General features: G+C 70.8%; 58 protein-coding genes (1 of these 58 only partly in view). 25 read left to right on the top strand and 33 right to left on the bottom strand.

Annotated features, from left to right (window positions below; all coding sequences use genetic code 11):
- The 5 genes from AC1DTW_RS14090 to AC1DTW_RS14070 form a co-directional block, all read right to left on the bottom strand.
- Nucleotides 1–531, bottom strand: partial view of a Bug family tripartite tricarboxylate transporter substrate binding protein gene (locus AC1DTW_RS14090; protein ID WP_477981792.1) — the 5' portion only. The gene continues 453 nt to the left of window position 1, outside the view; only the first 531 of its 984 coding nucleotides appear in the window; its start codon is at nt 529–531; its stop codon lies beyond the left edge, outside the window.
- A gap of 70 nt (nt 532–601) precedes the next feature.
- Nucleotides 602–1,453: an ABC transporter permease gene (locus tag AC1DTW_RS14085; RefSeq protein ID WP_477981791.1), complete on the bottom strand. Its 852-nt coding sequence runs from the start codon at nt 1,451–1,453 to the stop codon at nt 602–604.
- 17 nt (nt 1,454–1,470) lie between these two features.
- On the bottom strand, nt 1,471–2,613 hold the full coding sequence (locus tag AC1DTW_RS14080) for a type 1 periplasmic-binding domain-containing protein (protein ID WP_477981790.1): 1,143 nt from the start codon (nt 2,611–2,613) through the stop codon (nt 1,471–1,473).
- Between the two features lie 17 nt (nt 2,614–2,630).
- Nucleotides 2,631–3,602: a PQQ-dependent catabolism-associated beta-propeller protein gene (locus AC1DTW_RS14075; RefSeq protein WP_477981789.1), complete on the bottom strand. Its 972-nt coding sequence runs from the start codon at nt 3,600–3,602 to the stop codon at nt 2,631–2,633.
- Nucleotides 3,603–3,667: 65 nt separating this feature from the next.
- Nucleotides 3,668–4,381 carry an ABC transporter ATP-binding protein gene (locus AC1DTW_RS14070; protein ID WP_477981788.1) on the bottom strand — a complete coding sequence of 238 codons (714 nt, stop codon included), beginning with the start codon at nt 4,379–4,381 and terminating at the stop codon, nt 3,668–3,670.
- 486 nt (nt 4,382–4,867) lie between these two features.
- On the opposite strand from AC1DTW_RS14070, the gene AC1DTW_RS14065 reads away from it, so the two are divergent.
- The 13 genes from AC1DTW_RS14065 to AC1DTW_RS14005 all read left to right on the top strand — a co-directional run bounded on the left by AC1DTW_RS14065 (nt 4,868) and on the right by AC1DTW_RS14005 (nt 16,355).
- Nucleotides 4,868–6,688 carry a methanol/ethanol family PQQ-dependent dehydrogenase gene (locus AC1DTW_RS14065; RefSeq protein ID WP_477981787.1) on the top strand — a complete coding sequence of 607 codons (1,821 nt, stop codon included), beginning with the start codon at nt 4,868–4,870 and terminating at the stop codon, nt 6,686–6,688.
- 119 nt (nt 6,689–6,807) lie between these two features.
- Nucleotides 6,808–7,227 (top strand): c-type cytochrome, encoded by a 420-nt coding sequence (locus tag AC1DTW_RS14060; protein WP_477981786.1) that lies wholly within the window; start codon nt 6,808–6,810, stop codon nt 7,225–7,227.
- Nucleotides 7,224–8,084 (top strand): quinoprotein dehydrogenase-associated putative ABC transporter substrate-binding protein, encoded by an 861-nt coding sequence (locus AC1DTW_RS14055; protein ID WP_477981785.1) that lies wholly within the window; start codon nt 7,224–7,226, stop codon nt 8,082–8,084. The genes AC1DTW_RS14060 and AC1DTW_RS14055 overlap by 4 nt, the downstream gene beginning before the upstream one ends.
- Before the next feature lie 65 nt (nt 8,085–8,149).
- On the top strand, nt 8,150–9,112 hold the full coding sequence (locus AC1DTW_RS14050) for a S1C family serine protease (RefSeq protein ID WP_477981784.1): 963 nt from the start codon (nt 8,150–8,152) through the stop codon (nt 9,110–9,112).
- Nucleotides 9,113–9,134: 22 nt separating this feature from the next.
- Nucleotides 9,135–9,857, top strand: coding sequence for a hypothetical protein (locus AC1DTW_RS14045; protein WP_477981782.1), 723 nt, complete (start codon nt 9,135–9,137; stop codon nt 9,855–9,857).
- An 86-nt stretch (nt 9,858–9,943) separates the two neighbouring features.
- On the top strand, nt 9,944–10,291 hold the full coding sequence (locus tag AC1DTW_RS14040; protein WP_477981902.1) for a hypothetical protein: 348 nt from the start codon (nt 9,944–9,946) through the stop codon (nt 10,289–10,291).
- Between the two features lie 36 nt (nt 10,292–10,327).
- Nucleotides 10,328–11,275 carry a quinoprotein relay system zinc metallohydrolase 2 gene (locus AC1DTW_RS14035; protein ID WP_477981781.1) on the top strand — a complete coding sequence of 316 codons (948 nt, stop codon included), beginning with the start codon at nt 10,328–10,330 and terminating at the stop codon, nt 11,273–11,275.
- A 278-nt stretch (nt 11,276–11,553) separates the two neighbouring features.
- Nucleotides 11,554–12,408, top strand: coding sequence for a quinoprotein dehydrogenase-associated SoxYZ-like carrier (locus tag AC1DTW_RS14030; RefSeq protein ID WP_477981780.1), 855 nt, complete (start codon nt 11,554–11,556; stop codon nt 12,406–12,408).
- A 4-nt stretch (nt 12,409–12,412) separates the two neighbouring features.
- Nucleotides 12,413–13,384, top strand: a complete 972-nt coding sequence (locus AC1DTW_RS14025) for a YVTN family beta-propeller repeat protein (protein WP_477981779.1) — start codon at nt 12,413–12,415, stop codon at nt 13,382–13,384.
- Nucleotides 13,385–13,421: 37 nt separating this feature from the next.
- Nucleotides 13,422–13,967 (top strand): SRPBCC family protein, encoded by a 546-nt coding sequence (locus tag AC1DTW_RS14020; RefSeq protein WP_477981778.1) that lies wholly within the window; start codon nt 13,422–13,424, stop codon nt 13,965–13,967.
- Between the two features lie 11 nt (nt 13,968–13,978).
- Nucleotides 13,979–14,965, top strand: a complete 987-nt coding sequence (locus AC1DTW_RS14015) for an MBL fold metallo-hydrolase (RefSeq protein WP_477981776.1) — start codon at nt 13,979–13,981, stop codon at nt 14,963–14,965.
- Nucleotides 14,962–15,807 carry a quinoprotein dehydrogenase-associated SoxYZ-like carrier gene (locus AC1DTW_RS14010; RefSeq protein WP_477981775.1) on the top strand — a complete coding sequence of 282 codons (846 nt, stop codon included), beginning with the start codon at nt 14,962–14,964 and terminating at the stop codon, nt 15,805–15,807. Before AC1DTW_RS14015 ends, AC1DTW_RS14010 begins: the two co-directional genes overlap by 4 nt.
- Nucleotides 15,808–15,812: 5 nt before the next feature.
- Nucleotides 15,813–16,355 carry a thioredoxin domain-containing protein gene (locus AC1DTW_RS14005; RefSeq protein ID WP_477981774.1) on the top strand — a complete coding sequence of 181 codons (543 nt, stop codon included), beginning with the start codon at nt 15,813–15,815 and terminating at the stop codon, nt 16,353–16,355.
- Between the two features lie 7 nt (nt 16,356–16,362).
- Here AC1DTW_RS14005 and pqqE read toward each other — a convergent pair whose 3' ends face one another.
- The 5 genes from pqqE to pqqA form a co-directional block, all read right to left on the bottom strand.
- On the bottom strand, nt 16,363–17,514 hold the full coding sequence (gene pqqE / locus AC1DTW_RS14000) for a pyrroloquinoline quinone biosynthesis protein PqqE (RefSeq protein WP_477981773.1): 1,152 nt from the start codon (nt 17,512–17,514) through the stop codon (nt 16,363–16,365).
- 5 nt (nt 17,515–17,519) lie between these two features.
- A complete protein-coding gene (gene pqqD / locus AC1DTW_RS13995; RefSeq protein WP_477981772.1) occupies nt 17,520–17,798 on the bottom strand; it encodes a pyrroloquinoline quinone biosynthesis peptide chaperone PqqD in 279 nt (92 codons plus the stop codon).
- Complete coding sequence (pqqC, locus tag AC1DTW_RS13990; protein WP_477981771.1) at nt 17,795–18,550, bottom strand: pyrroloquinoline-quinone synthase PqqC; 756 nt, start codon at nt 18,548–18,550, stop codon at nt 17,795–17,797. The genes pqqD and pqqC overlap by 4 nt, the downstream gene beginning before the upstream one ends.
- A gap of 2 nt (nt 18,551–18,552) precedes the next feature.
- Nucleotides 18,553–19,473, bottom strand: coding sequence for a pyrroloquinoline quinone biosynthesis protein PqqB (gene pqqB, locus AC1DTW_RS13985; protein WP_477981770.1), 921 nt, complete (start codon nt 19,471–19,473; stop codon nt 18,553–18,555).
- 81 nt (nt 19,474–19,554) lie between these two features.
- Nucleotides 19,555–19,629: a pyrroloquinoline quinone precursor peptide PqqA gene (gene pqqA, locus AC1DTW_RS13980; protein ID WP_477981900.1), complete on the bottom strand. Its 75-nt coding sequence runs from the start codon at nt 19,627–19,629 to the stop codon at nt 19,555–19,557.
- A gap of 253 nt (nt 19,630–19,882) precedes the next feature.
- On the opposite strand from pqqA, the gene AC1DTW_RS13975 reads away from it, so the two are divergent.
- The 3 genes from AC1DTW_RS13975 to AC1DTW_RS13965 all read left to right on the top strand — a co-directional run bounded on the left by AC1DTW_RS13975 (nt 19,883) and on the right by AC1DTW_RS13965 (nt 22,688).
- Nucleotides 19,883–21,265, top strand: a complete 1,383-nt coding sequence (locus tag AC1DTW_RS13975; RefSeq protein ID WP_477981769.1) for a HAMP domain-containing protein — start codon at nt 19,883–19,885, stop codon at nt 21,263–21,265.
- Nucleotides 21,262–21,891 carry a response regulator gene (locus AC1DTW_RS13970; RefSeq protein WP_477981768.1) on the top strand — a complete coding sequence of 210 codons (630 nt, stop codon included), beginning with the start codon at nt 21,262–21,264 and terminating at the stop codon, nt 21,889–21,891. Before AC1DTW_RS13975 ends, AC1DTW_RS13970 begins: the two co-directional genes overlap by 4 nt.
- 107 nt (nt 21,892–21,998) lie before the next feature.
- Nucleotides 21,999–22,688 carry a M48 family metalloprotease gene (locus tag AC1DTW_RS13965; protein ID WP_477981767.1) on the top strand — a complete coding sequence of 230 codons (690 nt, stop codon included), beginning with the start codon at nt 21,999–22,001 and terminating at the stop codon, nt 22,686–22,688.
- Here AC1DTW_RS13965 and AC1DTW_RS13960 read toward each other — a convergent pair.
- The 9 genes from AC1DTW_RS13960 to AC1DTW_RS13920 all read right to left on the bottom strand — a co-directional run bounded on the left by AC1DTW_RS13960 (nt 22,637) and on the right by AC1DTW_RS13920 (nt 32,803).
- Entirely contained in the window at nt 22,637–23,761 is a 1,125-nt protein-coding gene (locus AC1DTW_RS13960; RefSeq protein ID WP_477981766.1) for a methyl-accepting chemotaxis protein, read from the bottom strand. The genes AC1DTW_RS13965 and AC1DTW_RS13960 overlap by 52 nt on opposite strands.
- Nucleotides 23,762–23,981: 220 nt before the next feature.
- Complete coding sequence (locus tag AC1DTW_RS13955) at nt 23,982–24,665, bottom strand: HAD family hydrolase (protein ID WP_477981765.1); 684 nt, start codon at nt 24,663–24,665, stop codon at nt 23,982–23,984.
- Nucleotides 24,662–26,512: an aminodeoxychorismate synthase component I gene (pabB, locus tag AC1DTW_RS13950; RefSeq protein WP_477981764.1), complete on the bottom strand. Its 1,851-nt coding sequence runs from the start codon at nt 26,510–26,512 to the stop codon at nt 24,662–24,664. Before pabB ends, AC1DTW_RS13955 begins: the two co-directional genes overlap by 4 nt.
- 71 nt (nt 26,513–26,583) lie before the next feature.
- Nucleotides 26,584–27,117 (bottom strand): formaldehyde-activating enzyme, encoded by a 534-nt coding sequence (gene fae, locus AC1DTW_RS13945; protein WP_477981763.1) that lies wholly within the window; start codon nt 27,115–27,117, stop codon nt 26,584–26,586.
- Nucleotides 27,118–27,172: 55 nt separating this feature from the next.
- Nucleotides 27,173–27,994 carry a formylmethanofuran dehydrogenase subunit C gene (locus AC1DTW_RS13940; RefSeq protein WP_477981762.1) on the bottom strand — a complete coding sequence of 274 codons (822 nt, stop codon included), beginning with the start codon at nt 27,992–27,994 and terminating at the stop codon, nt 27,173–27,175.
- Complete coding sequence (fhcD, locus tag AC1DTW_RS13935; protein WP_477981760.1) at nt 27,991–28,920, bottom strand: formylmethanofuran--tetrahydromethanopterin N-formyltransferase; 930 nt, start codon at nt 28,918–28,920, stop codon at nt 27,991–27,993. The genes AC1DTW_RS13940 and fhcD overlap by 4 nt, the downstream gene beginning before the upstream one ends.
- Complete coding sequence (locus AC1DTW_RS13930) at nt 28,917–30,626, bottom strand: formylmethanofuran dehydrogenase subunit A (protein WP_477981759.1); 1,710 nt, start codon at nt 30,624–30,626, stop codon at nt 28,917–28,919. The genes fhcD and AC1DTW_RS13930 overlap by 4 nt, the downstream gene beginning before the upstream one ends.
- Nucleotides 30,623–31,879: a molybdopterin-binding domain-containing protein gene (locus AC1DTW_RS13925; RefSeq protein WP_477981758.1), complete on the bottom strand. Its 1,257-nt coding sequence runs from the start codon at nt 31,877–31,879 to the stop codon at nt 30,623–30,625. The genes AC1DTW_RS13930 and AC1DTW_RS13925 overlap by 4 nt, the downstream gene beginning before the upstream one ends.
- 216 nt (nt 31,880–32,095) lie before the next feature.
- Nucleotides 32,096–32,803 (bottom strand): HisA/HisF-related TIM barrel protein, encoded by a 708-nt coding sequence (locus AC1DTW_RS13920; RefSeq protein WP_477981757.1) that lies wholly within the window; start codon nt 32,801–32,803, stop codon nt 32,096–32,098.
- 69 nt (nt 32,804–32,872) lie between these two features.
- Here AC1DTW_RS13920 and AC1DTW_RS13915 point away from each other — a divergent pair, with 69 nt between their 5' ends.
- Genes AC1DTW_RS13915 through AC1DTW_RS13905 form a run of 3 tightly spaced genes read left to right on the top strand, consistent with a single transcriptional unit; the run spans nt 32,873 to nt 35,500 of the window.
- Nucleotides 32,873–33,817 carry an ATP-grasp domain-containing protein gene (locus AC1DTW_RS13915; RefSeq protein ID WP_477981755.1) on the top strand — a complete coding sequence of 315 codons (945 nt, stop codon included), beginning with the start codon at nt 32,873–32,875 and terminating at the stop codon, nt 33,815–33,817.
- Nucleotides 33,807–34,901, top strand: coding sequence for a hydantoinase/oxoprolinase family protein (locus AC1DTW_RS13910; protein WP_477981753.1), 1,095 nt, complete (start codon nt 33,807–33,809; stop codon nt 34,899–34,901). The genes AC1DTW_RS13915 and AC1DTW_RS13910 overlap by 11 nt, the downstream gene beginning before the upstream one ends.
- Nucleotides 34,901–35,500, top strand: coding sequence for an amino acid kinase family protein (locus AC1DTW_RS13905; protein ID WP_477981752.1), 600 nt, complete (start codon nt 34,901–34,903; stop codon nt 35,498–35,500). The genes AC1DTW_RS13910 and AC1DTW_RS13905 overlap by 1 nt, the downstream gene beginning before the upstream one ends.
- Before the next feature lie 14 nt (nt 35,501–35,514).
- Here the strand turns inward: AC1DTW_RS13905 and AC1DTW_RS13900 are convergent, their stop codons facing one another.
- The 4 genes from AC1DTW_RS13900 to AC1DTW_RS13885 all read right to left on the bottom strand — a co-directional run bounded on the left by AC1DTW_RS13900 (nt 35,515) and on the right by AC1DTW_RS13885 (nt 40,417).
- Nucleotides 35,515–36,210, bottom strand: coding sequence for a (5-formylfuran-3-yl)methyl phosphate synthase (locus AC1DTW_RS13900; protein ID WP_477981751.1), 696 nt, complete (start codon nt 36,208–36,210; stop codon nt 35,515–35,517).
- A complete protein-coding gene (locus tag AC1DTW_RS13895; protein WP_477981749.1) occupies nt 36,207–36,812 on the bottom strand; it encodes a DUF447 domain-containing protein in 606 nt (201 codons plus the stop codon). The genes AC1DTW_RS13900 and AC1DTW_RS13895 overlap by 4 nt, the downstream gene beginning before the upstream one ends.
- The gene (locus AC1DTW_RS13890) at nt 36,805–38,244 is read right to left on the bottom strand and encodes a DUF6513 domain-containing protein (RefSeq protein ID WP_477981748.1); all 1,440 of its coding nucleotides are present in this window, start codon (nt 38,242–38,244) and stop codon (nt 36,805–36,807) included. The genes AC1DTW_RS13895 and AC1DTW_RS13890 overlap by 8 nt, the downstream gene beginning before the upstream one ends.
- Nucleotides 38,245–38,386: 142 nt before the next feature.
- Entirely contained in the window at nt 38,387–40,417 is a 2,031-nt protein-coding gene (locus AC1DTW_RS13885) for a sigma-54-dependent Fis family transcriptional regulator (RefSeq protein WP_477981747.1), read from the bottom strand.
- Nucleotides 40,418–40,651: 234 nt separating this feature from the next.
- Here AC1DTW_RS13885 and AC1DTW_RS13880 point away from each other — a divergent pair, with 234 nt between their 5' ends.
- The gene (locus tag AC1DTW_RS13880) at nt 40,652–41,110 is read left to right on the top strand and encodes a dihydroneopterin aldolase (RefSeq protein WP_477981746.1); all 459 of its coding nucleotides are present in this window, start codon (nt 40,652–40,654) and stop codon (nt 41,108–41,110) included.
- Between the two features lie 95 nt (nt 41,111–41,205).
- On the opposite strand, the gene fae (AC1DTW_RS13875) is transcribed toward AC1DTW_RS13880, so the two are convergent.
- The 7 genes from fae (AC1DTW_RS13875) to AC1DTW_RS13845 form a co-directional block, all read right to left on the bottom strand.
- Nucleotides 41,206–41,718, bottom strand: a complete 513-nt coding sequence (fae, locus tag AC1DTW_RS13875) for a formaldehyde-activating enzyme (protein ID WP_477981745.1) — start codon at nt 41,716–41,718, stop codon at nt 41,206–41,208.
- Between the two features lie 126 nt (nt 41,719–41,844).
- Entirely contained in the window at nt 41,845–42,762 is a 918-nt protein-coding gene (locus AC1DTW_RS13870) for a triphosphoribosyl-dephospho-CoA synthase (RefSeq protein ID WP_477981744.1), read from the bottom strand.
- Complete coding sequence (locus AC1DTW_RS13865) at nt 42,759–43,700, bottom strand: ATP-grasp domain-containing protein (protein ID WP_477981742.1); 942 nt, start codon at nt 43,698–43,700, stop codon at nt 42,759–42,761. Before AC1DTW_RS13865 ends, AC1DTW_RS13870 begins: the two co-directional genes overlap by 4 nt.
- Nucleotides 43,701–43,712: 12 nt before the next feature.
- Entirely contained in the window at nt 43,713–44,714 is a 1,002-nt protein-coding gene (gene mch, locus AC1DTW_RS13860; RefSeq protein ID WP_477981741.1) for a methenyltetrahydromethanopterin cyclohydrolase, read from the bottom strand.
- Entirely contained in the window at nt 44,711–45,844 is a 1,134-nt protein-coding gene (locus AC1DTW_RS13855) for an ATP-grasp domain-containing protein (protein ID WP_477981740.1), read from the bottom strand. Before AC1DTW_RS13855 ends, mch begins: the two co-directional genes overlap by 4 nt.
- 21 nt (nt 45,845–45,865) lie before the next feature.
- Nucleotides 45,866–46,804, bottom strand: a complete 939-nt coding sequence (locus tag AC1DTW_RS13850; RefSeq protein WP_477981739.1) for an NAD(P)-dependent methylenetetrahydromethanopterin dehydrogenase — start codon at nt 46,802–46,804, stop codon at nt 45,866–45,868.
- A 43-nt stretch (nt 46,805–46,847) separates the two neighbouring features.
- Nucleotides 46,848–47,897 carry a beta-ribofuranosylaminobenzene 5'-phosphate synthase family protein gene (locus tag AC1DTW_RS13845; protein ID WP_477981738.1) on the bottom strand — a complete coding sequence of 350 codons (1,050 nt, stop codon included), beginning with the start codon at nt 47,895–47,897 and terminating at the stop codon, nt 46,848–46,850.
- Nucleotides 47,898–48,149: 252 nt separating this feature from the next.
- Between AC1DTW_RS13845 and AC1DTW_RS13840 the strand changes: the two genes are divergently transcribed.
- On the top strand, nt 48,150–49,523 hold the full coding sequence (locus AC1DTW_RS13840; RefSeq protein ID WP_477981737.1) for a pyridoxal phosphate-dependent decarboxylase family protein: 1,374 nt from the start codon (nt 48,150–48,152) through the stop codon (nt 49,521–49,523).
- A gap of 32 nt (nt 49,524–49,555) precedes the next feature.
- Complete coding sequence (locus AC1DTW_RS13835) at nt 49,556–49,945, top strand: 4a-hydroxytetrahydrobiopterin dehydratase (RefSeq protein WP_477981735.1); 390 nt, start codon at nt 49,556–49,558, stop codon at nt 49,943–49,945.
- A 4-nt stretch (nt 49,946–49,949) separates the two neighbouring features.
- Here the strand turns inward: AC1DTW_RS13835 and AC1DTW_RS13830 are convergent, their stop codons facing one another.
- Entirely contained in the window at nt 49,950–50,507 is a 558-nt protein-coding gene (locus tag AC1DTW_RS13830) for a hypothetical protein (RefSeq protein WP_477981733.1), read from the bottom strand.
- Nucleotides 50,508–50,519: 12 nt separating this feature from the next.
- The gene (locus AC1DTW_RS13825; RefSeq protein WP_477981732.1) at nt 50,520–50,885 is read right to left on the bottom strand and encodes a VOC family protein; all 366 of its coding nucleotides are present in this window, start codon (nt 50,883–50,885) and stop codon (nt 50,520–50,522) included.
- 127 nt (nt 50,886–51,012) lie between these two features.
- On the opposite strand from AC1DTW_RS13825, the gene AC1DTW_RS13820 reads away from it, so the two are divergent.
- The gene (locus tag AC1DTW_RS13820; protein ID WP_477981731.1) at nt 51,013–51,894 is read left to right on the top strand and encodes an alpha/beta hydrolase; all 882 of its coding nucleotides are present in this window, start codon (nt 51,013–51,015) and stop codon (nt 51,892–51,894) included.
- On the opposite strand, the gene AC1DTW_RS13815 is transcribed toward AC1DTW_RS13820, so the two are convergent.
- Nucleotides 51,884–52,084, bottom strand: a complete 201-nt coding sequence (locus AC1DTW_RS13815; protein ID WP_477981730.1) for a hypothetical protein — start codon at nt 52,082–52,084, stop codon at nt 51,884–51,886. The genes AC1DTW_RS13820 and AC1DTW_RS13815 overlap by 11 nt on opposite strands.
- Before the next feature lie 283 nt (nt 52,085–52,367).
- On the opposite strand from AC1DTW_RS13815, the gene AC1DTW_RS13810 reads away from it, so the two are divergent.
- Both AC1DTW_RS13810 and AC1DTW_RS13805 read left to right on the top strand, forming a co-directional pair.
- On the top strand, nt 52,368–52,565 hold the full coding sequence (locus AC1DTW_RS13810) for a hypothetical protein (RefSeq protein ID WP_477981729.1): 198 nt from the start codon (nt 52,368–52,370) through the stop codon (nt 52,563–52,565).
- Nucleotides 52,566–52,620: 55 nt separating this feature from the next.
- Nucleotides 52,621–53,856 carry an MFS transporter gene (locus AC1DTW_RS13805; protein WP_477981728.1) on the top strand — a complete coding sequence of 412 codons (1,236 nt, stop codon included), beginning with the start codon at nt 52,621–52,623 and terminating at the stop codon, nt 53,854–53,856.
- Nucleotides 53,857–53,895: the final 39 nt, after the last annotated feature.

The raw sequence follows: 53,895 nt of genomic DNA, 5'->3' as shown, positions 1-53,895 counted from the left end.
CCCGCGCGCGGTGAACAGGTCTTCGAGCACGACATGCGGCGTGGTGCCGACGCCGTTGGTCGCGATGCTCAGCTCGCCGGGGTGCGCGTGCGCGTACGCGAGCAGGTCGTCGAGGCTGTGGAACGGGCTCGCGGCGGGCACCAGCACGCCGAAGGTCACGCCGGAGACCTGGATGATCGGCGTGACGTCGCGGATCGGATCCCACAGCACCTTCTGCACGAAGGGCGCGCGAAACACCGGCTGCGGCATCTGCGCGATCGTGTAGCCGTCGGGCTCGGCCCGCTGCAGGATCGGCATCGCCAGCGTGCCGCCGGCGCCGGCGCGGTTGTCGGTCACGATGGTCTGGCCAAGCACCTGCGAGGCCAGTTCGGCCAGCACGCGCAGCGAGATGTCGGTCGCGCCGCCGGCCGGCCAGGGTATCCACATCGTGATCGGCCGCGTCGGGTACGGCGTGGCAGCGCCCGCGCGCCCGAAGCCGGTCGCGCCGAGCGCGAGCGTCGCGGCGATCCAGTGGCGGCGCGACAAGTTCATTGGTGCACCCTTCGGCCTTCGGCCGGTCCCGCCGAGCGGGAGCGAGCCGCTTCGGGCGGCCGTGCGCGGCTCATCCGCCACCTCCACCGCGCTTGGTCAACCCGCCGAAGCCGCGCTGCGGGTCGTAGCCCCAGCAGGCCAGCACGAAGAACACGAGCAGGCAGCCGAGCACGATGTACGGCGCGGCGCCGGGGTCCTTGCCGTACAGCGCGAAGCGAACCCACTCGACCGCGTGCGTGAACGGGTTGAAGCGCGCCGCCTGGTAGACCCACTCGGCGCCCGACTCCTGCAGCTTCCACAGCGGGTAGAGCGCGGTCGACAGAAAGTACATCGGGAAGATCACGAAGTTCATCGTGCCGGCGAAGTTCTCGAGTTGCTTGATGTAGACCGACAGCAGCAGCCCGAGTGCCCCGAGCATCAGCGCGCCGGCGACCAGCGCCAGCAGCGCGTGCAGCCCGGCGAGCGAGAACAGCGGCAGCTCGGTGCCGATCAGCATCGCGACGATCACGAACGCGAGCGCCTGCAGCACCGAGAGCAGCGCGGTCGCGCACAGCTTCGAGAACAACAGCCACGGGCGCGGCAGCGGCGCGGTCAGCAGCAGCCGCATCAGCCCCATCTCGCGGTCGTAGACCATCGCCAGCGACGACTGCATGCCGTTGAACAGCAGCACCATGCCGACCAGCCCGGGCACGATGTAGACGTCGTACGGAATGTAGGTGTCGTACGGCTCGACGATCGCGACGCCGAAGACGTTGCGAAAACCCGCCGCGAAGACCGCCAGCCACAACAGCGGCCGCACCAGCGCCGAGACCAGCCGGCCGGTCTGGCGCGAGAACTTGAACAGCTCGCGCAGCACGATGGCCTGCAGCGCCTGCAGCGCATGCGCCAGACCGCGCCGCGTCGCGGGCACTTCGGCTTCCATCAAGGGGTTTTCGGCCTTCACCGTACTGCTTTGCATAATTTCTCCGGGGCGTCGGCGCCGAGCGTGTCGAGCACGTCGGTCGGGTGCAGCAAGCCTTCGATCGGCGCCTGCGCGATCACGCCCTGGCCGTCGGTCAGCAGCAGCGTCTGACGCAGCTGGCCGTCCCAGGGCCGGAAGCTCATGTTGACGCCCTTCGAGCCGTCGACCGAGGTCTTCGCGAGTGCCTGCGCCCATGCGGCGGTCGGGCCCTTCGGTTGGGCGGTCGCGAGCGCGAGCAGCGTCTTGCCGGCCATCCACGCGGCCCAGTCGCGGTCGGTCATCGGCCGCCTCAAAGCCTTGAAGAAGCGGCGCGAGACCTGCGGCGCGCCGTAGCGTTCGAACTGCGCGTGCCAGGCCAGTGCGACGAGGCCGCCGTCGCCGACGACCGGCCGCGGCAGCACCGTGCGGTACGGCAGCGCACGCGCGAACTCGCCGTCGCTGTCGACGACCCAGACCGCGTCGTAGCTGCTGCCGGCGGTCAGCAGCAGCGGGTTCGCGAGATCGCGCTCGCGCGGGTCGGTCGACACCTTGAACGGCTTGGTCGCGACGACCTGCAACCCATAGCGCTTGATCGACGCCTGCGCAGTCGCGGCGCGCTGCGAATCCTCCGGGCTGGCGCCGACGAGCAGCAACAACTTGCTCCATTTGCGCGACACCAGCGTCTGCGCGAGCGCGTCGGCCCGCATGCGCTCGCTCGGCAGCAGGTGGTACAGGCGCGCGCGGCAATCCTGCTGGCGCAGCCGGTCGTCGGAGGCGCCGAGGTTGAGCACCGGCAGCTTCACCGCATCGGCGACCGCGAGCGTCCAGTCGGCCGGCAGGTCGGTCAGGATCAGCGCCGCGCCGGCCTTCTCGGCGGCCTGTGCCGCGGCGCGTGCCGATTCGACCGAGCGCGCCGTGGCCGTGCCGAGCGCGACCCCCGCGCCGGCCGCTTCGAGCTCGAAGCTTCCTTCATCGAGCGCGACCCGCACGCCGTCGACGGCCGGCCCCCCGGCGTGGCCGAGGTAGGCGCGCTCGACGCGCGTGCGCTCCAGGCGCGGGTCGTCTTCGGGGCCGATCAGCGTCGCCTTCAGCGTCGCCGCACCGGCACCGGCGACCGCGCAGAGGAGCGTAGCGAACAGCATCGGTGCGAACGCCGACCTCATTCGACCACCACCACCCCGTACGGCACGCGCCCGACCGGCACGGTCTTGATCGCCCGGGCGCCCGGCACATCGACGACGGTCAGGTCATCGCTCAAGCCGTTGACGACGAACAGCCGCTTCTCGTCCTTGTCGAGCGCGACGTTCCACGCGCGCTTGCCGACCAGCACAAGCGAGCTGACCTTGCGCGCCGCGACATCGACGAAGGCGACATGGTTCGCGCGGCCGAGCGCGACGAACGCGCGCTTGCCGTCGCGCGACATCTGGATGCCCACCGGCGTGATGTCCTGCGCGCGCGCGCCCTTGACCTCGAACTTCAGCGTCGCGAGCACCGCATGGTCGGCGGTCGAGACGATCGTCACGCCCGCATCGAGCTCGCAGGTGACCCACAGCTCCTTGCCGTCGGCGCTGAACGCCATCCGGCGCGGCCGCTTGCCGACCTTGATGTTCTTGACGACCTTGCCGCTCGCGGTGTCGATCACGTGCACGAGGCTGGCGACTTCCGAGGTCACGTACAGCAGCTTGCCGTCGGCGCTGACCTTCACGCCCTCGGGCTCCTGGCCGACCTTGACCTCCTTGAGCTTCTTGCCGGTCGCCGCGTCGATGAAGACGGCCGCGGCGTCGTCTTCGCTGGAGACGTAGATGGTCTTGCCGTCGGGCGAGAGGTCGAAGGCCTCGGGATCCTCGCCGAGCGGGATGCGGCGCAGCGACTTGCCCGTGGCCGGGTCGATCACGTCGGCGACGCCCGAGTCGGAGCACGCGAGCATCAGCTTGCGGTCGGGCGTGAGCTGCAGGTGGCGGCCGCGCTTGCAGGTCGGGATCGTGCCCTTGACCGCGAGCGTGGCGAGGTCGATCAGCGTCAGCGCGTCGTCCTTCTCGCTCGAGACGTACACGGTGCCTTGCGCGCGGGCGCCCGCGGCGAACCCCAGTGCCAGCGCGCAGGCGCAGATCGATGCTCGGGTGAGGCTCAAGGGCTTGTCTCCGGGTTCGCGTTGTCGTTCGCGCTGTGGTTCGTGCCGCGCCTCGTGCCCGGCGCTCACGAGGTTCGTTTGATGAAGCCCGCTTCGAGCGTCGCCTCGCCGAGCGCGCGCGTCACCTCGGCGGGCGTGCCGTCGGCCAGCAGCGCGCCCTTGTGCAGCACCAGCACGCGGTCGGCGCCCTCGGCCTCCTCGACCCAGTGGGTCGCCCACAGCACGCTGACGCCGCGCTCGCGCACGTCGGCATGCAAGGCCTCGAGCAGATCGCGGCGCGACTTCGGGTCCAGGCCCACGGTGGCTTCGTCCATCAGCAGCACCGACGGTTGGTGCAGGCTGGCGCGGACCAGTTCCACCTTGCGGCGGTTCCCGCCGGAAAGCTCGCGCACCTTGCGGTCCAGGTTCGCGTCGAGCCCCAGGCGCGCGCAGCCGGCCTCGATGCGCGCGCGTGCGACGCGGCGCGGCACGCCCTGAAGATCGGCCTGGAACAGCAGGTTGCGGCGCACGCTCAGGTCGAGGTCGAGCGCGATCTGCTGGAACACGACGCCGATGTGGCGCAGCGCGGCCCGCGCCGATCGGCGCAGCGAGTGCCCGGCCACCTCGACCTCGCCGCCGTCGGCCGCGAACAGACCGGTGAGCACCTGAAACAAGGTCGACTTGCCGGCTCCGTTCGGACCCAGCAGGGCGACGAACTCGCCGCGCCCGATGTGCAGCGACAAGGACTTCAATGCGATGGTCTGGCCGTAGCGCTTGGTGAGGTCGGTGGTTCGCAGCATGGGTGCGACGGTACTGCAACTTCTGCGCCCTTGGCGCAAGCGCGGCGCCGACCGTCGGCTCGGCACGTCGGTGGGCGCATCGAACGCGCGGACAGTGGAACACTCTGCGCCAAAACTGGCGACGAACGTTGCGCGCATCGGCTGCCGGCGCGCCGTTCGAACGCGGCGCCGCACGCTGCGCGCGGGACCGACCTCAGGGCTTTCCCGGAGAGACGACGCGCGGGCACGGCCATCGAGGCGTACAGACCCCTCGCTAGCCACCTCGATCCAAACTTCAAGCCGAAAAAATCAGGGTTTCGCCTAGGGTCCGTTGGCCTGCTTCAAGCATTGAGTCAAGGCGCGAAGGTCTCGCGATATCGGGCCGGCAAGACCCCTTCCGAATTGGGCATGGATGTTGCGGTCGGGGCCTTGCGCAAGACTGTTCGCGCGGGGACTCGGTGGCGACCTTCGCAAGATCCTAGACCACCTCACAGCAAGGAGACATCAATGAGAATTTCTCGGCTCTCGAGCGCGAGCCTGGTGCGTCAGTTGGGGCTGGCGTTGCTCGCTCTACCTGCGTTGGCGCACGCCAATGCCGACGTAGAGAAGAACATCGCGAACTCCGGCAACTGGGCGATGCAAGCGGGGGACATGTACAACCACCGCTTCTCTCAACTGAAGCAGATCAACACGAGCAATGTCGGCAAGATGCAGGTCGCGTGGACCTTCTCCACCGGCGTGCTGCGCGGTCACGAGGGCTCGCCCCTGGTGGTCGACGGCGTGATGTACATGACCTCGCCGTTCCCGAACAAGGTGTACGCGCTGAACCTCGACAACCAGCAGATCATCTGGAAGTACGAGCCCAAGCAAGACCCGGCGGTGATTCCGCAGATGTGCTGCGACACGGTGAACCGCGGTGTCGCGTATGCCGAAGGCAAGGTCATCCTGCAGCAGGCCGACAGCACGCTGGTGGCCCTCGATGCGAAGACCGGCAAGGTGGTCTGGAGCGTCAAGAACGGTGACCCGAAGCTCGGCGCGGTGAACACCAACGCGCCGCACGTCTTCAAGGACAAGGTCATCACCGGCATCAGCGGCGGCGAGTGGGGCGTGCGCGGTTTCATCGCGGCGTACAACCTCTCGGACGGCAAGCTGGCCTGGAAGGGCTACAGCGTCGGCCCCGACGCGGAGATGCTGATCGACCCCGACAAGACCATGACCTGGACCGACGGCAAGATGGCGCCGGTGGGCAAGGACTCGTCGATCAAGACCTGGAAGGGCGACCAGTGGAAGACCGGCGGCGGCACGACCTGGGGCTGGTACAGCTACGACAAGGCGCTGAACCTGATGTACTACGGCAGCGGCAATCCGTCGACCTGGAATCCGGCGCAACGACCGGGTGACAACAAGTGGTCGATGACGATCTTCGCGCGCGACGTCGACACCGGCCAGGCCAAGTGGGTCTACCAGATGACGCCGTACGACGAGTGGGACTTCGACGGCATCAACGAGATGATCCTGGCCGACATCGATGTGAAGGGCAAGCCGACCAAGGCGCTCGTGCACTTCGACCGCAACGGCTTCGGCTACACGATGGACCGTGTCACCGGTGCGCTGCTGGTCGCCGAGAAGTACGACCCGAAGGTGAACTGGGCCACGCACGTCGACATGAAGACCGGTCGGCCGCAAGTGGTCGCGAAGTACTCCACCGCGAAGAACGGTCCGGACGTCAACACCAAGGGCATCTGCCCGGCGGCGCTTGGCAGCAAGGACCAGCAACCGGCGGCGTTCGATCCTGAAACCAAGCTGTTCTACGTGCCGACGAACCACGTCTGCATGGACTACGAGCCGTTCAAGGTCGAGTACACCGCGGGCCAGCCGTATGTCGGCGCGACCTTGTCGATGTTCCCGGCGCCGGGCAGCCACGGCGGCATGGGCAACTACGTCACGTGGGATGCCGGCAGCGGCAAGATCGTGCAGAGCCACCCCGAGAAGTTCTCGGTCTGGAGCGGCGCGCTCAACACCGCGGGCGGCCTGTCCTGCTACGGCACGCTCGAGGGCTACCTGAAGTGCGTCGACAAGAAGGACATCAACAAGGAACTGTTCAAGTTCAAGACGCCTTCGGGGATCATCGGCAACGTGTTCTCGTACATGCACAAGGGCAAGCAGTACATCGGCGTGTTCTCGGGCATCGGCGGCTGGGCCGGCATCGGCATGGCAGCGGGCCTCGAGAAGGACCAGGACGGCCTGGGCGCCGTGGGCGGCTACAAGGAGCTGGCGAAGTACACCGAGCTCGGTGGTTCGCTGACGGTATTCGCCCTGCCGAACTGAAGCTGAAGCGACACAACAACAGCGCAGCCGCGATGCATCGCGGCGCATGACAGACCGGGGGGATGGCTTTCATTGGGAAGGCCGTCCCCGTTTTTTTAGTCTCCGATCCATCGATCCACATGAAGCACTCCAAGACACTCTGCACCGCGTTGCTGTTCGCCTCCGCCGTTGCCGCCTTCGGGCAGGCCGCCTCCGCACAGACCGCCCCGAGCGGCGGCAAGCCGCCGTACACCGTCGTCGACGGCAACAAGGTCGACCCGAACACATTGCAGGGCTTCAGGACCTGGCGTTCTGCCGCCTGCGACCGCTGCCACGGCGCGAACCAGGAGGGGCTGGTCGGCCCGTCGCTGGTCAACAGCCTGAAGACGCTGTCGAAGGAAGAATTCGTCAAGACCGTGACGAACGGTCGACCCAACACGCAGATGATCGCGTTCTCGGGCAACGCCGAGGTGATGAAGAACCTCGACCAGCTCTACGCGTACCTGAAAGGCCGTTCCGACGGGGCCATCACGAAAGCCCGCGTCGAGGCGATGCCATGAGTCGTGGCTGGCGGCTGTCGGCGGCCTGCGCGCTCGTGTCGCTCGCCGCCGGCGTCGCGGCGCAAGACAGCGCCGCGCCGAAGCGCACCGAGCTGCGCGTCTGCCAGGATCCGAACAACCTGCCGTTCTCGAACACCAAGGGCGAAGGCATCGAGAACCGCATCGCCGAGGTCTTCGGCAAGGCGCTGAACCTGCCGGTCACCTACTACTCGTTCCCGCAGCGTCTCGCGTTCATCCGCAACACGCTGCGCTACAAGCTGCCGGGGCAGGACTACCCCTGCGACATCGTGATCGGCGTGCCGGTGGGCTTCGAGGAAGGCGTCTCGGTCACGAAGCCGTACTACCGCTCGACCTACACGCTGGTGTTCCCGAAAGGCAAGGGCCTGGACAACGTCGCCACGGTCGAGCAGTTTCTCGCGCTCGAGCCGGCCAAGCTGCGTTCGCTGCGCATCGGGTTGTACGACCGATCGCCGGCCTCCGAGTGGCTGTCGCGCCACCAGCTGCTCGACAGCGGGGTGCCCTACCCGATCAGGAACCCGAACCCGGAGCAATACCCGGGCGAGATCATCGAGAAGGATCTCGCCAGCGGCAAGCTCGATGCCGCGATCGTCTGGGGCCCGATCGCCGGCTATTTCGCGCAGCGCGTGAAGACGCCGCAGCTGGTCGTGCTGCCGCTCAAGTCCGAGCCCGGCATCAAGCTCGACTACCAGATGGCGATGGGCGTGCGCTTCGGCGAGCGCGAGTGGAAGCAGCAAGTTGAAGGCCTGATCGAGGCGCGCCGGACCGAGATCCAGGCGATCCTGAAGGAATACGGCGTACCGGTGGTCGATGCTTCGTATGAGGCGCCGAAGAACTGATCGTGCGCAACTCGCCGTCGGTTCGTTGCACGCGAGGCCCGAGGCCTGCCAGCACGGTCAGGCCGTTGCTCGTCGCAGCGCTGCTGGGCTGGTGCTCGTCGGGATCGGCGGTGCCCGGGCTCGACCCCGGCACGATGGTCAAGCTCTCGGCCAGCGTGTTGAAGGTCGAGGCGATCCGCGCGCGCGGCGGCTACTCGCTGGGCTCCGGCGTCATCGTCGGCCCGGACCGCGTCGCGACGAATTGCCACGTGACCCGCGACGCGCGCGAGATCGCGGTGCTGCAGGGTGGCCTGCGCCTGCCGGCGAGTTCGCAAGACGTCGATGCGTACCATGACCTGTGCGTGCTGCACGTGCCTGGCATCGACGGCGACAGGGCGGTGCGCTTCGGGCCGCCCGACCAGCTCGCGGTCGGCCAGGCCGTCATCGGCATCGGGCACACCGCCGGCGCGCTGCAGGGCAGCGTCGGCAAGGTGCTCGCGTTGCACCGCATGGACGGCGGCCGCGTGATCCAGAGCTCCAACTATTTCAATTCGGGGGCCAGCGGCGGGGCGTTGTTCGACGACGCCTTCCGCCTGGTCGGCATCCTGACTTTCCGCCTGCGCGGCGGCGCGCTGCACTATTTCGCGGTGCCGGCCGAATGGCTTGCAAGGCCGTTCGACGACAACCAGCGCGGGCACGCGATCGGCCAGCCGGCAGCGCGCGCGCAACTCGCCTTCTGGGAGCAGCCGCTCGGTGGGCAACCGCTGTTCCTGCGCGCGGCCGTGCTCGAGAACGAGGGCGACTGGCGCGCACTGCGCGCGCTCGCCGCCGCCTGGACACTCCATGACGCCGACGATTCCGAACCCTGGTACCTGCTCGGCCTGGCGCTGGCCCGGCAGGGCCAGCCTGTCGAGGCGCGCCGCGCGCTCGAATGCGCGCTCGCGATCGCGCCCGGGCTCGAAAGCGCCCGCACCGAACTCGAACGCCTCGCGCCGCGGCAGACGGCACCCGCCGACGCAGCGGTTGCCGTTGCGCCCTGCCATCCCTGACCCTCCCCCGACCCCCATCGCGATGATCCTCTCCCCGACCCCGCACCGCTTCGCAGCCACGCTGCTCGCCGCGATCCTCGTCCTGCCGACGACGCCGCTGCGCGCCGAAGAGCCGCCGAAGAACTTCTCGGCCGCCGAACGCGCGTTGTTCATGACCGACCAGTTCACGAAACTGCGCCCGCCGCTGACGCTGCGCTACCAGTTCCATCGCGGCGGCAGCCTCGAGCCCGGCTTCGACGACAAGGTGTCGATCGCGCTGAAGGCGCAGAGCAGCGGTCGCTGCTGCGACGCGACCGGCGAGTTCCTCAGCGGCGAGCGCAAGGTCGAACTGCCGCCGGTCGAAGCCGCCAGCGGCAACCCCGTCACGCTGTTCTTCCTGGAGCGCGATGTGCGCGAGATGGAGCGGCTGACGAAGGGCAAGTCGGCCTACTTCCGCAAGCGCATCCGGATGGCGATCTTCGAGGGCGCGCAGCAACGTGCCGTGACGCTGCGCTACCGCGGCAAGGCGGCCGCCGGCCAGGAGTTCACGATCACGCCCTACGTCGACGACCCGAACCGTCCGCGCTTCGAGCAGCTCGCGAACAAGCGCTACGTGTTCACGCTGTCGGAGGCCGTCCCGGGCGGCGTGTACGCGATCCGCGCGCTCGTCGCCGACGACGCCAACGGCCCGCAGGCGCCGCCGCTGCTCACCGAGGAGCTGCTGCTCGAAGGCGGCGAGGCCGCCGCGAAAAAGGCCGGTTCGTGACGCGGCCGCCCCGCCGCGCGCACCGAAGACCCAGACCCTTCTGCCCAGGACACCACGCCATGAATCCTTCCATCGTTCGTTCATCGATGCTGAGCGCGGCCGTGCTCGCGGCACTGCTGCTCGGCAGCGGCGCGGCGCGCGCCAACGACTTCCCGACCTCGGCGCGGGTGCTGTACGTCGAGGAGTGCATCCGCGCGAACCCCGGGCCGTACTTCGAGATGGTCAACAAGTGCTCGTGCGCGGTCGATGCGTTCGCCGCCGAGGTCAAGTACGACGAGTACACGACGATGCAGACGATCAGCAACGGCATGTCGATCGGCGGCGAGCGCGGCAATGCGATCCGCGACACGCCCACGCTGCAGCCCGAGCTGAAGAAGTACCGCGAGCTGCAGGCCAAGGTCAAGAAGGGCTGCTTCATCAACGACGCGAAGTAGCGGCGCCTGCCCGGCTGCGCCCACTGCCCGACGATCATGCCGCCGACGATCATTCGACGCGCCGCCGCGCTGCTGTTCGCCGCCCTGCTCCGTGTCGGCGCGGCGGCACAGGGCGGCGCCGACGCCGCGCCGCTCGAGGCGACCGAGGTCGCACCCGGCGTCCACGTGCACGCCGGCCGGCTCGAGGACTGGTTGCCCGGCAACGGCGGCGATGTCGCGAACCTCGGCTTCGTCGTCGGCAGCCGCTGCGTCGCGGTGATCGACACCGGCGGCACGCCGCAGCTCGGCCTGCGCTGGCGCGCAGCGATCGAGCGCGCGACAAGCCTGCCGATCTGCTATGTGTTCGACACCCACGCGCATCCGGACCACGTGCTCGGCAACGCGGCCTTCACCGGGCCGGGCACCCGCTTCGTCGCGAGCGCGAAGTTCAACGCCGCGATGGCCGCGCGCGAGCCGTACTACCTGCGGGCGCTGGAACGCGACTTCGGGCTCCGCGTCGCGCATGAATCGATCGTCTACCCGACAGTCGCCGTGGCGGGGACGCGCGAGTTCGACCTTGGCGGCCGCGTGCTCGTCGCGCAATCCTGGCCGACCGCACACACCGACAACGACCTGACCGTCTACGACCCCGCAACGCGCACGCTGTTCGCGTCCGACCTGCTGTTCGTGCAGCACATCCCGGTCGTCGACGGCAAGCTGCGCGGCTGGCTCGCCTTGATGCCGGAACTGGCCCGCATCGACGCCGCGCTGATCGTGCCCGGCCATGGCCCGACCCGCCGTGGCGGATCGGCCGCATGGGCACCGCAACAGGAGTATCTTGGAGCGCTGCTGCGCGAGACCCGCGCCGCCGTCAAGTCCGGCAAGACGCTGTCCCAGGCGGTCGACAGCGTCGGTGCCGAGGCGGCCTCGGGCTGGCAGCTCGCCGAACGTTTTCACCGCCGCAACGTCACTGCAGCGTTTGCAGAGCTGGAGTGGGAAGAATAGAGCGTGAGAGGCCATCCCTTGCACCCGCGTGAGGCTCCAAAACGGGCCCAATCTAGGCGTGAAGCGGAGCCGGGGTCGGGCCCCGGCGAGCATTTGCAACGACGAGTGGGCCCGTTTTGGAGCCTCACCCTGCGGGCCGGGGCGGCCAAGGGCGCTGGGGGGCGTTGCGCCGCTTGCCCAGGCGGGAACCCTGGGCTGCGCGACGCGCCTACCCCAGCGCCCTTGGCCACCCCGGCGCGGGTGCAAGGGATGGCCTCTCACGCTCTGGAGGTGCCGCGATGACACACCACAAGATCGCCAGGCGCGAAGTCACGGCCGCGGGTGCCGCACTGATCGCATCGTTTGCACTGGGCGGGGCGCGCGTCGCGCGTGCCGAGATCAAGTCCGGCGACAACCCCGAGGCGAGCGAGATCTGGCACAAGGTGCGGGCCAGCCTGTTCGAGACGCGGCCGATCGCCAACGTCGGCGACGACGTGCTCGTGCTCGACGCGCCGGTGCGCGCCGAAGACGCCGCGGTCGTGCCGATCGCGATGCGGGCGCGGCTGCCGCACACGGCGGCGAGCTTTGTTGCGAAGCTCTACCTGATCATCGACAACAACCCGTCGCCGATCTCGGCGATCTTCTCGTTCACGCCACAAAGCGGCCGCGCCGACATCGAGACCCGCGTGCGCGTCGACGAGTACAGCTTCGTGCGCGCGATCGCCGAGACCAGCGACGGCCGCCTGCTGATGCGCACGCGTTTCGTCAAGGCTTCGGGGGGGTGCTCGGCGCCGCCGGGCAAGGACCCGCAGGCCGCGCTCGCCTCGCTCGGCAAGATCAGGTTGCGTGTCGACGGCGATGTCGTGATGAACCGGCCGACGCTCGCGCAGCTGATGATCAGCCACCCGAACGACTCGGGCATGGTGATGGACCAGTTGACTCGCCAGTACACGCCGCGCCGCTTCGTGCGCAGCGTCAACGTCGCCTACGCCGGACAGCCGGTGCTGGTGGCCGATCTCGACTTCTCGATCAGCGAGAACCCGAACCTGCGCTTCTTCTTCGTGCCGCGCGCCCCGGGCCGGCTCACCGCCGAGGTCGTCGACAGCAACCAGGCGGCATGGAAGAGCGCCCTTGACGTCGCGCCGAGCGTTTGACCGGATGCACGCGTCGCTGCACCATGCTGCACGCTGCGCGGCGCTCGCCACGCTGCTGGCCGCGGCGCTGCCCAGCGGCGCCGCGCCGTTCGCCTACATCACGAACCAGGGCAGCCACGATGTCTCGGTGATCGACCTGGCGCTGCAGAAGGTCGTCGCCACCGTGCCCGTCGGGCGCTCGCCCGCCGGCGTCGTCGCGGCGAGCGCCACCGGCAAGGTCTACGTCTCGAACCCCGACAGCCGGACGATCTCCGTCATCGACATGACCACCCAGCGCGTCGTGAACACCCTGCCGGCCGGTGCCGGGCCGGTCGGGATCGACGCCACACCCGATGGCACCCGCCTGTTCGTCGCCGACTGGTACACGAACCGCGTGCTGATGTTCGATACCGCCGCCGCCGGCGCGCCGGCATCGATCGCGGTCGGCCGCGCGCCGGCCGGCGTCGCGGTCGATGCGACCGGCGCGACCGTCTACGTCGCCGAGCGCGACGACGACAGCGTCGCCGCGATCGACGTCGCGACGCGGCGCGTGCGCGGCCGGGTGGCGGTCGGCACGCACCCGTTCGCGCTGCTCGCCGATGCGCGGCGCCACCGGCTCTACGCGCTGAACGTGCTGAGCAACGACGTCTCGGTGATCGACACGCGCCGGCTCGAAGTGATCGCCACGGTCCCGGTCGGCAGGGCGCCGTACGGCGCGGCGCTGGCGCGCGACGGCGCGCTGCTGTACGTGACCAACCAGCACGACGACAGCGTCAGCGTGATCGACGCCGAGCGCCTGCAGACCGTGCGCACGCTGCCCGGCTTCGGCTACCCCGAGGGCGTGGCCGCGCACGCTGACCGCGTCTACGTCGTCAACTGGATGGACGACGACGTCAGCGTGCTCGACGCCGCGAGCGGCCGCAGCCTCGCGCGCATCGCGACCGGCAAGAACAGCCGCGGTTTCGGCGCCTTCATCGGCGCGCCCGTTTCCCCTTGATCCAGAGATTCGTCAACCACCCACCGGAGCCCTTTTCATGTTCGATCGATTCGCCATCCGCCGGCTGTCACCGGCGCTCGTGCTCGCGCTGCTCGGCGCGGCCGCCGTGCCGGCCGGCGCCCATGGTCCGACGCGCCAGAAGGTCGTCGAGACCGTCAAGATCGCCGCACCGCCGGCGGCCGTGTGGGCCCGGATCAAGAACTTCGACGCGCTGAAGGACTGGCACCCCGCCGTCCAGTCGAGCCCGGCCGACAAGGGCAACACCGAAGGCTCCGAACGCACGGTCGGCCTGAAAGGCGGCGGCACGCTGCACGAGACACTGGAGCGCTACGACGACGCGACGATGCGCTACAGCTACCGCATGAAGGACGGCGGCGCGCTGCCGGTCACGAACTACACCTCGACGATCAGCGTCGTCGGCGAAGGCAACACCTCGACCGTCGAGTGGCGCGGCGCGTTCTATCGCGGTTTCCCGAACAACGATCCGCCGCCCGACAAGAACGACGAGGCCGCGGTGAAGGCGATCACCGGCGTGTACCAGAGCGGGCTGGCGAACCTGAAGAAGCTCGTCGAGGGGCAATAGCGGTCGGCCCGATGCGTGAGCCCGTGCATGTCGCGATCCGCTGGCTCTGCGCCGCCGTGCTCGCGTGCGCGACGCTCGCGGCCCAGGCCGGCGGCGAACCGGCCGGCGTGCCGATCGAACTTGCCGCCGGCGTCTACATGGTGCCCGGCAGCGGCGGCGAGCCCGGTGCGGCGAACCTGGGGCGGGTCGGCAACGCGGGCTTCGTCATCGGCCGCACCGGGGTCCTCGCGATCGACACCGGCACCTCGTACCTGCACGGTCGCGCGCTGCTGGCCGCGATCCGCGGCGTGACCGACAAGCCGGTGCGGCTCGCGATCGTCACGCACACGCGCCAGGAGTTCCTGTTCGGTGCCGCGGCGTTCCGCGAGCAGGGCATCCCGATCGCGATGCAGCGGGCCGCGGCGACGCTGATGGCCGCGCGCTGCGAGACCTGCCTGAAGACGCTGCGCGCGACACTCGGCGACGACGCGATGCGCGGCACGACGCTGTTCACGCCCGACATCGCGTTCAACGACCCGCTCGAGCTCGACGCGGCCGCGCTGATCGGCCGGCCGATCCAGCTGCTGTACTTCGGCCACTCGAGTGGCCCCGGCGACATCGCCGTCTACGACCCGCGCACCGGCACGCTGTTCGCCGGCGGGCTGCTCGATGCGCAGCGCATCCCCGATGTGTTCGACAGCGACCTGGCCGCCTGGCACGCGGCGCTGCGCTCGCTGCAGGCGCTGCCGCTCGAGGCGATCGTGCCCGGTCACGGGCCGTCCGGCTCGAAGCGCCTCGTCACGCAGGTCGAGCGCTACCTCGATCAGCTGAGCGCGCGCGCACGTGCGCTGCTGCAGGCCGGCGCGCCGCTCAGCGAGGTGCCCGATTCGACCGCGCTGCCCGACTTCGCGTCGTGGGATCAGTACGACACGGTGCACCGCCGCAACGCCGCGCTCGTCTACCTGCGCTACGAGCGCGAGCAACTCGTCAACAGCCCTGCCGGAGTGCCCCGACCATGAGCCCGAACCCCATCGCATCGCGGCTGCGCCGCCACCTCGTGCTCGGCGCCGGCGCGCTGCCGTTGACGTTCGCGCCAGCGGCGCGCGCCGCGATCGGCGGCCTGCCCAGCAACACCGGCCACGCCGATGTCTCGCCCGAATGGGAGCTGCTGCGCGGCAGGCTCTTCGGCACGCGGCCGATCGATGCCGGCTCGGGCCGCGTCGTGCAGCTGATCGCGCCGCTGCGTGCGGCCTATGGCGCATCGGTGCCGGTGAAGATCGTCTCGCGCCTGGCGCAGACGCCGGCGCTCTACGTGCGGCGCCTGCACCTGCTGGTCGACAAGAACCCGTCGCCGCTGGCCGCGACGCTCGAGCTGACGCCCGAGGTCGGCCAGGCCGATTTCGAGACCCGCCTGCGCGTCGACGAATACAGCCACGTGCGCGTCGTCAGCGAACTCTCGAACGGCGAACTGCACATGGACTCGCGCTACGTCAAGACCTCCGGCGGCTGCTCGGCGCCGCCGAACCGCGACTCGCCGGAGCTGATCGGCAAGACGATCTTCAAGCTGCCAGCGCCGCCGACGTTCGAGGCCGCGACGACGGCCGACCTGACGGTCATCCACCCGAACGACACCGGCTTCGAGCTGAACAACGTGACGGTGATGTACATCCCGTCGTACTTCGTCCGCACGATCGCGGTCAGCTACGCGGGCCGAAAGATTTTCGACGCCGACCTCGACTTCTCGATCAGCGAGAACCCGACCTGGCGCTTCAACTTCGTCCCGCATGCGCCCGGCGAGTTGCGCGCCGAGGTTGAGGATTCGAAGGAGCGCCACTACACCGGGTCGCTGCGGATCGGATGATGACGATGCCGCTGCGTCTGCGCCGCGCACTCGTCGGCATCATCGTCGCCGGCGCGCTGGCCCTGATCGGGACGGTGGCGAACGCGGTCGGCATCCCACCTGCCTACACGCCGCTGGTCGTCGAACCCTTGATCGCCGCGGGCCGCTCCGAATTCGACCTCGGGCCGGCACTGGCGCGCGCGAAGCGCGAGAACAAGCGGCTCTACGTCTACCTCGGCGCGAGCGACTGCCCATACTGCCGGCGCTACGAGAACTTCCTCGGCAGCAACGCCGGCGAGCTGGTGCCGCACTTCGGGCCCTGGATCGTCGTCGACCTGCGCAGCACGCTGGCGACGACGGCGGATCGGCTCTTCATCAAGGTCGGCGACAAGTCGCTGAACTACATCGAGTTCCAGCGCTCGATCGGCGATCAGCGCACGCGCATGCTGGTCTACCCGAGCGTGTGGCTGTTCGATGCGCAGCTCAAGCCGCTGATGCAGATGCCCGCGGGCACCGGCACCTTCGAGACCGTCGACGAGCAGCTCGAGATCCTGAACCTCGTGCAGTAGCGGTGCGCTAGGACGGCTGCGTCGCGCTGAGTCGGCGTGAATTCTTCGGGTCGCGGAACACCAGCGGATGCTCGGTCGGCACGCCGGCGCCGGCGACGCCGGCCTCGGCGCGCTCGACGGCCTCGACGACGAGCCCGTGATGCGGGCTCTTCACGCACACCGGGTCGGCCACGGTCGGGTCGTGCGCGATCAGGTAGGCCTGGCAACGGCAGCCGCCGAGGTCTTCCTCGCGGTGCTCGCAGCTCGAGCACGGCTCCTTCATCCAGCCGGTGCCGCGATAGCGGTTGAAGCCCTCGGAGTCGAACCAGATGTCGCGCACCGAATGCTCGCGCACGTTCGGGAACGTCAGACCGGGCAGCATCTTCGCGGTGTGGCAAGGCAGCGCGGTGCCGTCGGGCGTGACGGTCAGGAACATGCTGCCCCAGCCGTTCACGCACTTCTTCGCCTTGCCCTCGTGGTAGTCGGGCGCGACGAAGAAGATGCGCATGCGCTCGCCGAGCTTCGCGCGCCAGACGTCGGCCACCGCCTCGGCATGCTGCAGCTGCGCGCGTGTCGGCAGCAACGCATCGCGGTTCTGGAACGCCCACGAGTAGTACTGCGTGTTCGCGAGTTCGAGGTACTCGGCGCCGAACTCGGCCGCCATCGCGATGATGCGGTCGATGTGGTCGATGTTGAGCCGGTGCAGCACGACGTTCATCACCATCGGCCAGCCCTGGTCCTTGATGATCTGCGCGACCCGGTTCTTCAGCTCGAAGGTCTTGGTGTGCGAGAGAAAGTCGTTCATCTCGCGCGTCGAATCCTGGAACGAGAGCTGGACGTGGTCGAGCCCGGCGGCTTTCAACGCGCGCGCGCGCTCGGCGGTCAGGCCGACGCCGGAGGTCAGCAGGTTCGTGTAGTAGCCCAGGCGCCGTGCCTCGGCGACGATCTCCTCGAGGTCGTCGCGCAGCAGCGGCTCGCCGCCCGACAGGCCGCATTGCACGGCGCCGAGTTCGCGCCCCTCGCGCAGCACGCGCAGCCAGTCGGCGGTCGAGAGCTCGTCGGTCTGGTTCGCGAAATCGATCGGGTTGTAGCAGAACACACAGTGCAGCGGACAGCGGTAGGTCAGCTCGGCGAGCAGCCACAGCGGCGGGCCCGGCCTGGATGCCACGGAGGCGTTCATGCCGCTCACTCCCAGACCAGCCAGCGCTGCCGACCGGCGATCTCGACGAACGACAGCACTTCCGGCTCGAGGCCCGAGGCGTTGAACGCGGTCTCGAGTTCGCCGACGATCGCCTCGACGCTGCGTGCGCCGTCGCAGCGCTTCATGATCTCGCCGGCGCTGCCGTTGAGCTTGACCATGCCTTCGGGATAGAGCAGCACGTGGCAGTCCTGCGCCGGCTCCCATTGCAGGCGGAAGCCCGCGCCGATGCGCGGGCGGATCGATGTCGCGAGCGCGGTGGTCATGCCGACGTCACTCCGTACTTCAACGCGATCGCGTCGTTCATCGTCCACAGGATGTCGAGCTTGAACTGCAGCACCTCGAGCGCGCGCTCCTGCGCCGCGCGGCTCGTGAAGTGCGCGAGCGTGACCGCGAGGCCCTGCTCGACATCGCGCCGCGCCTGGCTGACGCGGCTGCGGAAGTAGTGCAGGCCCTCGGGCTCGATCCACGGGTAGTGTTCGGGCCAGGTCGCGAGGCGCTGCTTGTGGATCTCGGGCGCGAACAGTTCGGTCAGCGACGAGCACACCGCCTCCTGCCACGGCGCACGGCGCGCGAAGTTCACGTAGGCGTCGACCGCGAAACGCACGCCGGGGGTCACGTGGCGCAGGTCGACGACCTCGTCCCGGGTCAGGCCCACCGCTTCGGCCAGTCGCAGCCAGGCCTCGATGCCGCCCGCGTCGCGCACGCCGCCCAGCTCGAAGCCGTCGTGATCGAGGATGCGCTGCACCCAGCCGCGCCGCACCGCGGGGTCCGGGCAGTTCGAGAGCACGGCCGCGTCCTTGATCGGGATCGCGATCTGGTAGTAGTAGCGGTTTGCGACCCAGCCGCGCACCTGCTCGCGGCTCGCCTTGCCGCCGTTGAGCATCACGTTGTACGGGTGGTGGATGTGGTAGGCGCGACCGCGCTCGCGCAGCTTCGCCTCGAACTCGACGGCGTTCCACGCGGGGGCGTCGGCGGGTGCCGGCTCGCGGCGCGCCTGGAGGATTTCGGGTTTCATCGTCAGATCGGGATCAGCATGCCGTCCTCGCAGACCTCGATGCGCGCGCGGTCCAGCGCAGCGCGTTCGTCGGAATCTTCGTCGAGGATCGGGTTCGTGTTGTTGATGTGGATCAGGCAGCGCCGGGTGCGTGCCGGCAGCTGGCCGAGCCACTCGATCATGCCGCCCGGGCCGGACTGCGGCAGGTGGCCGATGTCGCGCGCCGTCTTGCGGCTCAACCCGAGGCGCGGCATCTCGTCGTCGGTCCAGAAGGTGCCATCGACCAGCACCGCGTCGGCACCGGCCATCGCGTCGAAGACCGGTGGCGTGATCGCGCCGAGGCCGGGCGCATAGAACACGCTCGCGCCGCTCGTCGCGTCGGTGATCAGCATGCCGATGTTGTCGCCGTCGACCGGCTGCTCGCGGTGCGGCGAATACGGCGCCGGCTTGCTCGACAGCGGCAGTGCGCGAAAGCTCAAGCCCTCGACGCCGGGAACGCGGAACGGCGTGCCGTCGAGTTCGATGCGATGCCGCTCGACGCCGCAGTAGTGGCCGAGCACGCGCAGGATCGGGTTGCCCTGGCTCAGGTCTTCGGCGACCGGGTCGGTGCACCAAAGCGGCAGCTTCGAATTGCGCTCGCGCAGCATGAACAGGCCGGTGGCGTGGTCGACCTGGCCGTCCATCAGCACGACGCCGGCGATCGCGGTGTCGCGCAGCGCGCGGGCCGGTTGCAGCTCGGGGCGTGCGCGGATCTGCTCGAGGATGTCGGGCGAGGCGTTGAACAGAACGCCGTCGGTCGCATCGTCGGGGCGCACGAAGATCGACGACTGGGTGCGCGGCTTGCAGCGCACGCTGCCCGATCGCACGCCGGCACAGTTGCGGCAGTTGCAGTTCCACTGCGGGAAGCCGCCGCCGGCGGCCGAGCCGAGCACGGTGATGCGCATGAGCGTGCGAAGGAATTCGTTGGGGGAAAGCAAAGGAGGCGCCGGCGCCACGCGCGAGCGCAGCGTCGGCGCCGTGGTCGTTCAGCGAGCGCTGACGTACATCGTGATCTCGAAGCCGAAGCGCAGATCACAGGCGGTCGGTGTGGTCCATTGCATAGAAAGTCTCCTGAGGTGAATGACACGCAGGCCGATCGGCTTGCGCAGGGACACGCAGCTGCATCCCGCAACGCATGGTCTCGCGCGGCGGGCGCGTCGACCAGTCGCGCCACCATGATTCGAGCCTCATGATTTTCATGAATCGGACCGCGGGTCAGCCCCTTTCGGCCGGCGCGGTGGGGCCGGCTCGCTACCATCGGCGCGTGCACTGCCCTCCACTCCCGAACCGCGTGCCGGCGCCCGCGCCCGCAGCATGACCTTGCGCCTGAAGATCAACCTGATCGTCGGTGCGCTGACGATCCTGTTCGTCGCGGCCGTGCTCGCGCTGCAGCTGCGCAGCATGCGCGAGTCGGTGCACGAGGAGGTGGTCGCGGCGAACCGCGTCGCAACGCAGCTGCTGCAGCGCAACGCCTGGCTCTATGCCGCGCAGGGCACGCCGGCGATGCTCGCTTACCTGCAGGGCATCGGCCGCGTGCGCTCGAACGACATCGTGCTGTACGACGAGCAGGGCCAGGAGCTGTACCGCTCGCCGCCCTCGGCGTACAAGGCCGGGCGCGACGCGCCAGCGTGGTTCGAGCGGCTGATCGCACCCGAGCCCTCGGTGCAATCGATTGAGTTTCCCGGCGGCAAGCTGGTGACGCAATCGAACGCCTCGCGTGCGGCCGTCGATGCCTGGGACTACCTGCTCGTGCTCGCCTCGGGCGCGGCGGTGCTGCTGCTCGCGGTCAACGCGCTGGTGTTCTGGCTGGTCGGGCGCACGGTACGGCCGTTCGGCCGCATCGTCGGCGCGCTCGAGGCGCTCGAGGCCGGGCGCTTCGACGCCGCGCTGCCGCCGCTGCCCGGCACCGAGGCGGCGCTGATCGGCGCGGCCTTCAACCGGATGGTCGGCCGCTTGCGCCAGAACATCGAGACCGAGCGCCGCGCCGCGCTCGCCGAGGCGCGCCTGTCGGACAACCGCGAGCTGACGCGCTGGATCGATCGCCAGCTCGAACAGGAGCGGCGCCTGATCGCGCGCGAGCTGCACGACGAGCTCGGCCAGTCGGTGACCGCGATGCACAGCATGGCGGTCTCGATCGCGCAGCGCGTGCGCGGGCTCGACGCGCAGGCCGAGCAGGCGGCGCGGCTGATCGCCGACGAATCCACGCGCCTGTACGAGGCGATGCACGGCATCATCCCGCGGCTCGCGCCGCTGATGCTCGACACCTTCGGCCTCGCCGACGCGCTCGCCGACCTGGTCGAGCGCACGCGGCGCAGCCAGCCCGAGGTGGCGATCGAGCTGCGGGTCGAGCTCGGCGATGCCCGGCTCGGCGCCGACGCCGCGCTGGCGCTCTACCGCGGCGCGCAGGAGGGCATGACCAACGCGCTGCGCCACGGGCACGCGACGCAGATCCGCGTCGAGCTGCGGCGCGATGCCGACGCGGCCGTGCTCGCCGTCAGCGATGACGGCTGCGGCCTGCCGGCCGAGTCGCCGCCCGCCAGCGGACACCACGGCCTGCGCTGGCTCGCCGAGCGCGTCGAGGGCCTGGGCGGGAGCTTCCGCCTCGACGCCCGCGCGCCGCACGGCGTGAGCCTGCAGGTGCGACTGCCGCTCGAGGCCGTCGCACCGGCAGCGCCGGCCGAGGTGCGCGCCGCATGATCCGCGTGATGCTCGTCGACGACCATGCGCTTGTGCGCATGGGCTTTCGCATGCTGCTCGCCGACGCGCAGGTCGAGGTCGTCGCGGAGGCCGACACCGGCGAACAGGCCTGCGCCGACTACGCCCGCGTGCGGCCCGACGTGGTCGTGATGGACCTGTCGATGCCCGGCATGGGCGGGCTCGAGGCGGTGCGGCGCCTGCTCGCGCAGGACCCGAAGGCGCGCGTGCTCGCGCTCTCGGCGCACGAAGACACCGCCCATCCGCGGCGCGTGCTGCGCGCCGGCGCGCTCGGCTACCTCGCCAAGCGCAGTGCGCCCGAGGCGCTGATTGCCGCGGTGACCGCGGTTGCCGCGAACCGGCCGTATGTCGATGCGCATACCGCGCAGGCGCTCGCGGTCGCCGGCGTGCGCGGCGAGACGAGCCCGGCCGATGCGCTCAGCGAACGCGAGTTCTCGGTGTTCGTGCAACTGGCGCGCGGCCTGAGCGTCGCGCAGATCGCCGAGAACCTGAAGCTCTCGCCGAGCACCGTCGGCACCCACCTGTTCCATGTCAAGCAGAAGCTCGGCGCCAGCAACCAGTCGGAACTGACGTTGGTCGCGCTGCATTGGGGCTTGATCGAGGCCTGATTCCTGACCCGCTCGGCCTTCCGAATACGGGTTAACCCGTATTTCTGGCATGATTGTTGCACTGCACCAATCAGCGGCCGGCCTCTCGTGCCGCAGGAGCGTTCGAGATGCGCCGGTGGATCCTCTCACTCACTCTGCTGCTCGCCGGCCCCGTGGCCCACGGCGATGACGGCATCCTCGGCGTGTTGGCGCGCTCGCAGCTGGCACGACTGGATCGTGCGCCGGTCGCCGAGCCGGGCAGTGCGCGTGCGCGAACGGTGCGCACCAGTTTCGAGACGCTGGCGCGCGCGCTGCAGATCGGGCACCCGATCGAGCTGCGCGTGATCCAGGGCGAGACGGTCGCCGAGACGCTGCAGGGCCGCATCGTGCTGGCCAACGAATCGCTGGCCGACCTGAGCGAGGGCGAGCGCCTTTTCATCCTCGCGCACGAACTCGGCCACATCGAGTTGCGGCACTGGGAACAGACCGAGCGCCTGTACCAGAAATGGGTGCCGGGCGTCGTGACGCCGCAGCAGACCGAGCCGGTCGCCGCGCTGCTCGGGCGCGATGCATCGAGTCTCGCGTACCGGCAGGAACTCGAGGCCGATGCCTACGGCGCGCATGCCCTGCGGCTGCTCGGCCACCCGTCGCAGGATGCGGTGACGGCCTTCATGCACCTGGGCGTGAACCCGGACACGCCGACCCATCCGGGCACGCGCAAGCGGCTCGCATCGCTGCGAACCGTGCAGGCTTCAGAGGGGATCGATCAGGCGACGACGCGGAACGAGCTCATCGACTCGGTGAGCCGCCCCGACTGACCCTTCAGCGACTGCGCGGCCGCCGCGAGCTGCTCGACGAGCGCGGCGTTCTGCTGCGTCATCGTGTCGATCTGCGCGATCGCCTGGTGCACCTGGTCGATGCCGCTGCTTTGCGACTGGCCGGCGTCGGCGATGTCGGTGATCAGGCGCGACACGCGATTCACGCTGTCGAGAATCTCCTGCATCGTGCGGCCGGCGTCGTCGACGAGCCGCGAGCCGGCCTCGACCTTCTGCGCCGAGTCGCCGATCAAGGTCTTGATCTCGCGCGCCGCGGTCGAGCTGCGCTGCGCCAGGCCGCGCACCTCGGAGGCGACGACCGCGAAGCCGCGGCCGTGCTCGCCGGCGCGTGCCGCCTCGACGGCGGCGTTCAGCGCCAGGATGTTGGTCTGGAACGCGATCCCGTCGATCACGCCGATGATCTCGCCGATCTTCGTGGCGCTGCCGTTGATCTCGCCCATGCGCTGGATCACGTCGCGCATCGTGCGCTCGCCGCGCGCCGCGACCTCGCTGGACTGCGTGACGACGCTGCGCGCCTCGTTCGTGCTGCGCGCATTGCTCTGCACCGTGCTCGCGAGCTGCTCCATCGAGCTGGCGGTCTGCTGCAGTGCGCTGGCCTGGTTCTCGGTGCGGGTCGAAAGGTCGAGGTTGCCGCTGGCGATCTCTTCGGAGGCGGTGTTGACACCCTCCACGGTCTGGCGCACATCCAGCACCATCGTGCGCAGCTTCTTGCGCATCGAGTTGAGTTCGGCGCGCAGCCACGAGACCTCGTCCTTGCCGGGCGACTCGATCTTGGTCTCGAGGTCACCGCCGGCGATGCGGATCACGCACTGCACGGTCGATTCGACCGAGTCCTTGATGCTGCTGCGGATCGCCCAGGCGGCGATCAGCGCGAACACGCAGGCGCCGACCGTCGCGGCGCCCAGGCTCCACGCCGCGGCACTGGCGGCACTCGCCGACACACCCCCTTCCAGCGCCCACACGCCGGCGCCGCCGATGCCGGCGATGCATGCCGCGGTGCAGCCGAAACCTATCGTCACCCGGCGCACCAGGCTCACTTTGCGTATCCAGTTCACTTCATGTCTCCGATCAAACGAGCCCGCCGCGTACGACCGGCGTTCAGCCTAGAACCAGGATGGAACCCCCACGCAAACTTCGTTTGCTGCCCCCGAGGGGGCGCCTCAGTCCCTTCGGGCGGCCGGGCGGCACTGAGAGGGATATCGGAGCGCGCATCGGCGACCTGAATGCTCATTTCGGTCGGCGCATGCGAAAACTTCCCGGTAGCGGGACGCGGCGTCAGGCCACCGGCTCGAAGATCGGCCAGCCTGCAGTCAGCGCGTGCCGGCGCAGCGCCGCGTCCGGGCGCACCGCGACCGGGTGCGAGACGGCCCGCAGCAGCGGCAGGTCGCTCGTCGAGTCCGAGTAGAACCAGCTTTGCTCGAACGCGCCGAGGTCGACCGGGCCGCCCGGCGCCTGCTGCGCCAGCCACTGGCGCACGCGCGTCACCTTGTGCTCGCGGAAGCACGGCAGACCCTCGATCGCGCCGGTCAGCATGCCGCCGGGGGTGCCGTCGGCGGTCGCGGCCTCGGTTGCGACGACGTGCGGCACGCCGAACAGGCGCGCACACGGCTCGGCGATGAAACGGGTCGTCGCCGTGACGATCGCGCACAGGTCACCGGCGTCGAGGTGGCGTTGCACGAGTTCGCGCGTGTCTGCAGGCACGCGTGCACGCAGCGCGACCTCGAACTCGCGCGCCCACTGCGCCAGCTCGGCGCGCGGCACGCTCGCGAGCGGCGCGACGCTGGCGAAGTGCATCGCGTGGATGTCGAGCGTGCCGGCGACGTACTGCTTGCAATAGTCGAGATAGGTCGCGTCGGCCGAGGCCGGCAGCACGCCGCGTTCGACGAGGAAATGCGTCCAGGCCATCCCGCTGTCGAACGGGATCAGCGTGTGGTCGAGGTCGAACAGTGCAAGCTTCATGCGCGCGCCGGCTGCGGCAGCGTGGCGAGTTCGGCGACCAACGCACCGCGCAGCGCGTTGCAGACGACGAGGCCCGCGGCGCGCGCGAGCTCGGCGCGCGTCAGGCTGCGCTCCTGCGCGCCCCAGGCCGGATCGGCCAGCAGCACGCCGCGCATCACGCCGGGCAAGGCACCGTCGGACAGCGGCGGCGTCCACCAGCGGCCGTCCAGGCGCACGAAGACGTTGCTGCGGCCGCCCTCGACGAGCCGCCCCGCGGCGTCGAAGAACAGGGTGTCGAACGCGCCCGCGCTCTCGGCCGCGCGCACGCCGGCGTCGTAATGGCGGCGCAGCGTGGTCTTGTGGGCGGCCAGGGGTCGGTCCTCGGGCAAGGGCTCGGGGCCGAGCAGCAGCCGGACCGGCCCTTCGGCCAACGACGCGAGCGGCGCGTGCGTCAGGTCGAGCCGCCCGTCGTGCGCGAGCGCGAGGCGCAGCCTTGTCACGACCGCGGTCGCGTCGCGGGCGAACGCATCCAGCGCGGCCCGCACCGCGTCGGCGTCGAGCTCGAAGCCGAGCGCCTGCGCGCTGCCTGCGAGCCGCGCGAGGTGGCGATCGAGGTGGCGCACACCCTGCCCCGGCTCCCAGCGCATCGTCTCGAAGAGTTCGAAACCCGGGTCGAGGCCGGTCAGGAAGCGTGCCTTCAGCCGGCATTCGTCGAACTCGTCGTCGGCGCGGCTGTCGATCACGATGCCGGCGCCGATGCCGATGCGCAGCGGGCGCAGCCCGCGCGCCGCGGCGCCGAGCGTCAGCGTGCGAATCGCCACCGACAGGCAGAAGTCGCCGATGCGGGCCGCGCCGGACGGTGCATCGACCCAGCCGATCGCACCGCAGTACAAGCCGCGCGGCGTGCTCTCGAGGCCGGCGATCAGCTCCATCGTGTGGTGCTTCGGCGCGCCGGTGATCGAGCCGCACGGGAACACCGCGCGCAGCAGCTCCGGCATGCCGACCTCGGCGCGGATCTGCGCCGTCACGGTCGAGGTCATCTGGAACAGCGTCGTGTACGGCTCGATCGCGAACAGTGCCGGCACCCGCACCGAGCCGGTCTGCGCGAGCCGCCCCAGGTCATTGCGCAGCAGGTCGACGATCATCAGGTTCTCGGCGCGGTTCTTGATGTCGATCGCGAGCAGGCGCGCCGATTCGCTGTCGCTCTCGGGCGCAGCGACGCGCGCCGCGGTGCCTTTCATCGGCCGCGCGGTCAGCAGCCCGGCCTCGTGGCGCAGGAACAGCTCCGGCGACAGCGACAGCACATGCGTCACGGGCCCGCTGCCGTCCGGCAGCGCGATGAACGCCGCATACGCAACCGGCTGACGCGCACGCAAACGGCGGTACAGCGCCAGCGGCGAGCCGTAGGCGGCGCCGTCGAGGCGGTAGGTGTAGTTGACCTGGTAGGTCTCGCCGGCGCGGATCGCCTCGTGGATCGCCTCGATCGCGTGCGTGAATTCAGGGCGGTCGACGCTCGGCTGCAGGTTCATCACGCCAGCCGGCGTGTCGGCATCCGACGGGTCGCGCTCGGCCAGCCACGCATCGACCTCGTCGCGCGCCAGGCGCCTGCAGGTGCGGAACATCAGCACCCGCAGCACCGATGCGTCACCCGGCTTCGCCCCGGCCTTCAGCAGCTTCGTGCCCCACTCGTAGTCGGCCAGCAGCACCGCGTGCAGGCCGGCGCGCTGGTCGGCATCGACCTGCGTCCACACCGCATCGAGCTGCGCCGGATCGACGCAGCGGTGTTCGCGCTCGAAGCCTTCGTACAAGCGGCTGCTCGGCCGCGCGCGCGTGGCGTCGCGGTCGTCGAGCAGCGCAACGCAGCCCATGATCAGTTCACTCGATGGCGAAGCGCCCGTGCGCCCTCTGCGCCACTGCGGTGAATGTACCGGCCTTCATTTCACGACCAATCGTCCATGTCGTGCTTGATCGTGTGCCGGTTCGCGATCAGCTCGTCGATCGACGGCTCGTTGTTCAGCGCGCGGCGGATCGCGAGCATCGTCGCCTCGTGGTTGGTGCGGTACATGTCCTTCTTGTCGAGGTTCGGATCCTTCGCGCAGCGCGGGTCGATCCAGACCAGGCTGATGATGCACAGCTCGTTGGCGATCGACCTCGGGATGATCCCTTCGATCAGGCAGTCGACGACTGCGTCGGCGGTCGCGCTCTGCACGACGCCGCCGAACAGGTCGATGTTGGCGGCGTCTTTCAGCGTGACCTTGGGCACGACGATGGTCGGCGGCCGCACCAGCTGGTTGCAGGCTCGGATCGCGAACATCGCGGTGTGGCCCTTGCTCTGCGCCATCATGTTCGCGAAGGCCTGCCCGACCGGGCCGCTGCTGCGGCCGATCAGGATCTCGGGCATCGCATCGGTGAACTGGCCGTCGCGCGCCAGCACGGTCGCCTCGCCGGCGTGGAAGAGGTAGTCGTTGCTCATCGTGGGTCTTTCGTCAGGGGAATCTTCGATGCCGCGCGGTCGCAGCGCAGCAAGCCTACATCGCGACGATCACTTCGCCGCGGCCGTCCGCCGCGAGGTCGCCGAGCCGGCGCACGAAGCGCCGCGCCGCCAGGCCCTCGAATGGCCCGCCGTGGCGCGCGATGTCGCGCGCGACGAGTTGCCACGCGACCTCGGCCTCGGCGAGGGCGGGCACGAAGGTCGGTGCGATGGCGGGCGCGCTGCCGGCGAACACGAGGCTGCCGCGGCGCATGCCGTAACCGATGTGCGCGCCGGCGCGGCCGCCGATCGCGATCGTGCCGGCGACCAGCCGCGACGCGAGGAAGTCGCCGACATCGCCGAACACCAGCGCGGTGCCGCGCCGCATGCGATCGGCGAAACGGTCGCCGGCCCGGCCGCGCACGATCAACGTGCCGCCGCGCATGCCGTCCATGCTGCCCGGCAGGCCGCTCGCGGCGTGATCGCCGGCGTCGCCATCGATCGACAGCAGGCCGCCCGCCATCTCGCAAGCCGCCAGCACGCCGGCGTTGCCCTGCACCCGCACTTCGCCGCCGCTCATGCAGGCGCCGGCGTAGTCGCCCGCCGGGCCGGCGACGACGATGCGCCCGCCGGCGAGCTGCCAGCCGATGCGGTCGAAGCGCGACAGGTCGCCTTCGAGCACCAGCTCGCCGCCGGGCTCGGGTGTGTCGTCGCAGGTGACCTTGAAGAACTCGGCCAGCGGCAGCGTCTGCATGCCGTGCGTCAGCGTCAGCCGCTCGATCTGCGCCGGTGCCAGGCCGGCCAGCGCCGCCGGCGCCACGCCGCGCAGGTCGACGCGCAGCGCCGGCGACTGCTTCAGCGCGAGCCGTACGCGGGTCATCGCGCGACCTCTTCGGTGGCGAGCAGCTTGTGCAGGTGAAAGTGGTACGGCCCGAGCTTGCCGCCGTAGTTGCCGGCCGAGAGCCGCAGCAGCCCGCCGGCCGCGCCGATCGCGATGCAGGCCTGCATGCCGGCGCGCATCGCGGCGCCGACATCGGCATCGGTCAGCCCGTCGATCACGATCTCGAGCACGCAGCGCACGTCGGGTGTGAGCTCGGTCTTCGCGGCCAGGCCGTAGAGGCCGGGGCAGAACGCGTCGTTCGTCGACGCGCTCAGCGACGCGTACTTGCTGCCGATCTTCGAGCCCGAGCGCACAACCCCGCCGGGGAACGGCATCACGACGTTCGGCAGCGCCTGCATCGCCCGCACCGCGGCCTCGGCGGCCGCGAGCGCCGCGTCGGTGCTGCTCGCGAGCATCAGCAGGTTGCCGCCGCCGACGGCCTTCGTGACCGCGGTGGTTTCCTGCGCGACGAACTCGCCGTCCATCACCGGCACGCGCCAGTAGCGCACGCCGGCGATCACCTTCGAGATCTGCCACCCGTCACCGAAGAAGCGCAGGTTCTTGCCGAGCGCGATCGCCTCGCCCTCCGCGATGCCGGCGAAGACGGCGGTGGTCGGACAGGTCAGCACGCACTGGCCGACGCGGCGCTCGACCTGCTTCGCGAGCTCCTTGCCCGACATCGAGAAGATCAGCACCGCAACGCCGGGCCGGCCGTCGGGCGATTCGTCGGGGCCGAGCTCGCGCTCGATGCCGGCCTCGCAGCCGCAGGCGATCACCGAGGTCGCGAAACCGGTCGCGCTGACCGCGGCATGGCGTGCCCAGGTCAGGCTGTGCGCGGTGATCACGAGGCGCGTGGCCTTCATCGGGAAGGCTTCGGCGAAGGTGTCGTCGATGACGACGCCGTTGCGCTGCAACGCTGAACTCATGACCCTGCCCCCGCTTCGAGGCACGCGGTCGGCAGCAGTCGCCCGCCATTGCAACAGCGGCACAGCTCGTCGTGGCCGATCACCATCCGCTCGGCGCTGAGCAGGCCGTGCGCCTGCGTGTGGCGGCGCAGCACCTTCTCGATCGCGGTGTCATAGCCGGGCTCGACGAAGTGGGTGCCGCCGACCGGCACCGCGGTGATGCGGCCGGAACGCGCGACGACGACGCCGTCCTTGAAGACGTACTCGGGTGTCGTGAACATCGCTTCAAAGTCGGCGGCCTCGCGGTAGACGGCGATGTCGGCCGCGGCGCCTTCGCGCAGGTGGCCGCGGTCGTGCAGACCGAGCAATCTGGCCGGCGCAGCGCGCGTCATCACCGCGATCTCGGCCAGCGTCAGTTCGCGGGTCATCGAACGCAGCGCGCAGTTCGCCGCGACCTCGGGATGCAGCTTCGCGAGTTGCTCCTCGCGGAAGCTGCGGTCCATCAGCAGGCGGATCAGGTGCGGATAGCTCGTGAACGGCCCGCCGTTCGGGTGATCGGTGGTCAGCACGACCTGCCAGGGATTCGTCACCGACAGGAAGATCTCCAAGCCGATCGCCCACTGCAGCGCGTTCACGTAGCTCTGCTCGCGGTAGCGGAACGGCACGACGCCGCAGCCGGCGTCGAGCTCGATGTCGGCGCCGATCCACTTGCGCGGGCTGGCCAGGCCCGATTGCGCGTACTGGCGCATCGTGTCGCCCGATGCGGTGACGGTCTGGCCGAACATGACCTGGCCGACATCGATGCTGACCTGCGGGTTGGCGTTGACGGCCTCCGCGAGCTGCAGGGCCGCCGAAGAAAACTTCTTCGGCCCCTCGGTGCCGTAGGCATGGAACTGCACGTGCGTCAGGTGCGCCGGCAGGCCCTCGAGCGCGCGAATCGTCTCGAGCGTCGACTCGATGTTGCCGGCGATGCCGAGGTTGCTGCCGTGGATGTGCAGCGGGTGCGGCACGCCCAGCTCGCGCAGCGCGCGCGCCAGCGTGTGCACGACCTGGCGCGGCGTGACCTGCCAGTGAACGTGGTTCTCGTCGACGTTCAGCCGGCGCTGGTTGAACTTGAACGCCGAGATGCCGCCGGGGTTCACGACCTTCACGCCCATCGCCTTCGTGGCGTGGATCGTCCAGGCCACGTAGTCGCGAATCTGCGCGAAGTTGTTGGCCGCGGCGCCGCCCTCGTGCAGCATCTGCAGAAACAGCTCGTCGTTGCCGAGCATCACGTAGGCGCCGTGGTCGAGGATCGGTACGTCGCCCATCTCCATGTGGGCGTGGCGTGCGTTGCCGGCCACCATCGCCGGCTCGAACGCCGCGGTGTAGCCCATCTCGACATAGCGGTAGCCGGTGTCCAGCGTCCCGGGGGTGCAGCCGCCGCACGATGGCAGCTCGAGCGGATTGCCGGGCAACGCGAACGGATTGGCGCCGGCGCGGTGGTCTTCGACCATCAGCGTGCGGGCCAGGTTCACCTTGCCGCCGCCGATGTGGGTGTGCATGTCGATGCCGCCGGCCATCACGACGCAGCCGCTGACATCGATCTCCCCGTCGACCGGCGCCTCGGGCGCGACCATGACGATGCGGCCGTCGCGGATGCACAGGTCGCGCGCGGCGTCGACGGTCTGGGCGGTCTCGGCGGTCGGGTCGATCACGCGACCGCCGCGCAGGCGGAGCAGCGTCATCGGCCCAGCTCCCGGGTGATGCGGCCGACCACGTCGGCCACGGTCGGCAGGCCGTCATCGCGCACCGCGGACAGCGGCAGCAGCACCACGCCATCGGTGCGGAACAGATGCCCGGTCGAACCGATGCCCGGTGTCGACACCGGAATGAACACCGTCCCGGCGCCCTGCACCGCGGCGGCGAAGCGCGGATGCGCGAGCACGATGCGCGGCAGATCGACGAGCGGCGGCGCGGCCTCGGTGCCGAAGCTCGCGATCCACAGCAGCGCATCGACGCTGCGGTCGGCGAGCAGCCGCCGCGCATCGAAGCGCAACGGCTCGTGCTCGAGACCGTACGGCGCGGCGCGACTGCGGATCGGCAGGCCAGAGAGCCAGGTGAAGACCGCGTTGACCGTCGAGGCGCCGTCGCCGCCGCCGAGCGGCAGGGCCGCGGCGCGGCTGCGCTGGTTGAGCGTCGAGACGATCCGGTTGATCGCCTCGACGACCAGCGCGCCATGCGCCGGCAGGCGCCCGGTCTCGTAGACCAGCACCGCATAGCGTGCCGCGTGCAGCCGCGCCGCGAGCGGGGCCAGCGCGCCGCCCGCAGCGCCGACCGCGCGCCCGGCGACGCACGCCGCGAGCAGCGCGACCGCGTCGAACACGTCGCCGTCGTGGCGCACGGTCTCGATGCCCGGGACGGCCGCTTCCGCGACGGGTTCCGACGCGGGTTGCAGCACGACGAACTGCGCGCTGCTGCCCGCGCCGACGCCGCAGCGGCGCAGGAACTCCGGGTGGCGCTCGGTCGGCAGCGGCCCGATGCAGACGACCAGGTCCGCGCGTGTGCGCACTTCCGCCAGTGTGGTCGTGAAACCGCCGCGATCCTGCTGCGCGCGCAGGCCGTGCATCAGCGTCGCACCTTCGGCCGGATCGCAGATCGCACCGGTCCGGCACGCCAGCGCATACAGCGCGCGCGCGCCGGCCACGTCGCAGCCGAGCCCGCCGAACAGTGGCTGCCGGCTCGCAGCGAGCCGGCGCGCAGCGGCGGCAATGGCGGCGTCCAGATCGCAGGCGACCCCGTCGACCTGGGCCGGTGCCGCGGACGCTTCGGGCGCGCTGCCGAAGTGCGCCAGCGCCGACCGCGCGCGCAAGCAGTCGCTGCCGACCAGCGCCCACCCGGCCGCGCCCGCATCGACCGAAAAACTGTCGCACAGCAGGGGGCAGAAAGGGCAGGTCCAGGCTGCCGCAGCAGGGCCGGAGGTCGACTCGGAGACGCTCATCCAGCGAACGCCACGCAAGCGATGTGCCATTGACCCCCGGGCACGGAGCAGCGCCACCGGCGGACCTCAGCGATGGTCCGACGATGGCAGTTCTGGAACACTGTGTCGCGCTTTTGGCCGCTCGCGGACGCCGCAAGCGCCTCCGAAGGGATGGCACGATTCATGATGCGAACCGGCCATGGCAGGGATTCTTTCTTCGCCGCGGCAGCACGCGGCTCAACGCGGCACACGCGGCAGTTGGAGATCGTGCAGCGCACTGGCGACGAGCCAGGCGCCGGCGCCGGCTTCACGGGCGCGGGCGAGGTCGTCGAGGCTGCGCACGCCGCCGGCGCCGACCAGCGTGGTTCCGGGCGCGATGCGGCGCAGCTCGGTCATCGTCTCCAGATCGGGCCCGGCGCCGGAGCCGACGCGCTCGAGCGTCATCACGATCACGCGCTGCGGCCAGAGCGCCGGCGCGTCCCAGCAGCCGGCCGGGTCGAGGCGTTGGCCGTCGCGCCGGTCGAGCGACAGCACCGCACCACTGGCGCCGAAACGCGCGCGGCAAGCCTCGAGCGCGGCGCGCGAACCCAGCGACTCGCTCGCGAACACCGGCACGATGCGTTCCGAATGCGGCGCAAGTTGTTCGCGCAACGCGGCGGCGGCGTCGGCGTCGGCGAACCCGGCGTCGACCCACAGGTCGATGCCCGGCACCGCGGCGAGCAGCGCGCGCAGCACGTCGCGCTGGGGCTGCCCGCCCATCAGCGCTTCGAGGTCCGCGACATACAGCTGCTGCGCCGCACAATGGTCGACCAGCCTGCAGGCGACCGTCACCGGGTCGCTGCTCGCGCACAAGGCCGATTCGATCGGGCGGTACGCCTGACGATCGCCGCGCACACCACGCACCACCTGCCCCTTCAACAGATCGATCACCGGAATCAGGGTCATGCCATCGTTCATCTTCAAGCCTGCTGTCGAGTTCGTTGCCCCCGTGAATCGCAAGGACCGGGCCGCGCGATGATGCGCGTGTTCGTCTACGAGCACCTCAGCGGCAGCGCAGCCGGCGCCGACGCCGAGCTGCTCGCCGCCGGCCGCGCGATGCGCGATGCGGTGACCTGCGATCTGCTGCGCGCCGGCGATTGTGACGTGTCGGTCGCGGCTGGTCCGCACGCGCCCGAGGTGCCGGCGACAGCGCGCGCAGTGAGCCCGCCGCGGGGCGTCTGCGCAGCCGACTTCGTCGCGCAGCAGGCCCGTCTGCACGATGCCGTCTGGGCCATCGCGCCCGAGACCGGCGGCGTGCTCGGGCGGCTGCAGCGGGTGGTCGACGACGCGCGCTGGCTCGGCTGCGATGCCGCGGCGATCGCGCTGACTTCGAGCAAGCGCGCCACGCTCGCGCATGCGGCCGCGCACGGCTTGACGACACCGCTGGCCTTCGCGAGTTCACCCGGCACGCGCCGCTGGATCGTCAAGCCGGACGACGGCGCCGGCGCGGTCGCGACCAGCGTGCACAACACGCACGCCGCGGCTCGCGAGGATCTCGAGACGCGCCGGTTCCGCGGCGAAGCGGCCGTGCTAGAAGCCTGGGTCGCGGGCGAGCCGCTCAGCCTGTCGCTGCTGTGCAGCGCCGGCTGCACCGAGCTGCTCAGCGTGAACCGCCAGCAACTGACGATCGACGCGTTCGGCGTGCTGTCGTTCGTGGGCGTGCAGGTCAACGTGCTGCCGCGAACCGATGCGCGCTTTGCCGCGCTGCAGGCCTGGGCGCAGACGCTGGCGCGCGGCGTTCCCGGCCTGCACGGCCACGTCGGCGTCGACCTGGTCTGGCATGCGCAGCGCGGGCCGGTGCTGATCGAGATCAACCCGCGCGTCACGATGGCGTATGTCGGCCTGTCGGCGGCGCTCGAGCGCAACCTCGCGGCCGCGCTGCTCGCCGCGCATCGAACGGAGGTCTCCCATGCCGCCTGACCGCCACCATGTGATCGGCTGGGACATCGGCGGCGCGCACGTCAAGGCCTGCCTGATGCGCGACGGCCGCGTCGTCGATGTGGCGCAGTGGGCCTGCCCGCTCTGGCAGGGCATCGAGCACCTCGAACGCGTGCTGCACCTCGCCCGCACGCGCTGGCCGCAGCTCGGCCGCGCCGCGCACGCGGTCACGATGACCGGCGAGATGACCGATCTGTTCGAGCACCGCGAGGACGGCGTGCGGCGCATCGCGGCAACGCTGGCGAGCACGCTCGCACCGGCCCGCGGGCCCGAGGCGATGCACTTCTTCGCCGGCGAGGCGGGCTGGTGCCGCGTCGCCGATGTCGGCGCGCACTGGGAGCAGATCGCGTCGGCCAACTGGCTCGCGACCGCTTCGCATGCGGCGCGCTGCATCGCCGAGGGCGTGCTGATCGACATCGGCAGCACGACGACCGACCTGATCGCGTTTCGCGGCGGGCGAGTCATCACCGACAGCCGCAGCGATGCCGCACGGCTCGCGACCGGCGAGCTGGTCTACCACGGTGTCGTGCGCACGCCGCTGTGCGCACTCGGGCCGCGCATCGCATGGCAGGGCCGCGAGCTCAACGTGATGAACGAGTTCTTCGCCACCAGCGCCGATGTCTACCGGCTGACCGGCGAGCTCGACCCGGCCCACGACCTGCACCCGAGCGCCGACAACGGCCCGAAGGACCTGCCGGCCACGCGGCGCCGCCTGGCGCGGATGATCGGCCTCGACGAACGCGATGCCGCGCCCGCCGACTGGCTCGCGTTCGCACACGCATGGCGCGCGCGGCAGATCGACGAACTCGGTGGTCAGCTGCGCCGCGTGCTCGCGGCGCACGGCCTGTCGAACGCCACGGTCGCGCTCGGCGCGGGCTGCGGCGACTTTCTCGTCGCCGATGTCGTGGCGCGAGCCGGTGCCACGCCGAGCTGCCGGCACTATGGTCGCGAGATCGCGCGCGCCGCGACCGATGCGCCGCTCGGCGCCGAGACGATCGCGCGCTGGGCCCAGGTGTGCGCACCGGCGGTCGCGGTCGCGGCGCTCTTCGATGGAGAGCAGCGCTGATGTGGGTCGTCAAGCTCGGAGGCAGCCTGACCGCCGACCCGGCGCTGCCGCATTGGCTCGACCTGCTCGCGCAGCTGGGCGGCGGGCGCGTCACGGTCGTCTGCGGCGGCGGCGGCCTCGCCGATGAAGTACGGCGCATCCAGGCGCTGTGGCAATTCAACGACCTCGCGGCCCACAACATGGCGGTGCTCGCGATGGTGCAGACCGCCTACCAGCTGCATGCGATGAACCCGACGCTGCAGCTCGCCGAGCGCAGGGCCGACATCGCCGCGGTGCTGCATCGGGGCCGTGCGGCGATCTGGTTGCCGTTCGAACTGCAGCGCGACAAGCCCGATCACCGGACCCACTGGGGCGCGACCTCCGACACGATCGCGCTCGACCTGGCGCGCGACCTGAACGCGGAGCGGCTGGTCGTCGTCAAGTCCTGCGCGATCGACCCGACGCACACGCTCGCGCAGCTCGGTGCGGCGGGCGTGCTCGATGAAGGCTTCGACGGCCGCGCGCGCGGCGTCGCGTTCCCGATCGAGATCATGGACAAGAGCGAGCTGCCGCGCATGCGCTCGCTGCTGCTCGGCGAGCCGCGGCACCTCGACAGCTGACGGGCAGGGCCGCGTCAGGCCGGTGCCAATGCCGTGGCGTGCAGCGCCGCAGCCAGCGTGCGCAGACGCTCGGGATCGAGCTCGCCGCCGCGGTCGCCGGCGCAGACCGCGCTGCGGAAGCCCGCGAAGTCGGGCGCCAGTGCATGCAGTGCCGCGAGCTGCGGGCGCCGCAACGCGCCGGCCAGGCCGACCAGCGCAGCGCTCGCTCGGACCCTGCCGACGAAGCGGCGCAGTTCGGCGTCCGGCAGCACGTCGAACAGGCTGCCGGCGAGCTTGTCGGCGGTGTCGACCATCAGCGCGGGAAAGTTCAGCGCGCAGGCGCGCTCGACCTGCTCGAACGCGAGCCCGTGATCGGCGATGAAGACCGGCACGATCGCGTGGCCGGTGGCGGCCAGCGCGTCGAGCACCGCGCCGGCGCGCGCGTCGCGCTCGATGCCGACCTTCACGTAGTCGACGCCGCAGCCCGCGACCGCCTCGACCTGCGCCAGGATCGCGCCGGGATCGGTCATCGGCAGGTCGCCGATCGTCGCGCTGATCGGCAGCCGGCTGCCCTGCCCGCGCAGCGCGCGCACGACCGCGCCGATCGTCGCGACCGGGAGGCCGCCGAGCGCACCGTCGCGCGGCTCCTTCAGGTCGATGAAGTCGGCGCCGCCATCGGCGGCCAGCAAGGCCTCGGCGACGTCGCGAACGCTGACGAGCATGCGCATCATGCCGGCCTCTCCGGCGCCGCAGCCGGCGCCGCGGCACGATGGCGCGCGATGGCCTCGGTCAGCCAGCCCCAGGCCTCGTGCTCCTCGGGGCCGGCCGTCTTGTCGATCGCGATCTGCAGGTAGTTCATCTCGGCATCCACCTTGGCCGGCGCCAGCATGCGCAGCCGGCTCACGAGCACCGCGGCCTCGATCACCGCCGCCTGCGCGCGGTTGAAGCCGAGGTAGGGCGCGTGATTCGCCTCGTGCACGCGCGCCATGCGCAGCACCGGGCGCTGGGGGTCGTCCTGCAGCTCGGCGAGGCGAAGCTCGACATGGCTCAGCGCGCAGGCGAGGCGCACGCCGGCGACCCGGTCGGCCGGCTCCAGCGGCCACGCGCGCCGGCCGGTCACCGAGCCGGCGAAGACGCGCGTGTCGGTCACGATGTTGAGCACCGCGTGGCCGCCGGCGACGATGTTCGCCAGCGTCGTCGACGGCTTGAACGGCATCAGGATCACGTCGCTGCCGGTCTCGGTTCGGCGGTAGCGCACGCCCATCGGCGCGACATGCGGTGTGCCATCCGCGGCGACCGTGCTGATCACGGTCTCGTAAATCACGTCATTCATCGTTCGGCGTCGTTGGAGCTGCGGTGACCGCGCCGCGCGCGCGGCCGGTCTTCGCGGTGGTCAGTGTGCTGCCGGGCGCGCACCAGGTGTTCAGGTCCGGCGCGTCGGTCGCGACGGCGCAGCCCCAGTCCAGCGGCTGGTCCTGCACGTAACGCTTGCCCAGGCGCCACGCGATCTCGGCATGCGCGAGCTCGACGCCCATGTAGAACGCGTGGTTCGCATCGTGCTCGAGCTTGAGCTGCGGCCACAGTTCGAACGCACCCTGACCGAGCCGCAGCCCGTCCCGGTTGTAGACATGCAGCCCGCGCGCCGACACCTGGACGCGAAAGTTCGGGTCGCGCACCTGGGCCGCGATCGCTTCGATCTCCTGCGGCGTGTCGGGGAACGGGTGCTTCGCGTGCACCGTCATCAGCGCGTCGCTGATGCCTTTGGGCAAGGTCTGGTGGCGCGCCGCGGCGTGCATGATGCGCCGCGCCCAGTCGGCCTCGCGCACCGCGCGGCGCGCATGCGCGCTGACCTGCGTGGTCAGCACCGCGGCGACCTTCAGCTCGGCCGCGATGCCGAACAGCAGCGCATTGATGCCGCTGGTGTCGGCCTCGGTCAGCTCGGTCAGGTTGCCGACGCCCATCATGATCGGCGCGTCGGCAAAGCGCTCGCGCAGCCGGTGGTAGCGCACGATCGACGCGGTCAGCCCGAACGGGATCGGGTCGAGGATCGAATCGGCCAGGAACGGCCGGCCGCTGCGCTGCATCCGTTCGACGGCCTCGAACAGCGAAGCCTCGTCGGCGGGCACGCGCGGGATCAGCACCGGCGTGGCCGCGACCTCGTCGGCGACCCACAGCGTGTCGAGGCTCAGGCTCAGCAGGTAGTCGGCGCCGGCGCGCCCGCCGCGCAGCAGCTCGTCGGGATCGATCGAATCGACGCTGACCGTGAACCCCGCTGCCTTCAGCGCCTGCACGCTGTCGGCGAGATGATCGAAGCGCGTTTCGGGCAGGCAGCCGATGTCGATCACGTCGGCGCCATCGGCCGCGAGAACGCGGGCGCGCTCGACGATCTGCGCCACCGTGAGCTGCGGCGCGTCGACGATCTCGGCGAAGATCGCGACCTCGTGTTCGTTCAGGTCGATCGGTTGCGCGGCGCGGTTGAAGTGGCGCGGCAGATCCTTCAGTTCCTCGGGGCCGCGCTCGACCGGGATGCCGTAGTGGCGCGTCAGTGCATCGACGTCGCCGCGGCAGCGGCCGGGCACGATGATGCGGTCGGCCTGCACCGGCGCGGCAACGCGGCGCTGGATCATCTCGGCCGTCATCAGCGCGGCGACCTGCAGGCCGATCTCGCGCACCTCCCAGCTGAACGGCAATGCCTCGATCCCGCCCAGAACGCGCACGAGGCTGGCCTCGGCGAGGCGTCCGGTCAGGAAGACGATGTGTTCCATGCGAGCGAGAGTTCCTTCAGCGCGCATCGAGCGCCGCTTCGAGCGGCGACTTCGTCACCACCACCGGTTCGGCATCGCATGCAAACACAATGCCCGGGATGCATGGCTTGCCGGCAGCGCGGCAACGGGCTCGCTCGGTCGTCTACTCGGGATGAGAGACCTCGATGTGGAGTTTGTGCAGCTTGCGGTACAGGGTGTTGCGGCTGACATCGAGCGCCTTGGCGACATTGCTCACGTTCCAACGATGCTGCTCCAGCATCTGCAGCAGCACCTGGCGCTCGTGGCTCTGGATCGGATTGAGCTTGATCGGCGGGCGGGCCTCCTCGTCGGCCGCCGTCGACTCGGGCGCGACCGCCGCCGCGCCGCCGGCCATAGCCGACTTGAGCAGCGGATGGACGATCAGCGCCGGCAGGTGCTCGCGCGTGACGACCCCGCCGTCCGCCAGCGCGACCGCGCTGCGCAGCACGTGGCGCAACTGGCGGATGTTGCCCGGCCATGAGTAGTCCATCAGCAGCCGCTCGGCGTCGGCATTCAGCGTGCCCTCGCCGCCGGCCTCGGTCTTCAACACATCGTGGATCAGCGCGCGCTTGTCGCTGCGCTCGCGCAGCGACGGCAGCTCCAGTTCGATGCCGGCGAGCCGGTAGTACAGGTCTTCGCGGAAGCGCCCTTCGCGCACCAGCGCCGGCAGGTTGCGGTGGCTGCCGCTGATCAGCTGGAAGTCGACCGCGTGCGTGTCTTCGGTGCCGAGCGGCGTGACCTGGCGCTCGTCGAGCACGCGCAGCAGGCGGGCCTGCAGGTCGAGCGGCATGTCGGCGATCTCGTCGAGAAACAGCGTGCCGCCGTCGGCCTGCAGGATCTTGCCGCGCCGGCCGGTGCGCTGCGCGCCGGTGAACGCACCGGCGCGGTAGCCGAACAGCTCGGACTCGATCAGCGTCTCGGGCAGGCTCGCGCAATTGACCGCGACGAAGGCACCGTTCGCATGCGGGCTCGCATCGTGCGTCGCGCGGGCGAACACCTCCTTGCCGGAGCCGGTCTCGCCCCACAGCAGCACCGGCGTCTGGCGCGCGATCACGCGCCGCGCGGTCTCGAGGTGCGCAACCAGGCGCGGATCCTTGAAGGTCGCGGTGCTGCTCGAAATCGCACGCACGGCGGTCGGGCGTGCCGGGGCCTTGATCGGCAGCGGGTTCGGGCTGGCGAGTGCCACCGGCGCGTTCGCGGCGACCGGGTGCAGCGTCGCGGCCGCGCTCGACGCGGGCCGGCGCGCGACCGCGAAGAAGCGCAGCGCCGCATTCGCGCGATAGGTCACGACCGGGTGGAACGACGAAGACATGCTGCGTTGCAGCATGTCTTCGAGCGAGGTCTGGAACAGGTCTTCGATGCGGCGCGAGCGGATCTCGGCCATCGATTGCAGGCCGAGCTGGAACAGCGCGCTGCGGTTCGCGGCCAGGATGAAGCCGTCGTCGCCGACCGCGAGCTTGCCCTCGTGCAGCGTGTAGACGAACTCCGGCCGGCTGTGGAAGTGCAGCGGGTGCGCGTCGCGGAAGCGCTGGTCGATCAGGCGGTTCTCGATCATCCGCGCGGTCATGCCGAGCAGCACCAGCAGGTGCTGCTGCATCTGCCCCGAGCGGCTCGAGACATCGAGCACCGCAGCGATCTCGCCGGACGGGTCGTAGACCGGCACCGCCGAGCAGGTGAGCTGCGAGAACTGCGTGAAGAAGTGGTCTTCGCGCCGGATCGCGACCGGCGCGGCCGCCGCGATGCAGGTGCCCATGCCGTTCGTGCCGGCCTCGGCCTCGCTCCAGAGCCCGCCGGCGCGCAGCCCGAGCGGTGCGACCTCGGCGGCGAAGTCGGGCGACGAAACCATGTGGATGATCACGCCATCGGTGTCGGTCAGCACGACGGCCGAGTCGGGATCGGCGAGCTGCTGGTACAGCGTCGTCATCTCGTAGCGCGCGCAGTCGATCACGTCGGCCTTGCGCTCGCGGCGGCTCTCGAGCGCCGCGCTTTCGAGGATCGACGGCTTGCGCGGATGGTCCGGGTGCAGCCGGTATTCGTTCAGGCAGCGGCTCCAGGAGCGCGTGACCGCATCGTTGCCTTGCTCGTGCGCGCCGTTCTGCACCGTCACCATGATGCGTTCGGCGTGTCGATCGGTCTCTCGCAGCAGCATACCCATGGATGTCTCCAACATGTTGGGCCGTCAAGGCTCTGGTCGGCGATCTTGATGCAAGCACATGCGCCGCGCAACGGGTGAAACGCGAGCATCCGAGGTCATCGTTCGCGCCGCGCGGAGACTGGCATGCCGCTTGCATTTTTGCCGACAGACGGCCGCACGTTCGCGGCAGCTGAACGCTTTCGAGCGGCCCCCGACATGACGAATCGTTACACCTTGCCCGCGCGACAACCCGCGATGAGCGAATCTCCGGCGACCGCCGCGATGGATCTGATCTTCATCGAGGGCTTCGTCGGCGAAACCGTCATCGGCATCCACGAATCCGAGCTGCACCGGCCGCAACCGCTCGTGATCGACGTGCACGCCGGCCTGCCGCATGCGCGCGCCTGCGACACCGACCGCATCGCCGACACGATCGACTACGGCGTCGTCGCCGAACGCCTGCGCCGCCTGCTGGTCGAGCACCGGTTGACGCTGCTCGAGGCTTTCGCCGAGAACATCGCCGACATCCTGATCGGCGAGTTCGGCGCGCGTTGGGTCCGGGTCAAGGTCGTCAAGCCGCACAAGTTCAGCGATGTCGGCGCCGTCGGCGTGCAGATCGAGCGCGTCGCGGCCGAGCCGCCCCCGCCTCGGCCCGGCCACAGCGCGGCCATCGTTCAACTGCTGGCCAGCGGGATGTTGCCCGGCAAACGCTGAAGCGCCGCGCGATGCGTACGGGCCGCGGCAGCGGCCCGTTGTCGTTGGTCCCTCACGCAGGCCGCGAGCGGCCCGCGTGACACTGCGTCAGATCGTCAGATGTGCGCCGCGAACGGGTGCGCGGCCGTGCCCTTCTTCGAGACCACTTCGGCGGCCGTCGGCGAACCGGCGACTGCGCGCTGGATCGACTCGCGCACGGCCTGGTAGTTGTAGTCCTGGATCTTCTTGTCGTCTTCGGCGAGCCAGTGGATGAACACGCCGACGCAGATGAACAGGTTGTCGGCCTCGCCGGCGGGGATCGTGCCGTCTTCGACCGAATCGGCCACCGCCATCGCGACGCCGCGCTGCGCCGGGCCGAACATCTGCACGGCCTGCTTCGCGCCCTTGATCGTGACCTTGTTGAACAACACGGTCGCCGGCTTGGTCATCAAGTTCGGCGCAACCACCGCGAGCAGCGACGTGAAGCCATCCTTGTTGTTGGTCAGGGCATTGGCAAACGCCGATTCCACCGGGCTGCCGCGCGGCCCGATGATCAGGTCGATGTGAGCCACCTCGTTGCCATCGCCGACGAGCGACTCGCCGACCATCATGCGATCAATCTTTGCCATTCTTACGTCTCCTGGGTTCGGTTCTTGGGGGTGTCCCGACGCCGGCCACATCAGCCGGCGCAGCCCAGCAGTTATCACGATCCGTGCCATCGCCTGCGGCCGCGGCCCGACGACCGGCCCGGTCGGTCACGGCGGCGTCGCGGACGGGCCGATCAGGCCGGCCGCGAACAGCGTCGCCACCGTGAAGTCGGCGCTGGTACCGGGGTTGAGCCCGGCGGACTTGAGTTCGAGGTCCCAGGCGGCGAAAGCGGGATCGGCATCCAGATCCGCTCCGGCCAGCGCGCGGGCCTGCCAGGCCCGCGCCGCGCGCATGACAGTGTGTGCCAGGGCCGCGCCGTGTTTGCGAACAATGTGTGAATCGGGCTGCCCGGCCAGAAACGCCAGGTAGACGCGCTGCACGGCAGCCGCAACGGCCGGGGTCGGTGGCGCATCGGCATCGGCGCCGCCGGCGAGCGGCGCCGCACCCAGCGCCGCGACGCCGAGCTCGAACAGCTCGGCATAGCCATCGCGGTACTGGCGCGCGATGCTGTCGCGCCCGGCCGCGAGCGCCATCGCCGCGCGCAGGTCGACGCTGGGGACGTCGCGCACGTCCTCGGCCGGTGCCGAACCCAGCCCGCCGGGGCGGGCCTGCGCGATCGCGCGATAGGCGGCGCGCGCGTCGTCGACGTCCAGGTCGGCCAGCACGCCGAGGGTCGCCGCGCGCAGCGCGGCCGCATCGTCGGCCTCGGGATGCCGTTCGACCGCACGCGCGATCGGCGCACACAGCAGCACGATGCCGAGATTGGTGTTGCAGCCGACCGCCTGCCAGGTCGCCGCGACGGCAGCCTCGATGCGCTCGCCGACGCGCGCACCGGCGCGGAACAACGGATCGACCGACACGCGCGCACTCGCGCTGAAGAGTGCCGCCTGCATGCCGTGGCCGGCCGACCGGTCGCTCACATTGCCGGGCTTGCGCACCGCGACATCGAGCGCGCAGGCACGCAGGTAGCTGGCCCGGCCCCGCTCGATCGACCGCCAGGGCGCCGGGTCGGGCTGCGCGGTCACGCGCGCCGCCCCGCACCGGCGACGCCGCCGGTGCGCGCCGCCGCGAGCCGGCGATCGAGCAGGTCGTCGACGATCGCCCGCGCGATGTTGAAGCGGGTGACCCGCTGCAGGCCGCGCCACGCCGCGACGCCGTTGACCTCGAGCACCTGGATCCCGCCGGCGGCCGGGATCATGTCGACGCCGGCGTAGTCCATCTCGAGTGCCGCCGCGGCGCGCTCGGCGAGCCCCGCGAGCGCCGGCACCAGGTCGGCGGGTTCGCAGCGTGCACCTTGCGCGACGTTGTGGATCCAGCCCGCGCTGACGCGACGCATCGCGGTGACAGCGCGCCCGCCGACGACGAGCACGCGCCAGTCGAAGCCGGGCACGCTCGCGGCCGGCACGAAGCGCTGCAGGTAGGCGAGCGCGCCGTAGCCGACGCCGAGCTCGGGCACCGGGTGGTGCACGCCGTCGACATCGCCGACCAACTGCAGGCCCTTGCCCTGCGAGCCGAACAGCGGCTTGAGCACCAGCGCATGACCGGCCGCGCCTTCACGCACTGCAATGCGCCGTGCCTCGGCGAGCGACTCGGTCGCCCAGGTCGGCGGCGTCGCGATGCCCGCGGCGTGCAGCAGCAGGCTCGTCATCGACTTGTCGACGCTGCGCTCGATCGCGCGGGCGTCGTTGTAGACCGGCACGCCGAGCTCGCGCAGCGCGTGCAGCACGCCGAGCCGCTTCGTGACCTGCTCGAAGCTGCCGCCGGCGATGCCGCGCACCAGCGCCGCATCGGGCAGCTCGCGGCCGAAGCCTGGGATCACCAGGCCGTGCCAGGCCTGCGCGGTGTCGATATGGCAGTCGGCCAGGTCGATGCAGCGCCCGCTGGCGCCGCGTGCGCGCAAGCCCGCCTGCAGCTGGCGCGTGTGCCAGCCAGTCTCGTCGGTGAAGATCGCGATACGGGCCATGCGCTCGAGTTCTCAAGCCGCCTGCAGCCACAGGCCCTGCAGCAGCGCGACGTTCAGCGCGCCGGCATGCCAGGTGTTGCCGCTGTCGAGGTTGCTGACCCAGACCTCGGCCGGTGCGAACAGCGCGCCGTCGATCTTGTAGAAGTCGTACTCGACCTCCTTGAAGATGTCGGCAAACGATCGCCCGTAATCGCGCGAGTTGCTGGATGGCAATTGCTGAGCGAGCCGGCGCGCCGCCGCATCGTCGCCGCGGACCGTCAGGTGCACACGGCCGCCGTAGAGGATCGCGTCGTTCGTGCGGCCCATCGCGATGACGCCGTCCGGGCTCGGTGACGGCAGCGGTGCGGTCGCGACGCCCTCGACGATGTCGCCGAGCGCATAGCCGAGCTCGTGGGCCTTGTGCAGCGCCACTTCGAGCACGCGCGCGACGACCTGGGTCGTGCCGGCGAGGCTGGTCGTCGGGGTCAGGATCAAGGTCAGCGCGTCGGGCTGCAGGCCGCAGTCGCGCAGCAGCTTGTCGATCACGACCTTGGGCGGTGCCCGATCGACTTCGAGCACCAGCACGCCGGCATCGGCCCGGTCGCGGTAGCCGAGCTCCGCGAACAAGGCCTCCTTCGCGGCCAGCGCGCGCGCCGGCCCGGAACCGAGCGAGAAGAACTTCTTGCCGCCGGTCTCTTCCTTGCTCGCCGCGAGGCTCCAGCCGGCGTACTGGCTCGCCAGGCACGCGAGCACCGGTTGCGAACTGCGCACCTCGAGCCACGTCGGCCAGCCCTCGGAAGCGCCGCTGCGCAGCCCGACCCGGCCGAGCCCGCCCATGCAGATCTCGCCGATCAGCAAGCCGGCCGCGACGCTGCCGCGCGCGACGATCCCGGCATCGACGATGCAGGCGCCGCTGGCGTCGCGCGCGACCTCGACCGAGAGTGCAGACGCATCCGCGAGCAGACGCTCGACGAGCGGGCGCGCCAGCCGGTTCACGCTCAAGGTCGAGGCGATCGGGGGGTGGGTGTCGGTCATTGTGTGGTCTCCTCCAGCATCTGCAACAGGGCCTCGCGTCTCGCCGCCAGCAAGGCCCCGACATCATCGCCGCGAACGCCGACGGCGCTCAGGCTGCAGACCGGATCGCCGATCGCGAAACGGGCGCCCGCGATCGGCAGGTCGTGCCCATCGGGCCATTGCGCGAGACGCTGCGCGCGTGCGGCATCGAGCTGCAATGGGCGGCGCGCGTAGACGATCTCGTTGCCGGTGACCTGCGCCGCTGCGAACGCCGACGCCGGCGGCAACTCGGCGCGCAGGCAGGCTTGCAGCTGCGCGTCGATCAAGCCGAGCTGGGCATACAGCGCCAGGCTGGCGGGCGGGCGCGGGTTCACTTCGAGCACGGCGATCGCATCGCCGTCGCGCATGAAATCGAGGCTGCACCAGCCGCGCAGGCCGAACTCGGCGCTGAGCGCCTGCACCGCGTGGTCGGCGCGCCGCGCGAGTTCGGGCGGCGCCGCCACCGGCCCGATGCAACCGCCGTAGACGTACGGGTGCGCGCCGAACGGCCGCACGATCAGCTCGTTGATGCCGAGCAGCAGCGCGCGCGTGCCGTCGGCGATGAAGGTCGCCGACATCGGCTGGCCGGGCATCGCACGCTGGAAGTAGTGCGAAGCGTCAGGCAAGGCGCCGGCCGCCGAGGCCGCACGGATGTGCCAGCCGCCGCAGCCACGCGCATCCTTCAGCAGCCAGCCGTTCGGGTCGGCCGGCGCATCGTGCCGCACCGGCGGGTGCGCGATTGCGTGCGCCGCGAGCGCGCCGAAGAACAGCGCCGGGTCGCGCACGCGGCGTACCGCGTCGGCCGGCGTGCCGATCAGCGGCAGCAGTTTCGCGCCGGCCTCGATCAGCTCGGGCCGGCCTTCGAAGCCACCGCCGGGGATCCAGCCGATCACGTCGGCGCCGCCATGGCGCGCCAGGTCGCGCAGTGCGTCGAGCACGCGCGTCGCATCGAACTGTGCCGAATCGGGCTCGCCGATCGGGTGCCAGCGCATCGAGGCGCGGCGCGTGTCGGCATCGCCGAAGCGGTCGAGCGCCACGACGCGGTGGCCGTCACGCACCGCGGCCTCGGCCAGCATGCGTACCGACGCGGCCGCGACAGCCAGCACTGCCATGCGCGATGGCCTCTCGGCCCTTCAGACGGCCGGCCGGGCCGGCGTCTGCGCGGCCCGCTCGGCGATGAACTCGCGCGCCGCCGCGAAGGCCTCGGCGAAGCTCAGCACGACCGGCTTGTCGGCTGCGACCATGCTCACCAGCAGGCGGTGCTGCGTCTGGTACTTGACGTTGCCGATCGCGAGCGCGCCGATGCCGACGGCGCCAGCGACACCCGACAGCGGCTTCGCATCGTCCATCACGCCGACGCCGGCGATGCCTTCGGGCGGCACCGCGTTGACGTCGGCCGCGACCTTCAGGCCCTTCGCGAACCCGAGGTCTTCGGGCGAGACGACCTGCACGCCAGCCGCCGCGCACGCGAGCACGACGCCGGCCTGCGCAAGCTCGCTGCGCAGGGCCTCGCGGTCGGCGCCCGAAACACCCTGCAGGCTCACGCCGAAACGCGCGCCGGTCTCCTGCGCCGCCTTCTGCGCGACCGCGAGACCGGTGTGGCTGGCGATCCGCACGAGCGCGCCGGCCTGCGCGGCGAGCACCGCGGCAATGCGGCCGACCGGGCCGGTGCCGCCGAGCACCAGCACGTTCTGCCCGCGCAGTTCCAGACCGTGATGGCGGCGCAGCGCGGCCTCGACGCAGGCGAGCATCGCCGCGGCGGTCGTGTAGGCGCCGCTCGGGTCGGCCATCAGTGAGACGACGAAGGGCTTGAACATCGCGCTGCGCGCGCGCTCGAGCATGTCGGCCGCCAGCAGCGCGTCGCGCCCGCCGATGAACATGCCGGTGCGCCCGACGCCCTTCGGGCCGCGCGAGAAGATCGCGTCCTGCGTCAGCGCCGTCACGCCGTCGACGCCGACATCGGTGTACGGCGTGATGATCTGGTAGCCCGCATCGGCCGCCATGTTGACGTCGAACGGGCTCGCCTGGTGTCCGGGCGTGAGCAGGTGGAGGATGTACGGGCGTCGTTCCATGGTCGGGTCGTAACGGTCAAGGCGGTGAGGGAACGCGCGGCAGTCAGCCCTGGCGGCGGGCGGCGCGCGTATCGATGATCTCGGCGCCGCGATCGCGCGCCGCGACGATGCGCAGCGCCAGGCCGGGCTCGACGCAACCGGCCGCGCGCGCGTCCCGGACGAGCGCCTCGGCATGCGCCTGCGAGGCGACGATCGCGAAGCCGGTCGGGCCCCACGAACTCTGACCGATCGCGGCCGCCTGGCCGGCGGTCGTGCCGACCCATTGCATCAATCGGCCGACCGCGGCGCTGGTGTAGGCACGCCCGTTCTGCACCGGCGCGTAGTGCGCGCCGAGCAGTTGCTGCACGCGCGTCACGCCGAGCGCGAAGGCGTCGAACTCGGCGTTGGCAGCGCCCGGCAGCACGCGCATCAGCACCTCGTGGCAGATCTCCGCGGCCTGCGCGGCGGGCATCGGCGCGAGCGCGGCGATCGCTTCGCGCTCGGCGCTGCCGGCCAGGCCGCGCTCGCGTTCGTCCTGCACGACGACGACGCGCCAGGCCTCGGGCAGCGCGATGCGGGCGAGCAAGGGTGCGGGCCGCCCTTCCGCGGTCGGGCCGCCGTCGACGAGCAGGCCGCCCCGATCGAAGCCATGCATGCCGATGCCGGAGCGCTGGCCGCGCCCGAGCCAGTGCGCGAGCGTCGGCGTGCCGATGTCGAGCCGATGCCAGTGCGCAAATGCGCGTGCGATCGCCAGCGCGAGCTGGGTGCCGGAACCGAAGCCGCCGTGCGCCGGCAACACCCGCAGCAGCCGCAGATGCAGGGTTTCGCGGCGGCCGGTGCGGGCGCGCAAGGTGTAGAGATGCGCGGCGGCGCGCGCGATCTGGGTCGCCCCTTCGGGCGTGTCGGCGGTGACGCGGTCGACGAGCGCAGCGCTCAGCTCGACCTCGGTCTCGAAGCCCTCGACCACCAGGCCGACGCTGCCGAAGCGGCGCCCCAGCGAACCGGACGGGTCGAGGAAGCCCAGGTGCAAGCGCCCGGGTGCGCGCAGCGTGACGGTGTTCTGAAGATCGATGTGCATCCGGGGCGAGACGGCGGCGAGAAGGGCGAGGCTCATGGTCGGTGTGGCGCCGCCGGGTGAAACGGCATCTGCGCGACAACCAAGAGCAATGTCCGTTCCTGCGCCGGCGAGACGGGCCAGCCCGGGCGTCGCAGGCAGGCTGCCGCCGCACTGTATCGCCGGGGGGACAGTCTGTCATGCGGCGGGAGCGCAGCGACGTTGGGCGCCATCCGCCCCGCACGCCGCCGCGGCGGCGCGCAGCCGGCTCTGCGATGATCGCTGCAGGCCACGCTCACGCCCAGCTCCAGCATGAACCCTCTCCTCGATGACGCGGCGCGCCGCGCCGCCCGGTACCTCGATGCGCTGCCCGCACGTGCGGTCGCGCCGCTGCCTGCAGCCGTCGCGCGGCTGCGCTCGCTCGACGAGCCGTTGCCCGAGCATCCGCAATCGCCCGAAGCCGTTCTCGGGCGGCTCGATGAACTCGGCTCGCCGGCCACCTGCGCGAGCGCGGGACCGCGCTTCTTCGGCTTCGTGATCGGCGGTGCGCTGCCGGTCACGGTGGCCGCCAACTGGCTCGCCACCGCGTGGGATCAGAATGCGGCCAGCCACGCGGCGACACCCGGCGTGGCGATGTTCGAGCAGGTCGCACTGCGCTGGCTGCTCGAGGTGCTCGAGCTGCCGCGCGACGCGGCCGGCGCGTTCGTCACCGGCGCGACGCAAGCCAATCTCTGCGGTCTCGCGGCAGCGCGCCATGCCGTGCTCGCGCGCGTCGGCTGGGATGTCGAAGCCGACGGCCTCTGTGGCGCCCCGCCGATCACCGTGGTCGCAAGCGCCGAGGCCCATCCGACCCTGTTCAAGGCGCTCGGCGTGCTCGGGCTGGGCCGCAGCCGCGTCGTGCGGGTCGACACCGACGCGCAGGGGCGGATGCGACCCGATCGGCTGCCGCCGCTGTCGGGTCCGACCATCGTCTGCGCGCAGGCCGGCAACATCAACACCGGCGCCTTCGACCCGTTCGAGGCGCTGTGCGACCGCGCGCACGCCGCGGGCGCCTGGGTTCATGTCGACGGTGCGTTCGGTCTGTGGGCGCTGGCCGCGCCGGCGCTGCGCCACCTGTGCCGCGACATCGAACGCGCCGATTCGTGGGCGACCGACGCGCACAAGTGGCTGAACGTGCCCTACGACAGCGGACTCGCGTTCGTGCGCGACGGCGCCGCGCTGCGCGCCGCGATGTCGGTCAGCGCCGCGTACCTGCCGACCGCGGGGCACGAGCGCGTGCCGTCGGACTTCACGCCGGAACTGTCGCGTCGCGCACGCGGCGTCGATGTCTGGGCCGCGCTCAGCGCGCTCGGCCGCAGCGGCGTCGCGCAGATGATCGAACGCTGCTGCCGGCACGCGCGGCGCTTCGCGCAAGCGCTGGATGCGGCCGGCCACGCCGTGCTCAACGAGGTCGCGCTGAACCAGGTCCTCGTCAGCTTCGGCGATGCCTCGATGACGCGCCGCGTCGTCGCCGAACTGCAGGCCGACGGCACCTGCTGGTGCGGCGTGACCGAATGGCAGGGCCGCACCGCGATGCGCATCAGCGTGTCCTCGTGGGCCACGACCGATGACGATGTCGAACTGAGTCTCGCGGCGATCCGGCGCGTCGCTGCGCGGTGTCGCGCAGGCGGCGACGCGCCGCAGTAGGATGGATCTTCCACGTTGCACTGGAGACCGACATGACCGCCTGGCGCAAGAAGACTGCAGACGAGGTGTACGGCACCGACGAGGTCACCGCACGGCTGGCCGAAGAGTTGCCGAAGTGGTACTTCGAGGACGGCTGGATCCGCCGCAAGTTCAAGACCAGCGGCTGGAAAGGCACGCTGATGGTCGTCAATACCGTGGGCCACCTCGCCGAAGCGGCGTGGCACCACCCCGACCTGACCGTGTCCTACGCGTTCGTCACCGTGAAGCTGATGAACCACGCCGCGAAGGGCATCACCGAGAAGGACTTCGAGCTCGCGAAGAAGATCGAGGAGGTCGTGATGTGGCAGCCCGGCGCACGCGAGGGCTCTGCGCTCGAAGGCACGCCCGACGACCCGCGCTTCAAGTACCTGAAGTACGACTGACCCGCTACAGCTCGCCGCGCGCGAACTTCTCTTCGAACGATCGCTTCGCGCGGATGTAGCCGTTCGCGCATTCCATCGACGCCGCGTCGTTGCACGACGGCGGCCGGCGATAGAACTTCGCCCACGCGCGTTCCTTGCGATCCGCCTCCGCAAGGATCGCCCGGCGCGCGTCCTCCTGGGCTTGTTGCTGCGCGCGGATCGCCTGGGCGTGCGAGGCCTCCTGGCGCTCGAGCTGCAGTTGCCGCGCCTGCTGTTGCGCGACTTCCTCGCGCCGTTGCTGCTCGAGCTGCAGCTGCAGCTTGCGCGTGGCTTCGGCGCCGGCCCGCAAGACCTCTTCGAGCGCGACCCGGGCGCGCCACTCAAGGTACGCATGGACCGCGATCGACATCGCAGCCACGCCGACGATCGCCGCGAGGATCAGCGCCATCGGATGGTGCAGGTCGAAGCGACGCGAGCGGTCGGCCGGCGCCGCGCTGTTGCGCGCCTCGCGTTCGGGATCGGCCGCGCGCGGCCCGCTTTGCGTGTCCTTCCAGCGCCAGTCGCGGTCTTGTTGGCTGCCCATGGCCGCGACCCGTCAGAGCGTTTCCGACGCGTCGAAATCGAGCTCGACCCGGGCTCCGTTCGGATCGAAGCAGAACAGCTGCCAGGTGCCCAGGCCCGGCAGTTGGCGCAGGTCGTATTTCGTGCCGCTGCGGTCGAAGCGCGCCTTCACGGCGCGCAGGTCGCGGGCCGTGAAGGCCATGTGGTCGATCACGCCGGCGCGCTGTGCGGGCACCGGACGGCCGAACACCAGGTGCAGCACGGCTTGCGGCCCGCCGGCATGGAGCCAGGCGCCGGGAAAGCCGAGGTCGGGACGTGGGCCGACTGTCAGCCCGAGCAGGTCGACATAGAAGGCCAGCGTCTCGCGCTCGTCCGCGGCGATCACGGTGAAGTGGTTCATGCCGACGATCATTCAGCTCTCCTCGGGTCCGTGGCGCCGAGAGCATAGCGCTGGATCGGCGCGATCGATTCGCGCATGATGTCTGCGCCCCGCCGGCCATCGACCACCACCCCGAGCCGAGGTCTCCGTGCTCACACCTTCGCCCGCCTGGTTCGACGCGCAATACAACAACCGCGCCCGCATCCCGGAGCATCCGGCGATCCTGCAGCACTGGTCCGAGGCCTCGGCGCGGGCCCGCGCGCGCCATGCCGAGATGGTCGAGGCAGCCTACGGCAGCGGCCCGCGCGAGCGGCTCGATGTGTTCCCCGCGAAGGCGCCGGGCTCGCCGGTGCTCGTCTTCTTCCACGGCGGCTATTGGCGCACGCTCGACAAGCGTGACCAGAGCTTCATCGCGCCGCCGTTCGTCGATGCCGGCGCCATGGTCGTGCTGCCCGGCTATGCACTGTGCCCGGCCGTGACGATCGAGCAGATCGTGCTGCAGACGGTGCAGGCGCTGGTCTGGGTGTACCGCCACGCGGTCGACCACGGCGGCGATCCGACGCGCATCGTCGTCGCCGGTCACTCGGCCGGCGGCCACCTCGCGGCGATGCTGCTCGCGCGCGACTGGAAGGCCGTCGCGCCGGACCTGCCGGGCGATCTCGTGAAGGCCGCGCTGTCGATCTCGGGGCTGTACGAACTCGAGCCGCTGCGTCACGCGCCGTTTCTCGCCGGCGATCTCGGTCTGAGCGCCGAGACCGCGCGGCGACTCAGCCCGGCCGCGCTGCCGGCGCCGCGCTGCGGGCAACTCGTGACGATCGTCGGCGGCGACGAAAGCGAGGAGTTCCTGCGCCAGGCCGCGCTGATCGCGAGCGTCTGGGGGCCGCGCAGCGTGATCGCTGCCGAGATCGTCGCGCAGCGCCATCACCTGACCGTCATGCAGGAGATCGCCGATCCGCGCACGCGGACGCATGCGCTGGCGCTGGAACTGCTCGGCCTTCGGTCCCGAACCGGAGCCGGCGTCAGCCCTTGAGTTTTTGACGCCAGTCGACGATCGGCCGCAGCGCGGCAATCTCGCGTTGCGTGGCTGCGAGCTCGGCGGTCAGGCGATCGATCAGCGCGGTGGGCCGCGGCTGCGACGCCAACGCGTCGGCGAGTTCGCGCTCCAGGCGCGCGGCGCGCCCGAGCAGCTGGCGATGGCTCATCGCGCGCGTGGTCGTCATGGTCGTCGAATCGTCGCGATGAAAGGCTGCGGTATCTCGCTTCATGCGGCGATTGTCGACACGCCCGGCGCGGGCCCTACCCCGCGAATGCGGGCCGGCCACGACAGAACGCGGCGCCGCGTGAAAAACGAACGTGTCAGGGGCCATCACGACACGACCGCGGCGACGCGGCGAGCGCCGCGCGCCGCGCCAATGCGGCGATGCAGCTGAGACTTTGTCTTACAGACCGGTCCGGCCGGCTTCGCCATACTGCACTGCAACATAGAAGCACAGGAGCGCGGGAATGAAGCATCTCGAGCAGTTGATGGGCCGCTACTTCCGGCTGAAGCAGGAACTCGCGCAGGCCTACCGCGAACAGCCCTGGAACGGCTCGCGGGTGGATCGGCTGGCCGACGATCTGTCGGCCACCGAGCGCGAGATTGCTGCGCTGCAGCCGGCCGATCCGCCGCACCGCGACCCGCAGCTGAGCTTCGCGCGGTAGCACCGCCAAGACCCGCGCCGGGCGGGCCGGCCACGTGAACGCGACAATCGCCGGCATGACACGCGATGCCAGTTCCGCTGACCCCGTTCCGATCCCCGGCGCCGCGATCCTGGCGCTCGCCCTCGCTGCCTTTGCCAGCGGCATCTCGCTGCGCCTGACCGACCCGCTGCTGCCGCTGTTCGCGCGCGAGTTCGCGATCTCGCCGGGGCACGCGGCCGCGGTGATCACCTCGTTCTCGATCGCCTACGGCGTCTCGCAGCTGTTCTTCGGCCCGGTCGGCGACCGCTTCGGCAAGTACCGCGTGATCGCGTGGGCCTGCGCCGCCTGCGCGGTGACGGCCTCGCTGTGCGGGCTGGCCCAGGGCTTCACGCAACTCGTCGCCGCGCGCCTGTTCGCCGGCGCGACGGCCGCGGCCGTCATCCCGCTGTCGATGGCCTGGATCGGCGACGTCGTGCCGTATCAGAACCGCCAGCCGGTGCTCGCGCGTTTCCTGATCGGGCAGATTCTCGGTCTGTCGGCCGGCGTGTTCGTCGGCGGCTTCGCGGCCGATCACCTGAACTGGCGCGTGCCGTTCTTCGGCATCGCCCTGGGCTTCGTCGCGATCAGCCTGACGCTGTTCGCGCTCGACCGCCGCCTGCCGGCGCACGCGCGCACGCAGAGCCGCGGCGAAGGCCACGCACTGCGGCGCGTCGCCGGCGAGTTCGCGCAGGTGCTCGCGCGGCCCTGGGCCCGCGTGGTGCTGCTGACCGTGTTCCTCGAAGGCGGATTTCTCTACGGCGCGTTCGCATTCATCGCGACGCATCTGCACCAGGCCTTCGGCGTCGCGCTCGCGACGGCCGGCTCGGTGGTGATGTTGTTCGGCTTCGGTGGCCTGCTCTTCGCGCTGGCGTCGGCGCTGCTCGTGCGGCGGCTCGGCGAAGTCGGCCTGACGAGCGTCGGCGGCGTGCTGCTGGCCGCCTCGCTGCTGGCGATCGGCCTCGCGCCGGCGTGGTGGTGGGCGATGCCGGGCTGCTTCGTCGCGGGCCTGGGCTTCTACATGCTGCACAACACCTTGCAGATCAACGCCACGCAGATGGCGCCGGAGCGCCGCGGTGCGGCCGTCTCGGCGTTCGCGTCGTGCTTCTTTCTCGGCCAGGCGGCGGGTGTCGGCGGCGCCGGCGCGCTGGTGGCGCTCTGGGGCACGGGCCCGACGATCGTGGTCGGTGCCGGCGGCGTTCTGCTCGTCGCGCTCGCGTTCAGCCGCTTGCGCGCGCTGCGCGTCGCCACCGGCACCGCGGCGGCGCCGGCCTGAAGAGGCCGCGCCTCAGCGCGACCGGCGTGGCCGGCGTGG

The sequence above is a fragment of the Rhizobacter sp. P5_A1 genome (assembly GCF_056400745.1).
This window is presented reverse-complemented; position numbering and strand designations above follow the sequence as displayed.

Bases quoted from the DNA above. Each gene is read 5' to 3' on its own strand.
- AC1DTW_RS14085 (WP_477981791.1), bottom strand. From the start codon at position 1,453: ATGGAAGCCGAAGTGCCCGCGACGCGGCGCGGTCTGGCGCATGCGCTG.
- AC1DTW_RS14080 (WP_477981790.1), bottom strand. From the start codon at position 2,613: ATGCTGTTCGCTACGCTCCTCTGCGCGGTCGCCGGTGCCGGTGCGGCG.
- AC1DTW_RS14070 (WP_477981788.1), bottom strand. From the start codon at position 4,381: ATGCTGCGAACCACCGACCTCACCAAGCGCTACGGCCAGACCATCGCA.
- AC1DTW_RS14065 (WP_477981787.1), top strand. From the start codon at position 4,868: ATGAGAATTTCTCGGCTCTCGAGCGCGAGCCTGGTGCGTCAGTTGGGG.
- AC1DTW_RS14060 (WP_477981786.1), top strand. From the start codon at position 6,808: ATGAAGCACTCCAAGACACTCTGCACCGCGTTGCTGTTCGCCTCCGCC.
- AC1DTW_RS14055 (WP_477981785.1), top strand. From the start codon at position 7,224: ATGAGTCGTGGCTGGCGGCTGTCGGCGGCCTGCGCGCTCGTGTCGCTC.
- AC1DTW_RS14045 (WP_477981782.1), top strand. From the start codon at position 9,135: ATGATCCTCTCCCCGACCCCGCACCGCTTCGCAGCCACGCTGCTCGCC.
- AC1DTW_RS14040 (WP_477981902.1), top strand. From the start codon at position 9,944: ATGCTGAGCGCGGCCGTGCTCGCGGCACTGCTGCTCGGCAGCGGCGCG.
- AC1DTW_RS14035 (WP_477981781.1), top strand. From the start codon at position 10,328: ATGCCGCCGACGATCATTCGACGCGCCGCCGCGCTGCTGTTCGCCGCC.
- AC1DTW_RS14030 (WP_477981780.1), top strand. From the start codon at position 11,554: ATGACACACCACAAGATCGCCAGGCGCGAAGTCACGGCCGCGGGTGCC.
- AC1DTW_RS14025 (WP_477981779.1), top strand. From the start codon at position 12,413: ATGCACGCGTCGCTGCACCATGCTGCACGCTGCGCGGCGCTCGCCACG.
- AC1DTW_RS14020 (WP_477981778.1), top strand. From the start codon at position 13,422: ATGTTCGATCGATTCGCCATCCGCCGGCTGTCACCGGCGCTCGTGCTC.
- AC1DTW_RS14015 (WP_477981776.1), top strand. From the start codon at position 13,979: ATGCGTGAGCCCGTGCATGTCGCGATCCGCTGGCTCTGCGCCGCCGTG.
- AC1DTW_RS14010 (WP_477981775.1), top strand. From the start codon at position 14,962: ATGAGCCCGAACCCCATCGCATCGCGGCTGCGCCGCCACCTCGTGCTC.
- AC1DTW_RS14005 (WP_477981774.1), top strand. From the start codon at position 15,813: ATGCCGCTGCGTCTGCGCCGCGCACTCGTCGGCATCATCGTCGCCGGC.
- pqqE (WP_477981773.1), bottom strand. From the start codon at position 17,514: ATGAACGCCTCCGTGGCATCCAGGCCGGGCCCGCCGCTGTGGCTGCTC.
- pqqD (WP_477981772.1), bottom strand. From the start codon at position 17,798: ATGACCACCGCGCTCGCGACATCGATCCGCCCGCGCATCGGCGCGGGC.
- pqqC (WP_477981771.1), bottom strand. From the start codon at position 18,550: ATGAAACCCGAAATCCTCCAGGCGCGCCGCGAGCCGGCACCCGCCGAC.
- pqqB (WP_477981770.1), bottom strand. From the start codon at position 19,473: ATGCGCATCACCGTGCTCGGCTCGGCCGCCGGCGGCGGCTTCCCGCAG.
- AC1DTW_RS13975 (WP_477981769.1), top strand. From the start codon at position 19,883: ATGACCTTGCGCCTGAAGATCAACCTGATCGTCGGTGCGCTGACGATC.
- AC1DTW_RS13970 (WP_477981768.1), top strand. From the start codon at position 21,262: ATGATCCGCGTGATGCTCGTCGACGACCATGCGCTTGTGCGCATGGGC.
- AC1DTW_RS13965 (WP_477981767.1), top strand. From the start codon at position 21,999: ATGCGCCGGTGGATCCTCTCACTCACTCTGCTGCTCGCCGGCCCCGTG.
- AC1DTW_RS13955 (WP_477981765.1), bottom strand. From the start codon at position 24,665: ATGAAGCTTGCACTGTTCGACCTCGACCACACGCTGATCCCGTTCGAC.
- pabB (WP_477981764.1), bottom strand. From the start codon at position 26,512: ATGGGCTGCGTTGCGCTGCTCGACGACCGCGACGCCACGCGCGCGCGG.
- fae (WP_477981763.1), bottom strand. From the start codon at position 27,117: ATGAGCAACGACTACCTCTTCCACGCCGGCGAGGCGACCGTGCTGGCG.
- AC1DTW_RS13940 (WP_477981762.1), bottom strand. From the start codon at position 27,994: ATGACCCGCGTACGGCTCGCGCTGAAGCAGTCGCCGGCGCTGCGCGTC.
- fhcD (WP_477981760.1), bottom strand. From the start codon at position 28,920: ATGAGTTCAGCGTTGCAGCGCAACGGCGTCGTCATCGACGACACCTTC.
- AC1DTW_RS13930 (WP_477981759.1), bottom strand. From the start codon at position 30,626: ATGACGCTGCTCCGCCTGCGCGGCGGTCGCGTGATCGACCCGACCGCC.
- AC1DTW_RS13925 (WP_477981758.1), bottom strand. From the start codon at position 31,879: ATGAGCGTCTCCGAGTCGACCTCCGGCCCTGCTGCGGCAGCCTGGACC.
- AC1DTW_RS13920 (WP_477981757.1), bottom strand. From the start codon at position 32,803: ATGACCCTGATTCCGGTGATCGATCTGTTGAAGGGGCAGGTGGTGCGT.
- AC1DTW_RS13915 (WP_477981755.1), top strand. From the start codon at position 32,873: ATGATGCGCGTGTTCGTCTACGAGCACCTCAGCGGCAGCGCAGCCGGC.
- AC1DTW_RS13910 (WP_477981753.1), top strand. From the start codon at position 33,807: ATGCCGCCTGACCGCCACCATGTGATCGGCTGGGACATCGGCGGCGCG.
- AC1DTW_RS13905 (WP_477981752.1), top strand. From the start codon at position 34,901: ATGTGGGTCGTCAAGCTCGGAGGCAGCCTGACCGCCGACCCGGCGCTG.
- AC1DTW_RS13900 (WP_477981751.1), bottom strand. From the start codon at position 36,210: ATGATGCGCATGCTCGTCAGCGTTCGCGACGTCGCCGAGGCCTTGCTG.
- AC1DTW_RS13895 (WP_477981749.1), bottom strand. From the start codon at position 36,812: ATGAATGACGTGATTTACGAGACCGTGATCAGCACGGTCGCCGCGGAT.
- AC1DTW_RS13890 (WP_477981748.1), bottom strand. From the start codon at position 38,244: ATGGAACACATCGTCTTCCTGACCGGACGCCTCGCCGAGGCCAGCCTC.
- AC1DTW_RS13885 (WP_477981747.1), bottom strand. From the start codon at position 40,417: ATGGGTATGCTGCTGCGAGAGACCGATCGACACGCCGAACGCATCATG.
- AC1DTW_RS13880 (WP_477981746.1), top strand. From the start codon at position 40,652: ATGAGCGAATCTCCGGCGACCGCCGCGATGGATCTGATCTTCATCGAG.
- fae (WP_477981745.1), bottom strand. From the start codon at position 41,718: ATGGCAAAGATTGATCGCATGATGGTCGGCGAGTCGCTCGTCGGCGAT.
- AC1DTW_RS13865 (WP_477981742.1), bottom strand. From the start codon at position 43,700: ATGGCCCGTATCGCGATCTTCACCGACGAGACTGGCTGGCACACGCGC.
- mch (WP_477981741.1), bottom strand. From the start codon at position 44,714: ATGACCGACACCCACCCCCCGATCGCCTCGACCTTGAGCGTGAACCGG.
- AC1DTW_RS13855 (WP_477981740.1), bottom strand. From the start codon at position 45,844: ATGGCAGTGCTGGCTGTCGCGGCCGCGTCGGTACGCATGCTGGCCGAG.
- AC1DTW_RS13850 (WP_477981739.1), bottom strand. From the start codon at position 46,804: ATGGAACGACGCCCGTACATCCTCCACCTGCTCACGCCCGGACACCAG.
- AC1DTW_RS13845 (WP_477981738.1), bottom strand. From the start codon at position 47,897: ATGAGCCTCGCCCTTCTCGCCGCCGTCTCGCCCCGGATGCACATCGAT.
- AC1DTW_RS13840 (WP_477981737.1), top strand. From the start codon at position 48,150: ATGAACCCTCTCCTCGATGACGCGGCGCGCCGCGCCGCCCGGTACCTC.
- AC1DTW_RS13835 (WP_477981735.1), top strand. From the start codon at position 49,556: ATGACCGCCTGGCGCAAGAAGACTGCAGACGAGGTGTACGGCACCGAC.
- AC1DTW_RS13830 (WP_477981733.1), bottom strand. From the start codon at position 50,507: ATGGGCAGCCAACAAGACCGCGACTGGCGCTGGAAGGACACGCAAAGC.
- AC1DTW_RS13825 (WP_477981732.1), bottom strand. From the start codon at position 50,885: ATGAACCACTTCACCGTGATCGCCGCGGACGAGCGCGAGACGCTGGCC.
- AC1DTW_RS13815 (WP_477981730.1), bottom strand. From the start codon at position 52,084: ATGACGACCACGCGCGCGATGAGCCATCGCCAGCTGCTCGGGCGCGCC.
- AC1DTW_RS13810 (WP_477981729.1), top strand. From the start codon at position 52,368: ATGAAGCATCTCGAGCAGTTGATGGGCCGCTACTTCCGGCTGAAGCAG.
- AC1DTW_RS13805 (WP_477981728.1), top strand. From the start codon at position 52,621: ATGACACGCGATGCCAGTTCCGCTGACCCCGTTCCGATCCCCGGCGCC.